The sequence below is a fragment of the Acinetobacter sp. YH16053 genome (assembly GCF_013417035.1).
Lineage (GTDB): Bacteria > Pseudomonadota > Gammaproteobacteria > Pseudomonadales > Moraxellaceae > Acinetobacter > Acinetobacter towneri.
In genome coordinates this window covers 57,672-113,251 of sequence record NZ_VPEP01000006.1, presented here as the reverse complement: position 1 = coordinate 113,251, position 55,580 = coordinate 57,672, and the positions used below count along the sequence as shown (strand labels likewise).

Genomic DNA, 55,580 nt, shown 5'->3' with positions numbered 1-55,580 from the left:
CTTACTGGATGGGGCCAAAAATTGCGCATACCTTAGTCAGTTTTGACTTTGCCGATCAAGCGCCACTCACCTTTTCCATTGAAATTCGCAAAGAAAAACACGAAGAGTTTTCTGCGATTGGTGGCTTCTTTCGGCAATATGAACTCAGCCTTGTCGCTGCCGATGAAAAAGATATCATCTACACCCGCAGCAATATTCGGGGTGAGCAAGTTTATTTTTTCCCGATCCAGCTCAATCCACAAGAAGCACAAGCACTGTTTCAGGAATATCTGCATAAAGCCGATGCTTTAGCCGCCAAAGCGCGTTGGTATAATACGTTGACCAGTAATTGCACCACGCTGCTGTTTGACATGATTCAGGCAGTATCTCAAAAACGTTTCCCTGCCGACTATCGTCTGTTTGCTTCGGGTTATTTACCCAATTATTTATATGATTTGCATGCGCTGGATCATCGTTGGGATATGCAAACTTGGTATCAACGTGCCCACATTAACCCACGTGTGGAAAACTTAAAAGATATCCACAGCCAAGACTTTTCCGCGCTCATTCGACAAGGCGTGCAGCTCGATTCTTCAGCAAACATCAGCACGCCTTATTCGCATCCGACTTATCAGAACAAAGTGCTGCCCTGACCTATTTTGGTCATTTTGCGCAGATACAATCAATTCAGAGAAAAAACCACACCATATCTTGGAAAAAGTTGCAGCAAACATACAAATTTAACTAGAGCCACGGCGCATAATTTGTTTAGATAGCAACAATTTCAAAAAATTAGAGATCATTCCATGCTAAAAAAATACTTCGGGATCACCTTATTGGGTGCAATGATTGCTTTATCAGGATGTGAAACTATGCCAACTCAAACGAGTGCAAGCCAAATTAGCGCAATCAATCAAGCCAACTTAGTACAACGTACATGGACTGCTACGCAATTGGGCAACAGCATGTTAAAAACAGAAGCAAACCGCCAAAACTTGCCATATTTAAACTTTGATGCCGCCACACAAACAGTCACAGGTTCAGATAGTTGTAACCGACTCAGCGGTAGTTATGTCGCAGGACGTGACACCCTACAATTGGGGCAATTGGCAACCACGCGAATGGCTTGCTTAAATAACAACAACTTAGATCAGAAATTTCATGAAGCCCTAAATAAAGTGACGCATTATCAGGTCTATGGTAAAACCCTGAAATTGCTAGATCGCCATGGAAATTTACTGATTCAATTTGAAACACCAACGGCTGCACGTTAACGGCTAAGCCTAATAATAGACAGGCTTAAAATGGTTTATTCATAAAATATAAGGACAAAATCATGCAACAAGCATTGTTTGGTGGCGGATGTTTCTGGTGTGTCGAAGCCGTATTTTTACAACTGCAAAGCGTAGAAAAAGTCACCAGCGGTTATGCAGGTGGACATACCTTAAACCCAAGCTATGAAGATATTTGCCGTGGCGACAGCGGACATGCAGAAGTCATTTTGATTGATTTTGATGAGCAGCAGATCAGCTATTCACAATTACTTGAGGTGTTTTTTGCCACACACGACCCAACCACATTAAACCGTCAGGGCAATGATGTCGGCACACAATACCGCTCTGTGATTTATTATTTAGATGCTACACAGCAACAAGCTGCCGCCGAGATGATTGCAGCCTTACAAGCTGAAGGTGTGAATGTTGTGACTGAACTCAGTGCAGCACCTGAATTTTACCCTGCAGAAGACTATCATCAGAATTTCTTTGCCAAAAATCCAAATCAGGGCTACTGCAATTTTTCCATTCCACCGAAACTGAATAAATTACGCAGTAAATTTCAGCATTTACTGAAAGTATAACCATTGGATTTAAAAGCAAGTACAAAACGGTGATACTCATCTTTTGATGACATCACCGTTTACACCACTATTTATTTTACAAAAGTCGTCCAGACAAATGCCTGAGTACGTCCTTGTAAGGTCATCTTCAACTGATCGCCCGACTGTAATGCTGCCACCCCTGCAGGTGTACCAGTCATTACCACATCACCAGGTTCTAAACTAAATACTTGGCTAATATCTGCCAACAATGCCGCAATATCAAAAATCAATAAACTGGTATCGCCTTGCTGACGTAATTCATCATTAATGTCCAAACGATATTGCACGTTTTTCCAGTCCTGAATTTCCGATACATCCACCCAATCTGCCAACACACAAGAACCGTCAAACGCTTTGGCTCGTTCCCACGGCTGTCCTTTTTTCTTGAGTTCATCCTGCAATTCACGCAAAGTTAAATCCAAACCCAAGGTCACTGCACCTACAGCATCCAATACTTTGGCAGGATCTGTGTCTGCATTTAAAGGTTGGTCAATGCGTAAACTCAATTCACATTCATAGTGACAATTGCCCCAGACCTTATTCCACGTAATCCCATCACTTAAACTGCGTAAACTGCTTGGCGGTTTAATAAATAACACAGGACGATCAGGTACAGCATTACCTAATTCTTTGGCATGGTCTGCATAACTGCGACCGACACAGACAATTTTAGATGGACGTGTACTCATGATCATCCTCAAATAACTCGTAAATTGGGAAAATTAGAACTTACTTTTTAAAAGTATTTTCAAAAACCGTTTGTTCTGCAGCCAGATTAAATGCACGTTTCGGTACAATCACCACTGTACGATTTTTTAATTCCAGCATATAGGTGAGTTTACCCACAGCGAAATTTTGCACCTCGTTATAATGAAATACCTGTTTACGACCATTGGCATACAGCTCGGCATAGTCCTGAAATAAATCAATGCCTTGCTCGCTTTTTCCAAATTGGTATTTTACAAACTGGCGTTTAAACATCATTGGCAAAAACCAATAACGCATTAAAGTTTGCAAGATTAAAAAGAAAGCACCCAGTGCAACATAATAGCGACCTACCCCATCGAAACCCAAATAAAAGCCCCAAGCAATAATCGCCACACTAATCAACGGTGTAATAAAACGGGTAAATTGTTTTTTACCAAAAGTCGCAAGGGCAAAGCCGTCTTGAGATTCTTCTAAATTTAAAAAATAGCGCAAAGACAATGCTGGCTGCGTGTCAGACATAAGCTCATCATCAAGTCATTCAAATTGAGCTAAATCTTACACTAGATTGAGCACTTTCCTTATTTTTTTCGTGTTTATTCGCTCAAAGCCAGACGTAAAACAATGGTCATGCTTTTGACACAGAAATTTCATCATTTTTAGATAGTGTAGATGCAAAAAAACCGCATCAAAAGTGCGGTTTTTTATTTCAAGTTGGTGCGCTCAGAGAGATTCGAACTCCCGACCCCTTAGTTCGTAGCCAAGTGCTCTATCCAGCTGAGCTATGAGCGCGACGACTTGATGGGGTGCATTATACGTGTTTTTTTCTGGCTGTTAAGTATTAATTCATCATTTTGCAATCAAATGCACAGATATTGGACGATTCAAAAGAATTTTAACGTAAAACCATGAGTACACTATTCTTTTTAATAAACTGATTATTGTTTGAGTTTACTAAATTTCAGGCACAAAAAAACCGCATTTAAGCGGTTGATTGTTCAAGTTGGTGCGCTCAGAGAGATTCGAACTCCCGACCCCTTAGTTCGTAGCCAAGTGCTCTATCCAGCTGAGCTATGAGCGCATTACTTGTGTGCCAATTTAGGCGATACGTTACTGTTCGGTTTACTTATTGGTGCGCTCAGAGAGATTCGAACTCCCGACCCCTTAGTTCGTAGCCAAGTGCTCTATCCAGCTGAGCTATGAGCGCGACATAAGTAAAGCGTGGCGGTGAGAGAGGGATTCGAACCCTCGATACAGTTACCCGTATGCGTCCTTAGCAGGGACGTGGTTTCAGCCACTCACCCATCTCACCGTAACGTGCCGCCATAATACAAATTAAGTGCTAGCACTGCAAGCTTCGATACCACAATTTTTGCATATTTTTGCTCAATTAAATATTTTTTAAACAATTTTCAGGATTCATCACCAGAATTACGCCTGAACTTTTGGCAATCGCTGCACAAAAACTAGAAACATCGTAAAATAACGACAGAAAACACATTATTGCAATCATTTACGTGCAGTCTTTCCGTACATGACTTATGCTAAACCTATCTTCTGACATGAAGTTTATTCCATGATGAAAAATTGGGTCGATCCTGAAGCGAAAGCTGAAGCCGAACGCTACGAAAATCCTATTCCAAGCCGTACCTTAATCTTAGAAACCATTGAAACCTTGCAAGCGGCACAGTCACATGCAGACTTGGTAGAGCATTTTGCGATTGCCGATCAAAAAAGTATTGACGCCCTGAGCCATCGTTTAATTGCCATGGTACGTGATGGTCAGCTCATGAAAGATGGATTCAAGTTCCAGCTGGCTGCAGAACAACCGACTCATGACGCCACGGTTTACATCAACAGTAAAGGTTTAGGCACAGCCAATATTGCAGGTCATGAAGATATTTTATTGCCTGAACGCGAACTACGTTTGGTGTTTAATGGCGATCAAGTCAAAGTCCGCCAGACTTCGGTAGATCGTAAAGGCAAGGCATGGGGCTTTATTACCGAAGTCACCCAGCGTCGTGTCAAACAAATCATTGGTAAATTGTCAGAATACGATGGTGAATATTTTATTCAGCCTGCCCAGCCAAATAGCCATCAACCCATTACCCTTGAAAAAGAATTAATTGAACATGCCCAAGTTAAATTGGGCGATTCCGTGCGCATTGCCATTGACGACTATCCAACCCGCGAAGAATTTGCCACAGGACATATTATTCAGTCGATGGCAGACAAAGCCGAAACTGAAATTATTATTCCGCAAACCATTTTAGAATTTGGTCTGCCGTATGAATTTCCTGAAGATGTCATTCAAGAAGCTGAAAGCTTTCAAGAACCGACTGCCCAAGACCGTGAAGGACGTGTTGATTTACGCGATTTAGCCTTAGTGACTATTGATGGTGAAGATGCCCGCGACTTTGACGATGCGGTATACGCCGAAAAACGTCCAGGCGGTGGTTACCGTGTCGTAGTCGCAATTGCCGATGTCAGCCATTATGTCCGTACAGGCAAACCGTTGGATGATGAAGCTCAGGAACGTGGGACTTCAGTCTATTTCCCGCATTTTGTATTGCCGATGTTGCCTGAAGCTTTATCGAATGGCTTATGTTCGCTGAATCCGCAGGTTGACCGTTTGTGTATGGTCTGCGATTTAAAACTGTCACGCGCAGGTCGGGTCACAGGTTTTGAATTTTATCCATCAGTCATGCATTCCAAAGCACGTTTAACCTATACCCAAGTGGCACAGTATTTTGAGGGTGATAGTGCGGCAATTCCAGAAGATCGGGAGGTGCGCAAATCATTAAATACTCTGTTCCAACTGTATCAAGTGCTGAAAGGTTTACGTGCTGAACGTCATGCCATGGAGTTTGAAACCGTTGAAACCTACATGACCTTTGATGAGTTAGGTGGAATTAAAGAAATTTTGCCGCGCAGCCGTAACGATGCGCATAAACTGATTGAAGAATGTATGTTACTCGCCAACGTCGCAGCAGCAGAATATGCACTCAAACATGATGTGCCGATGCTGTACCGTGTGCATGAACCGCCAGAGTTTTCACGTATTCAAAAAGTCCGTGATTTTGTCAAATTACTTGGGCTACATTTTCCAGAACAACCCACTCAGGCCGACTATCAAGCGGTGATTGAAGCCACTAAAGATCGTATTGATGCACCAAGTATTCACGCGGTGTTATTACGCTCAATGATGCAAGCCTATTATGGCGCCAATAATTCAGGTCACTATGGTTTAGCTTACGATGCCTACACGCATTTCACTTCACCAATTCGTCGCTACCCTGACCTATTGTTGCATCGTGCCATTAAAGCGCATTTAAAACAAAAACCATCACCACTTTCGGGCGCAGCTTTAGATGATGCAGGCGAACATTATTCTGCAACTGAACGTCGTGCCGATGAAGCCTCACGCTCTGTCACCACATGGCTAAAATGCCACTATATGCAGCAGCATTTGGGTGAAGAATTTGTGGGCGTAATTTCTGCAGTAGCCGAATTTGGTTTATTTGTTACTCTCAAAGACCTTTATGTCGATGGCATGATTCATGTCAGCCAGTTGGGCGATGACTTCTTTGTATTTGACCAAGCCAGCCAAAGTCTAATTGGACAAGCACGTGGTCAAAGCTTTAGCTTGGGTGATGAAGTCAAAATTAAAGTCGCGGCTGTCAATTTAGAAGATCGCAAAATTGATTTTGAGCTCATGCAGCAACTCACCCATGCAGGTCGTGCTATTCGTATGCGCGCACCGCGCGTGGCAAAACCGTTCAGCCGTGAAGCCACTGAAGAAGTTTTTTCTGAGCGTCCAAGCAAGGCGACTTTAAGTGAAAACGGTGAGCAACCTGTGCCGAAGAAAAAGCCAAAAAGCAAACCGAGCTCTTACGGTAAAAAAACCTCAGCGAAGTCGGAAGCTAAACAGAAAGACAAAGCCAAAAAAAAGACCAAGGTGAAAAAGAAAAAAGCCAATGCCAAGTCTAAATTGGACTAGCATCAACTATTTTCAACTTCTTTCTAACAACTTCAAAAAGAGCTACGGCTCTTTTTGTTTTTGGGGATCGCGTCAAACAGCCGTATTGTGCTGAATTTATCACCTTGATTAGCTAAATCTGCGCTTATGCCTTGATTTCAGCCCTCAAAAGCCCTACATCTATAAATCATGAAAGAAATTTAGATGGCACTCAAAAAATGAAATTACAGCAAGCAACTTTACCTGTTCCCCAATTTGATCAAATTACACTGGCAGATTTAAAACAAAAAATTGAGCATGCTATTCAGCAGGGACAAAACTTTTTAAATAATCTGACTGCAGTACCTGAAAATACGACGGCGCAATTAAATGTTTTAGAACAGATTGATCAGCTCGAAAATAACATGTGCGAAGCATGGGGCGTGCTGTCACATTTAAATGCGGTCATGAATAATCCTGAAACCCGCGAAGTGTATCAAGCGCTGTTACCAAGTTTAAGCGACTACTACACTCAATTGGGTCAGCACACGGTGTTGTATCAAAGCTATCAACATATTCACGACGCCAACACCTTTAAAGATTTGCCTGCTGCACAACAAAGCGCAATTCAACTGGCATTGCGCGACTTTAAACTGTCAGGTGTGGCCTTAGAAGGTGAAGCTAAAAAACGCTATGCTGAAATTTCAGCGCGTTTATCGCAACTGTCATCAGACTTTTCCAATCATGTGTTGGATGCCACCCAAGCCTATTACAAAGTATTGTCCGAAGATCAGCTCAAAGGTTTACCGCCAAGCAGCGTTGAATTGCTGAAACAATATGGTCAGCAACGCGAATTGGAACAAGCTGTGGCAACACTGGATATTCCTGCCTATTTAGCCATTATGACCTATGCCGATGATCGTGCTTTGCGCGAAACCTTGTATCAGGCATACACTACTCGCGCGTCCGATCAATCAGCCCAGTCTGAATTTGACAACACCCCGATCATGGAAGAAATCTTGCGTTTACGTCAAGAAATGGCGCAATTGCTCGGTTTTAACAACTATGCAGAATTATCCCTTGCCAGCAAAATGGCACCAAGTGTCGAAGCAGTCGATCAATTCCTGCGTGAACTGGCAGAACATGCTCGTGCACCTGCAGAACAAGAAATTGCCGAACTCAAAGCCATTGCCGCCCAAGATGGGATTGATACCTTACAACCGTGGGATACAGGCTACTATTCTGAAAAATTAAAATTACAGCAATTTAACCTTTCACAAGAAATGTTAAAACCATATTTCCCTGCACCGAAAGTGGTTGAAGGGCTATTTAGCATCGTCAAGCGTTTATACGATGTCGATATTATTGAGCGCGCTGCCCCTGTTTGGCATCCTGATGCACGTTATTTTGAACTTGAAGATCAAGGTCAAGTGATTGGTGGTTTTTACTTTGATCTATATGCCCGTACAGGCAAACGCGGCGGCGCATGGATGAGTGGTTTCCGTTCACGCATGCAATTGGCACAAGGTTTACAAAAACCAATTTGCTATATGGTGTGTAACTTTACCCCACCTGTTGCAGACCAACCCGCGCTTTTAACGCATGATGAAGTCATCACCCTATTCCATGAATTTGGACATGGCTTACATCACATGCTAACTGAAGTAGATAATATTGCTGTGGCAGGTACACATGGTGTCGCTTGGGATGCGGTGGAATTACCAAGCCAATTCATGGAATTTTGGACTTGGGATCAAGATAGTTTAGATATGCTGAGTGCGCATATTGAAACCCAAGACACCCTGCCAGAACACCTGCTTAAAGCACTGTTAGATGCACGTTTCTTCCAGTCGGGAATGCAGAGCCTGCGCCAAATTGAATTTGCCCTGTTCGATTTAAGTATTCATCGCAGCAACCCTGCTTTAAATGCGGAACAGATTCAAGCCATGCTAGATGATATTCGTCAAAACTATGCCGTTGCGCCAACTACAGCTTACAACCGCTTCCAGCACAGCTTCAGCCATATTTTCGCAGGCGGCTATGCTGCAGGATATTATTCATACAAATGGGCAGAGGTTTTGGCCAGCGATGCCTTTGATCGCTTTGAAAATGAAGGGCTATTTAACACCGAAACTGGCAAGCAGTTTAGACAGTTTATTCTAGCAGTTGGCGGAAAAGATTCAGCGCTTGACGCATTTATCAATTTCCGCGGACGCGAGCCAAAAATAGACGCACTATTACGTCATCAAGGTTGGACGAACATAGTCAAAAACGCTTAAACTAAGAACTTTAGATGAAGTTAGGGGAGTCGTGATGACCATTAAACGTCGTTTCATTGCAGGCGCAAAATGTCCGAAATGTCAGGCGATGGATCGGGTTGTCATGCTCACCGCTGACGAAGCTGAATGGATCGAATGTATCGAGTGTGATTATACGGAAAACCGTCCAACACATATTGATGAACCTGAAATCCCAGAGGTTTCAGATGAAATTGGGGTGATCCAGTTTAAGCCGCGTCAGTCAAAGTAAAACAATAAGGTTCAACAACGCATGACTGAAGATCAACGACATAACCCTAAGCTTTTATGGGCGATTACGGGTGGGTTAATTATTGTCATTATTGCCGTATTTATCTTTCAATGGATGGGCGATAGCGACAATACTGCGCCTATAGAAACTGCCCCAACTACGGCGTCTGTAGCGAAAGCTGTACCTGCTAAAGCAACGCCATTGCAAGAAGATGAAGCAGCACCAAAACAGTTGGTCACAGAAGATTTACTCAAAGCACCTATATCTGAGAATGCAGCGCTTGCCAAAGAAGAAGTGGCTAAATTAGATGACATTCAAAATCAGCTGAATGATCAACGTGCCTTATTAAAACAGCAACATAACGATGCCGATGAATTGATTAAACTGAAAGAAGAACAAATCAAAATACTGGAAGCCCAACTGGCACAGTAAGCCTCCTCTGCTTCACATCAGTCATTTTAAAATACGATAAAGGGTCAGTGTTGTAGCCAATTTAAGCTAGAATAGCCAGAGGTTATTCTGGCTTTATTTGTATGACATCTTCTGGTTCTGCCCAACAAAATTTGCTCAAAGCAATTATGCTGTTGACCTGCTCTGCCTTTCTGTTTTCACTCATGGGAGTGTGCGTTCGTTACGCATCAGAAACGGTAGATAATGCCACAGTGGTATTTTTCCGTAATTTTATTGGTTTGTTTATTTTTATCCCGTTCATTTTCAATAAAGGCTTGGGCTTTTTTAAAACTGAAAAGTTATGGATGCACACTTGGCGTTCGGTGGTCGGCTTAACCGCCATGTATGGTTTTTTCTACGCGATTGCCAATCTAAAACTGTCCAATGCGATGGTCTTTACCTATTCATCGCCTATTTTTATTCCCTTAATTGCATGGCTATTCCTTAAAGAAAAAATCACCAAACCGATGCTATTGGCTGCGTTCATTGGTTTATTTGGCGTGTTATTTGTCGCCAAACCCGATGCAGGTATGTTTAATAGCATGTCCGCAATTGGACTCAGTGCCAGTTTTTTAGCAGCGATGGCTTTTGTCACGGTACGCGCCCTGACTCAAACCGAACCGCCTGAACGCATTGTGTTTTATTTTTGCATGATTGGGACACTCATTTCTGTTGTACCGATGTTCTGGTCATGGCGTCCTTACAACTTAAAAGAATTGAGTTTTTTAATTGGTGCAGGATTGCTGGCCAATATCAGTCAGATCTTTATGTCCAATGCCTACCGTCTTGCCCCTGCTGGGCAAATTGGCCCTGTCAATTACATTGCGATTATTTTTGCAGGGATTTGGGGCTTTAGCTTTTGGCATGAAACGCCAGACTTATTTAGTTTGATTGGCTTTGCCCTCATTTTGCTTGCCATTATTTTATGCAGTCCACTGTTACAAAAACACCTGAATCATCACTCCCCGCATTCATAATGCTGCTTTGTATTCCCTGCATATCAACCTATTAAAAAAACACCCCATAGCGAACTACAGGGTGCTGTTAAATAATAAGATGACAGTGATTAAGTATCCATGTGCTTATTCATACCAGCCGAATAGCTTAAACGCATACGGTGCATAAGCAATAATCAACATCGCAGGAAGCATCACAATCATAGGCAAAATCCAACGCTCATAACGATAATAGAACGATTTATGACGAACTTCCGCATCGGCTGCAGCGACTTCTTCATCACCAATCGACTGCCTTGCCAATAAGTGATTCAGCGCTACAGGTGGCGTCACATAGCCTAGTTCAAAACCAATTAAGGTAATCATCCAGAAATGCACAGGATGAATCCCATATTGATAAGCCACAGGTGCAACCGTTGCAGAAATTAGAATCACCGCACCAAATGGATCCATAATCATGCCCACAAAAATCATCAGGGCAACAATCAGGCTAATCACAATAAAGATGCTGCTAATGTCTGTTGGAAACGCTTCCATAATTTCAATGCGTTCTAAATAGCCGCCCACACTGACTGAAAGCGCCATCAAAATCACCAATGCCCCAATATGTCCCACCGTTTCACTGGTAGATAAATGCAGTGCTTTGAAAAAACCATATTGACGCAATGGTGAATCAGGTGCGGTCAATAATGAACGCTCAGATGAAGCTGTTGTCTGTTGTGCTGTAGGCTTATGATCAAAACTCTGATCCCACTGCCCCATGGCTGGAATAGGTGCAGGTTCATGGCGCAATTTATCAAATAGCACCATCATCAATAAAATAACCGGCATCATGACAGGAGCAGTAAATTCATTCATATTGGTGTCTAAAGCATATTTATAGAACAGCCAAATCAACACAAAAATAAGGATATAGGGCATTACAGGGCCAATAGCACGTAGGGACAATGGCGCAGCTATTCTTGGTGCAGCAATGCGGAATTTATTTTCAGCAAAGAACAACGAAATCACTAAAAACAGGGTTGAAGTCAAAAGAAACACATACAAACCATAGTGATATAGCATGTCCGTTGTGACTTCTTTATTCAGCGATGCCACCACAACAATCAATAGGCAAGGGCGAAGCACCACCCCCATTGAACCCGACATGGCAGTTGCCGCTAATGCAAACTGACGTCGTCCACCCGCATTCCAAACTTCTTTATAAATGATCGCACCTGCAGCAATGACAAAAATCCCCGATGCACCGGTATAAGCCGTTGGTAATGCAGCAGCAATCAGAATCAGCCAGGTTAAGGTTTCAGGTGCCAAATTCCACGGACGCAGAATATTCAGGAACAAATCCACAATTCGGGTTTGTTTGAGCAACATCCCCGCCCAAATAAACAATGCCAAGTTCAGGAAAATACTGGAGAATTCGACCAGTTGCCCCAAGTAAATCCCTTGCCCCATTGGATAATCCATCAGGAAGGTAAAAGAGAAACCTGTACTAATTGCCATATAGGCATACAAAGGTACGCTCAGGAAAGCAAGACCTAAACTACCGCCTTCACGGGTCGGTGCAGGTGGCTTAATAAGCTGGAATAAACTAATTAAAGTCAGAGTTGCAAACAGAATCATCCACATCCAGTAAATGATTTGCGTTTCACCACTCATCGGTACGCCTGAATTGAGTACTGAACGATATTGACTGATACTTGACGAGGTTAAGAAACCATTCGCCACCACCATTAAGGTCGAATACACCTTGAAGTCAATTTTGGTCGCAGGGCCACGTAAACCAATGTGATGGGTCTTTAAAGTGGCACTAATTGCAGCAAAGACCACCATCAACACCAATAAAATGGCACGGTTTTCAGTACCAAATTTAAAAATGCCAAAGAAAGAGGTTTCAATGGTTCGATACATTTTCAAGCTTGGATGAGCTTGAATATGCTGAATCGCCTGATCATGAAATTGAAATTTTTCTTCACAAATTTGTTTGGCTGCCAAAATTGAAGCACGGACATCTGACTCAGAGGCGGTGCCAAAAATATCGGCAAACTCATCAGCAGCATTGGCTTGCATTTGGGCATGTACTTGCGCATCGACATCGGGGTTGCGTTCACAGTCAGGTGCAGTGGGTTCGGCACGTAAAAATGAATATTGCATACCTGTTGCAGGGTCACCATATAGGCGTTCACCCATGCGCAACAACTGACCATGTACCATTTCACCTGTACCAATAATGAGGGTCAGTAACAACAAGATCAAAATAACGAATGTAGAAATCCATTCTGTCCATATATGTCTGAGCAAAGCCAAGCCAGACCTGCGTTGTCCGTTATTGTGCATATATTTTCCTGTTTTTATTCTGCGCAGAAACCGAGACTCTCGAATTTCTGTCTATCCTTATTCAACGGAATGTCCATCTTCCATTGAGCATTTTTGTATTCAGTTTAAATGTGCATGAGCGTCGTTATTTTTAAAATGACAATATAGATTTTCTTTTAAGTAAAAATGGTCAATTGTGAGATTTTTTGTGAGCCCTTTTTGCCATCATTTTGATGTAATTTTAATGCGGATCAATGCAATAGGCCCAAATAATATAAGCCAGTGCAAAAATTACTCCCCAAATCACCCCCAATAAATGTGCCTCAACTAATACAGGACTGCCGATTAATTCTGCTGTACCCAAACTGCCCACTGTATTTTCCCAAATCAGTTTAGATAAAATAAGCAGCAAGACCAATGTGGCAAAGCCACGTTCTTTTTTATAAAGCAAATGCACACATGCCACCGCCACATAAGCACCATGCAACACCCCAGAAAGTCCTGCATAGGCATTAATATCGGCAAGGAAGTAATAGAAACTCAGACTAATCGCTGGCGGTAGTACCAACAAAAGCGCCACAAAGTGCCATACTTTGGCATGCGGAAAAATAAAAGGTAAACAGGCAAACGCGATCATATTGAGTAAATAATGAATCCAGCCCACATGCACCCAATGCCCTGTCCATAAGCGCCAAAATTCATCCAATAAATGTGTAGACCAATAAATAAAATGCTCTGCAAAAATCTGCAAACATGCCGAAACCGACATACATGCCGCAATAAACACAATTTTTCGACTGAGAAATTGAGATGAATATTGCATAGGCGCTTGCATCCTCCAAATTATTCTTGTTATGTGCTTCGGCAAACGGATTGCCCAATCCTAAAACTTCTTGTCTATATTGAATTGGGCAATCTTGATATTTTTACAATTGAGCTGCCGTATCCTCATTAAATAAATCATCTAATTCAGATGAATCATCTTGCTCATCCCAGAAACGTTGCTGATCACCCGTACGCACACCTGTATGTTCAGTCCAGTAACGGTCTGAAATTCCTTGTACCATGCTTCCCGCCATGGCATCAATCAATTTAAATTGTGGATTTACAGGTTTTTCGTCACTGCGTGCATTAGAAAAGGCTTTGAGTGCATCGCGGATTTTGGCATCTTCACCACCGGCTTGGGCAGCAACCGCATATAAAGCGTGTGATAAACGCACCCCTTTATTTTCACCAATTTGCATCGACTGCTTTAAGGTTTGATACGGATCAGGTTTGCCATCTCCCGCACCTGGAAGCAAAGTCCAAATTACGGCACGTGTAGCCTCTGGTGCGCCCCAGAATTTTTCATTGTTTAAACAGGTCATACCACGTTCAACAATCGCGGCAATATCTTTAGGCACATGCACTGCCCCGCCTGAATTAATATCATTGGTCATGGCTTGCAAGCCACTCAACATCCCCAACATATACACAGTTTGATCAATATCACTGTTCATTTTTGGACAACCTTCGCCCAAAGGTTTCCGATATTTCTTTTCCCAACGATGCTGAAACAATTGATAGCCTGTGTATTGGCGCTGTGCCGCCAAAGCCGCCCAACGTTTTTGCTGAATCCGCGCATCTTGCGCTTCGCCCACTTGCCCTGCTTTTGCTGCACGTAAATAACGCAATTCAGCATCCAAAGCTTTTTCTTCAGCACAAATTCCTGCAGCCGAGTACATCAATACTGCAACACGTGTCGGGTCTGCACCCATGTCTTTGGTGGCCATAATGGCTGGTGTAAGTGAGTTACCAGAATTACACACCATTTCAGCATCTTCCATGGCCAAAATTGGCGGCACAATATGCTTTTCAGTAAAACCAAGCGCGACATTCGCTCCCGTTTTAACCACTTGTGAACAACCTGATAATAATAAACTTGTGATTGCGAATACGGCCACACCCTGGCCTATTTTTTGGACTTGCGACATTTTCCTGTCCTCTATAATTGTGTTTATGTCCATTGCAACAAACATAGCAGAAGCAATATCTGAATAAAAGCATCTTGCTTCAGCTTCAGATAGATAACTTTGCCATGTTTTTCAGTCTTGAAAATTGACTGTAATCTGTCATCCGACAAAATTTAGGCAAAAAAAAGTAGCATTGCGACGGTTCAGCACATGCTACTTATTAACTGATGCCCAATTCGGGCTTATCTTAAAAAATCTTTCGACTAAATTTAAATCTACACATCTCAGGAATCTGATTTGTATTGATCTACACTTGTCTGGAATGAATATAACTGAAAATAGGGATATGTGTAATCTTTTATGCCAATATAAGATGACTGATCAGGACATGAAAAATAGATGATAATTTTATCTTTATGATACTTATAGTTTTTTATTATTATAAAAATATACAGCTGTCTGTAAATTAGAGCATTTTCGCCAATACTTTTAGAGCCTTCCATTCCGCCTTGGAAACCTGATCACACCAAATCACCACAGGTTTAAAGGCTTGCTGAAATTCCATGACGATATAAATTTGATGATCTATCACTTGACGCAGTTGCACACGCTGAATTTCAATTTGGCGAGCTGTGCTTTTAATCTGTTGTGATACTACACGAGGCGCGAGATAGGAAATTGACCATTCACGGTCATCTAATTGATCTAAACCAACAATTCGGTTTGCACGAACAAATTTAAAATATGTCCAGCCCATAATGACAATACATACAACGCTAAGCCATGGCTTTAACACTTGTAGTAAAAGCCAAACGATGAGTAGAGCGATCATCAGCTGAAACACTATTGCGATGACACTAGGTTTCAGCTGAAACTGCTGCTTAGCCATGCACATAATGCTTTAGTTTACGGATAAAATCTTTCAACTCAGGACGTGGTGGCTCAGACACTTCCATAAACCAATCCAATAAATCTGGGTCTTCCTGCTCAACCAAATCGGCAAACATTTGTTTTTCTTCCGCACTGGCAGTCAAATAATGATTTTTCACATACGGGTCAAAATAGACATCAATTTCCTTTAAACCACGACGGGCACGGTAAATCACTTTACGTTCTTCTAAGCTGATGTCATCACTCATGCGGTTTCCCCATTAAAATTAAACTCAGGCTAGTTTAACCGACCCCTTTTAAAGTTTCGATGACTTTTATGCAGCATTGACCAAAAGCATCATCTTTCATTTGCAATTGAAACTTTTGCACCTTGTTGCCCCCTATAAATTCTTCTAAGGTGAATTCAAAATAACAACATCAGGAAGATAAAACCATGCAATCTGCCGCAATTCGCCCCATTGCCAATATGTTACCGCGCACCTTATTCAGTGCTGAACACGACAGTTTTCGTGATTTGGTACGAAAATTCTATTTGCAGGAAGTCATCCCCCATACTGAAAAATTTGAAGCGCAGCAGCATGTAGACCGTGAGCTATGGCGTAAAGCAGGTACTTTGGGTTTGCTGTGTAGCACCATGCCTGAAGAATATGCAGGTTCAGGGGTAGACCGCTTATACAGCATGATTTTGATTGAAGAACAAGCCTATGCAGGTGACAGTGCTACCGGTTTTTCACTGCATTCAGATATTGTCGCCAATTACATTAATAACTTTGGCACAACTGAACAAAAACAACACTGGTTACCCCGCATGGCCACAGGCGAAGTGATAACCGCGATTGCCATGACCGAACCCGGTACAGGTTCAGACTTACAAGCTGTGCGTACCTCTGCGGTATTGGATGGCGATGAATACGTGATTAATGGTTCTAAAATTTTTATTACCAACGGCTATTTGTGCGACATGGCGATTGTGGTATGTAAAACAGCGAACACAGACAAAGGTTCAGCCAATCTGTCTTTAATATTGGTAGAAGCAGACCGTGCGGGATTTAGCAAAGGCAAACCACTGAATAAAATTGGTATGAAAGGTCAGGACACTTGCGAATTATTTTTTGATAATGTCCGCGTGCCTCGCAGCAATTTATTGGGTGCAGAAGGCATGGGCTTTATCATGCTGATGAAAGAACTGGCTTGGGAACGCTTAATTGTCGCGATTATTTGCCAAGCAGGTGCAGAAGCTGCTTTTGCACATACACTGCAATATACTCAGCAACGTCAAGCCTTTGGCAAAAGTATTCATAGCTTTCAAAATACGCGCTTTAAACTGGCAGAATTACGCACCGAAATTGATTTCTGTCGTGCTTTTTTAGATCAATGTATGCAGTTACAACTTCAAGATCAGCTCAGTGTTGAAGCTGCAGCGGCCGCCAAATATAAAATTTCAGAGATGTACTCCAAAGTGGTGGATGAATGTCTACAACTGCATGGTGGTTATGGCTATATGCTTGAGTATCCAATTGCACGTGCTTACTTAGACAATCGGGCCAATCGTATTTATGCAGGCACCAATGAAATTATGAAAGAGCTGATTTCACGTTCTTTATAAAATTTCCACCTCAACATAAAAATGGCGCAAGCAATTTTAAATTTCTTGTGCCATATTATTTTTGCACCCAACGATTTAAGACACTAATTTAGGTTTACGCTGCTGTGCAGGCACAGCTTGTTTGAATTTTAAAATACCATCTTCAAAACTTGCTTGTTTTAAAGTTTTGCGATCTTCTAAGTAATTGTTGGTCACTCGCCATGGCGCATGTTTGCCTTGCTTTGGCATCACATCAGCAGCACGCGCGATATAGCCCGAACTCAAACTGCCCATCACCGTATCTTCCAATAACTCTGTTTTGTCACCTTGAGGAATTACCTCGTCATAACCTTGTCGATCCATATAATTGAGCAAACGACAAATATAATCCGCAGCCACATCCACTTTAAGCGTCCAAGAGGCATTAATATAGCCAATAATCATCGCCATATTCGGTACATCGCTGATCATCACACCTTGATATAGCATGTGCTTCGAAGTGTCTAAAGGCACACCATCAATTGTGGCTTGAATACCACCTAGAATCTGAATATTCAAACCAGTGGCAGAGACAATAATATCGGCATCCAGATGCTTACCTGATTTTAATTGCACACCTGTTTCAGTAAAACTTGCAATTTGATCAGTTTCAATCGAGGCATGCCCTTCGCGTAAAATCTTAAATAAATCACCATCAGGCACAACACATAAACGCTGATCCCACGGATTATAATGTGGCGTGAAATGCTTCATATCCACCTTGCCTTTGAGCTGCATTTGGATAGATTTCAGCAACAAAGTCCGCAGTAATTTCGGCTGTTTTTGTGCTAAAGCATAAATTGCGCGTTGCATGCCAATATTACGTGCGCGCGTGATTTTGTAAGCAACATCTTCAGGCAAAACTTTACGCATTTGCTGATAAACAAAATCCATTGCAGGCACTGAAGCAATATATGTCGGTGAGCGTTGCAGCATGGTGACATGCGCTGCACCACCTTTCGACATGGCAGGGACTAAGGTAATGGCGGTTGCACCACTACCAATAATTAAGACCTTTTTACCACGATAATCTAAATTTTCAGGCCAATGCTGAGGGTGGATAAATGTGCCTTTAAACGCCTGCTGATTCGGAAAGTCAGGCTGAAAACCTTGATCGTAATTGTAATAGCCTGTGCAACCTAAAACAAAATTAGCCACCCAAGTTTCAATCTGTTGCACTGCATTTTCTATACGTAACGTCCACTTACGTGTTTGAGAGTCATAATTGGCAGATAACACACGATGCTGAAAATGAATTTTTGAGTGTAAGGCTTTTTCTTGAATGACTTCTTCTAGATAGTCTTTGATAGATGCGCCATCGGCAAGTACATTGGTTTTTTTCCAAGGCTTAAAATTATAACCAAAAGTCGACATATCCGAATCTGAACGAATGCCCGGATATTGGAATAAATCCCAAGTGCCACCAAAACTTTGACGACGCTCAATAATTTCAAAAGAACGCTGTGGGCAGTTTTGACTTAAATGTGCTGCTACACCAATGCCCGAAATCCCTGCCCCAATAATTAATATATCAACCTGCTTATCCATGTTTTATTGTCCAGCTTGAATGATGTTTTTTATTAAAGCATAAATTTGACAATACACAATGTCAAGTTTAGCAAAAGTTACTAAAATTTATATCAATTCGGGACAATTTCATCATTTATTGAGATTCAATATATTTTTTTCATAAAAAAAGACCGGTAAAACCGGTCTTTTTCTGAACAACGTGCGTTATTCTTGGCGAAATTATTTAACTTCGCGATCTACAAGCTCAACGTAAGCCATCGGTGCAGCATCACCCGCACGGAAGCCCGCTTTAAGAACACGTAGATAACCGCCGTTACGCTCTTTGTAACGAGGGCCAAGAACGGTAAATAATTTACCAACAGTTGCTGCTGAACGAGTACGAGCAAACGCTAAACGACGGTTTGCTACTGTATCGTTTTTAGCTAAAGTGATTAAAGGCTCAGCAACACGACGTAATTCTTTTGCTTTAGGAACAGTTGTTTTGATTAACTCGTGTTCGAACAAAGAATTAGCCAAGTTTTGGAACATCGCTTTGCGATGGCTGCTTGTACGGCCTAATTTCACACCACTATTACGATGACGCATGGTGATAGTCCTACTTAATTAACGGCTACGATAGGCGAAACGATCGTCCATACGGAGACTAGCCGGTGGCCAGTTCTCTAAACGCATGCCGAGCTGTAAGCCTTTAGAAGCCAGAACATCTTTGATCTCTGTAAGCGATTTTTTACCCAAGTTAGGCGTTTTAAGTAGCTCAACCTCAGTACGCTGTACAAGATCACCAATGTAGTAAATATTTTCTGCTTTCAAACAGTTAGCAGAACGAACAGTAAGCTCTAGATCATCTACTGGACGAAGCAAGATTGGGTCAACTTCTTCACGAGGCTCTTGAGCAACAGGAGCTTGATCTTTCTGAAGATCAACAAAAATTGCAATTTGTTGTTGCAAGATTGTTGCCGCTTTGCGGATCGCTTCTTCTGGATCAACTGTACCATTGGTTTCAAGATCAATGATCAACTTGTCAAGGTCAGTACGTTGTTCTACACGCGCATTTTCTACGATGTAAGACACACGTTTGATTGGGCTATAAGAAGCATCTAACTGCAAACGACCTACAGGGCGAGTTTCGCCTTCTGGGAAACGTGAATCAGATGTTTCATAACCACGACCTTGAGCAACTTTCAGGCGCATTTTTAAATTGCCTGTAGCACTTAAAGTGCCAATCAAGTGTTCAGGGTTAACCACTTCAACATTATGCGGTAAACGAAGGTCTGCAGCAGTTACATCGCCTGGACCTTGTTTTTCCAATGTCAAATAAGCTTCATTTTGATCGAACAGCTTAATAGACAATCCTTTCAGGTTCAGCAAGAGCTCGACGATGTCCTGCTGCAAGCCTTCCAAAGTACTGTACTCGTGCTCGACACCTTCAATTTCAACTTCTACCACAGCTGCGCCAGGTAAAGAAGAAAGAAGGATGCGACGTAAAGCATTACCAAGAGTGTGACCAAAGCCACGCTCTAATGGTTCTAGAATAACTTTTGCCGAGGTCCCGCTTGCCGCTTCGACCTTGATCGCTTGCGGAGTAAGAAACTCATTTGCAGTACGCGTCATTATTGCTACCTCAAGGATTATTTAGAATACAATTCTACAATCAAGCTTTCGTTGATTTCAGCAGGTAAATCAGAACGATCTGGTGCAGCTTTAAACGTACCTTCAAATTTAGAATGGTCAACTTCCATCCATGAAGGGATACCACGTTGAGCAGCCAATTCAATTGCGTTTTTAATACGTAATTGTTGTTTTGCACCTTCGTGAACTGCAATTACATCACCAGCTTTAACTTGAATAGACGCAATGTTAACACGACGACCATTTAAAGTAATGCTACGGTGAGATACAAGCTGACGAGCTTCTGCACGTGTAGAACCAAAACCCATGCGATAAACAACGTTATCAAGACGGCTTTCGAGCAATTTCAACAAGTTTTCACCTGTTGCGCCTTTCACACGAGCAGCTTCTTTATAGTAGTTACTAAATTGACGCTCTAAAACACCGTACATACGACGTACTTTTTGTTTTTCACGTAATTGTAGTGAGTACTCAGATTGCTTACCACCACGAGCCCCGCCATGTTGGCCAGGAGCTTTAGCGTGTTTTTTAGTTTTGACGTCAAATGGTTTAACGCCAGATTTTAGTTGCAGGTCTGTCCCTTCGCGGCGAGAGAGTTTGCATTTTGGACCAATATAACGAGCCATGAATGTTTCTCCTTACACGCGACGTTTTTTAGGTGGACGGCAACCGTTGTGAGGGATTGGAGTCACATCGGTAATGCTGTTAATTTTATAACCCACTGCACCTAATGCACGAACCGCAGACTCACGACCTGGACCAGGACCTTTCACAAGGACGTCCAAGTTTTTCAAACCGTAATCTAAAGCAGCTTTACCAGCAACTTCAGCAGCTACCTGAGCAGCGAACGGAGTTGATTTACGTGATCCACGGAAGCCTTGTCCACCTGAGGTAGCCCAAGCCAGTGCATTACCTTGACGATCGGTAATGGTCACAATGGTGTTATTAAAAGAAGCGTGAATGTGTGCAACACCTTCAGAGACGGTACGAGTGACCTTCTTGCGTGTGCGAGTATCTTTAGCCATCTTTTAGCTTCCAGAAATCTTATTTCTTAATCGGTTTGCGCGGACCTTTACGGGTACGTGCGTTAGTTTTGGTGCGTTGACCACGGACAGGCAAGCTGCGACGATGACGAAGACCGCGGTAGCAGCCTAAATCCATTAAACGTTTAATGTTCATGGAAATTTCGCGACGTAAGTCACCTTCGGTCGGAACCTTAGCAACTTCTGCACGAATCGCATCAAGCTGAGCGTCATCTAATTCACGGATCTTTGTTGTTGGTGCGATACCAGCAGCAGCTAAGATAGTCTTAGCAGTGTGGCGACCAATACCAAAGATATAAGTGAGAGAGATAACAGCGTGCTTGTTATCCGGAATGTTTACACCGGCAATACGAGCCATTCAATTTTCTCCAAAAAGGCAGTTAAGATAATCAACCGCCCCACAAAAATCTTGAGGGGCGGATAATAACCTAATTAGCCTACTGAAATCAACAGGTCTTAATCAAATTAACCTTGACGCTGCTTATGACGAGGTTCTGCGCTGCAAATTACGCGAATAACCCCATTACGACGGATAACTTTGCAGCTACCACAAATTTTCTTTACAGAAGCTTGTACTTTCATGATGAAACCTCTAAGTGCGCTTATCCCTTAGGATGAGCAGTCGTTTTTCTCATTAACGTTTGATTATCGTACTGGTGCGAGGTGAGATGTGCTTGAAGCTGAGCCATAAAGTCCATCACAACCACTACAACGATTAATAATGATGTACCACCTAAGCTAAATGGAATTCCAAATGAGCTTTGTAGAATCATCGGCATTAAGCAGACTACAGTGATGTAAATCGCGCCAATAAAGGTCAAACGACTGAGAATATGATCTAAGTAACGAGCAGTTTGCTCACCTGGGCGAATACCAGGCACATAAGCTCCGCTGCGTTTCAAGTTTTCCGAAACTTCTTTAGGGCTGAAAACCAGCGCAGTGTAGAAGTAACAGAAAAAGATAATTAACGCACCAAAGAGCACCAAATACAACGGTTGTCCAGGCGACAATACCAATGCCAAGTCTTGTAGACTACGCTTGATTAATCCAGCATTAGGGTCCGCACTGCCGACCCATTGACCTAAGCTCGCTGGGAACAAAAGCAATGAACTGGCAAAAATTGCTGGAATCACACCTGCCATATTAATTTTTAATGGCAAATGCGTTTGCTGAGCAGTAAATACACGACGACCTTGTTGTTTTTGGGCATAGTTTACTGGAATACGACGCTGCGCCTTCTCAATAAACACAATTGCTGCAAGTACACCCAAAGACAATAAACCAAAAATTGCCAAACCAATCAGGCTTGTCTGGCCACTATCAATAGATGTGAAGGATTGCATAATTAAATTAGGCAAGCCTGCAACAATACCTGCGAAAATGATCATGGAAATACCATTGCCCACTCCGCGTTCGGTAATTTGTTCACCCAACCACATTAGGAACATTGTGCCTGCAACCAAAGAGGTAACAGCTGGAACGTAAAAAGCCAGACCTGACGTTAAGGTAATACCTTGACCAATCAGACCTGCACACATCCCAATCGCTTGCACAAGTGCAAGAAACAATGTGCCTTGGCGCGTATATTGATTAATTTTGCGTTTACCTTGCTCGCCTTCTTTTTTCAAAGCTTCAAGCGAAGGAACCACGGTAGACATCAACTGTACGATAATCGAAGCAGAAATGTATGGCATGATCCCTAAAGCAAGAATCGACATCCGCTCTAATGCACCACCCGAAAACATGTTAAACAAACCAAGGATTGTACCTTGGTTTGCATTAAACAATTGTTCAAGTGCGGCATTATTAATGCCTGGTACTGGAATATGCGCTCCTAGTCGAAATACCAATAACGCACCAATGAGAAACATCATTCGGCGTATAATTTCACGGTATTTCACGTGAAATGGTTGGCCTTTCATCATGTGAACATGACCTGAAGAACTAGGAGACATAGACACTGGGGATTACTCCTCGACTTTACCGCCAGCCGCTTCAACAGCAGCTTTAGCGCCTTTAGTCACAGCAACACCTTGAATAGTGAATGCGCGAGTAATTTCACCAGAAAGTACGATACGAGCACGAGCCATATCTTTACGTACAACGTTCGCTGCTTTTAATGTTTCAAGGCTAACGATGTCGCCTTCCACTTTAGCAAGCTCAGATAAACGTACTTCAGCAGTTTTCAAAGCGATTTGGCTAGTGAAACCGAATTTAGGTAAACGACGATATAACGCAGTTTGACCACCTTCGAATCCAGGACGTGTACCACCGCTCTTACGTGAGTTTTGACCTTTGATACCACGACCACCAGTCTTACCAACGCCAGAACCGATACCACGGCCTAAACGACGGGCTTCACGCTTAGCACCTTCTGCAGGTGCAAGTTCATTTAAACGCAGAGTCATGGCTTATTCCTCTACACTAACCATATAGTAGACTTGGTTGATCATACCACGGTTAGAAGGCGTATCTTGCACTTCTACAGTATGACCAATACGACGCAGACCTAAACCTTTAAGGCTAAGCTTGTGATTTTTCAAGCGGTGCGATGCAGATTTAGTCTGGGTAACTTTAATCGTTTTCATGATTGATTACCCTTGAATTTGTTCTACTGAAAGACCACGTTTCGCAGCAACCTTTTCAGGAGTTGTCATGTCACGCAAACCGTTGAAAGTTGCGTTCACTACGTTTGCAGCGTTAGTAGAACCACGGCATTTAGTCAATACGTTACGTACACCTGCAGCTTCTAAAACTGCACGCATAGAACCACCCGCAATTACACCAGTACCTTCAGATGCTGGCTGCATGTAAACACGGCTTGCACCATGACGCGCATGAATCGGGTGTTGTAAAGTACCATCTGCCAATTCGATAGTGATCATGTTACGACGTGCAGCTTCAAGTGCTTTAGAAATAGCAGCTGGAACTTCACGTGCTTTACCACGACCAAAACCTACGCGACCATTACCATCACCCACAACAGTTAATGCTGTGAAAGAGAAGATACGACCACCTTTAACAACTTTGGCTACGCGATCAACGGCAACCAGCTTTTCAACAAGACCTTCGTTTTGTTCAACTTTAGCCATGATTAGAACTCCAAGCCGTTTTCACGAGCAGCATCAGCCAAGGCTTTGATACGACCATGATATTTAAAACCAGAACGGTCAAACGCAACTTTAGTTACGCCAGCTGCTTTCGCGCGTTCTGCAATTAAAGCACCTACTTTTTGAGCTGCTTCAACGTTACCAGTTGTACCAGCACGTAAAGTAGCATCTAAAGTTGAAGCTTGCGCTAAAACTTTGCCACCATCTGCTGAAATAACTTGAGCATAGATGTGACGCGGCGTGCGGTTTACACACAAACGAGTCGCACCCAATGCACGGATGTGCAAGCGTGTGCTTTTCGCACGACGCAAACGGGATTGTTTCTTTTCGTTCATAAGAACCTCGCGCCTTATTTCTTCTTAGCTTCTTTACGAAGAACAACTTCATCCGAATAACGAACACCTTTACCTTTATATGGCTCTGGTGGACGGTATCCACGGATATCCGCAGCAACTTGACCTAAAGCTGCTTTATCAGCAGATTTAAGGATAATTTCAGTTGCAGTTGGAGTTTCTGCAGTCACACCTTCAGGAAGGGTGTAATCGATTGGGTGTGAAAAACCAAGGTTAAGGTTAACAACGTTACCTTTTACCGCAGCTTTATAACCAACACCAATCAATTGCAACTTACGTTCGAAGCCTTCGCTCACACCTTTTACAAGGTTGTTAAGCACAGCGCGAGCAGTACCAGCTTGCATCCAAGCGTCTTTCGACTCAGCTTTAGGAGCAATAGCTAAAATACCGTCTTCCTGTTTTAGCTCGACCAGCGCATGCAGGTTGAAAGACAATGTACCTTTGCTGCCTTTCACTTCGACCTGCCGGCCGTTCTGAGTAACTGTAACACCGTTAGGTACAGTTACTGGGGCTTTAGCCACACGAGACATGAGGAATCACCTATTATTAAGAAACAAAAGCAATAACTTCACCACCGATACCTGCAGCACGTGCAGCGCGATCAGTCATGATGCCTTTGCTTGTAGAAACGATTGCAATACCTAAACCTTGCTTAACGCTTGGAAGTGCATCTTTACCGCGATACTGACGTAGACCTGGACGGCTTACGCGTTTCACAGTTTCGATAACTGGTTTGCCTTCATAGTATTTTAAAGTAATCGTTAATGTAGGTTTGCCTTCGTTGTCAGCCACTTCTACATTTGCGATATAACCTTCTTGTTGAAGTACGTTTGCAATAGCAACCTTCAACTTAGAATTAGGCATAGAAACAGTTTGTTTCTTTGCCATTTGAGCGTTACGAACACGCGTTAGCATGTCGGCAACGGTATCTTGCATACTCATTTATAGTGCTCCTTACCAGCTTGCCTTAACAACGCCCGGTACATCACCTTGCATTACTGTGTCACGTAATTTGTTACGGCTTAAACCGAACTTACGGAAGTAACCATGAGGACGACCAGTTAAACCACAACGGTTACGAAGACGTACTGGAGACGCATTACGTGGTAATGCTTGTAATTTCATCATCGCTTCGAAACGCTCTTCTTCGCTTGCATTTACGTTTGCAATCGTTGCTTTTAATTCAGCACGTTTTGCAGCGTATTTAGCAACAGTAGCTTCGCGTTTCAATTCGCGATTAATCATACCTTTCTTAGCCATATCGACCTCTTATTTGAACGGGAAGCCGAATGCACGCATAAGCGCACGGCCTTCGTCATCGGTGCGAGCAGTCGTAGTAATGGTGATGTCCATACCACGAATTTGATCAATCTTATCGAAATCGATTTCAGGGAACATGATTTGTTCCTTGAGACCCATAGAGTAGTTACCACGACCATCAAATGATTTCGAAGAGAAACCACGGAAGTCACGGATACGAGGGATCGCGATAGAGATCAAACGGTCTAAGAATTCGTACATACGTTCGCCGCGTAAAGTAACTTTACAACCAATCGGCCAACCATCACGGATTTTAAAACCAGCGATTGATTTACGAGCTAATGTTAAAATTGGTTTTTGACCAGCAATAGCTTGCATATCAGAAAGAGCGCCATCTAACAATTTCTTGTCAGCAGCTGCAGCACCAACACCCATGTTGATGGTAATTTTAGTGATGCGAGGGATCTCCATCACATTCTTAACGCCCAATTGTTCTTGTAATTGAGCCTTAAGTTCGTCATTGTAACGTGTTTTAAGTCTGGCCATTGCCTATTTCAACCTATTACTTCGCCACCGCCACTGATTCACCATTCGATTTATAAACGCGAGTTTTCACGCCATCAATCGTTTGGTAACCAACACGGTCAGCCTTTTGGGTTGTAGCATTAAAAATTGCCACGTTTGAGATATGAAGCGAAGCTTCCTGCGTTACGATACCGCCTTCAGCGCCCGTAGCACGGTTTGGCTTCTGGTGCTTCTTAACCAAGTTAAGACCTTCGACCTTAACACGGTCATTAGAAACTGACAGAACAGTACCCTGTTTGCCTTTTTCTTTACCTGCGATCACAATTACTTGATCGCCTTTTTTAATCTTAGCCATGATTGCCTCTTATAGAACTTCAGGAGCCAATGAAATGATTTTCATGAACTGTTCAGTACGAAGTTCACGAGTCACTGGTCCGAAAATACGAGTTGCAATCGGTGCTTTGTTGTTATTCAAAATAACAGCAGCGTTATCATCAAAACGGATCACAGAACCGTCTGGACGACGAATACCGAACTTTGTACGTACAACAACAGCATTCATCACGTCACCTTTTTTAACACGTGCGCGTGGAATAGCTTCTTTTACAGTAACTTTAATAATGTCGCCAACAGAAGCATAACGACGATGTGAACCACCTAGTACTTTAATACATTGTACGCGGCGAGCACCACTGTTGTCAGCTACGTCAAGCATCGTTTCGGTTTGAATCATTGCCCTACTCCAAAACCGAGCATCACCGGTCACAATTTCGAAAGGCTCAAAGAGTACTCGAAATTGACCGATGATGCAACAAGAACGTTAATTACTCAGCAGCAGCTTCAACAACTTCAACTAAAGTCCATGACTTAGTTTTAGACATTGGGCGGCTTTCTTTGATGGTTACAACATCACCAATCTTGGCTGTATTGTTCTCATCATGAGCGTGTAATTTGGTTGAACGGCGAATCAATTTGCCATACAACGGGTGTTGAACTTGGCGTTCAATAAGGACAACAATAGATTTTTCCATTTTGTCGCTTACAACTTTGCCAGTTAACGTGCGGACTGTATTTTGACTCATTGCCCGTTCCCCTGTTTTTCGGTAAGGAGGGTCTTGATGCGTGCAATAGTTTTACGAGTAAGCGCAACTTCATGCGATTTACCCAATTGACCAGTTGCTTTCGCCATACGAAGACGGAATTGGTTAAGCTGTTGCTCATCAAGCAAAGCTGTCAACTCTTCTACCGACTTTTCACGTAGATCTTTAGTTTTCATTACATTACCGTCCGAGTCACGATAGTGGTTTTAAACGGAAGTTTAGCAGCAGCAAGCGTAAATGCTTCACGTGCCAATTCTTCGTTCACACCATCAATTTCGTACAAGACTTTACCTGGTTTGATTTGACAAACCCAATATTCCACAGAACCTTTACCTTTACCCATACGCACTTCAAGAGGCTTAGAAGTAATTGGTTTGTCTGGGAATACACGGATAAAGATCTTACCACCACGCTTAATACGACGGCTGATTGTACGACGTGCCGCTTCAATTTGACGCGCAGTCATTTGACCACGTTCAACTGATTTAAGAGCGATAGTACCGAAAGATACTGAGCTACCACGGTGCGCTAAGCCAGTGTTACGGCCTTTTTGCACCTTACGGAATTTAGTACGTTTAGGTTGCAACATGGATTATTCTCCTTTTTCAGCAGAACGATCATTGCGACGACCACGACGCTCTTGACCTTCACCACGACCGCGACCGCGTTTAGCTGGACGTTCTTCAGCAGGTGCTGGGTTCATGACTTGTTTCATGCCACCCAAGATTTCACCACGGAATACCCAAACTTTAACGCCAATCGTACCGTAAGTAGTTTCAGCACGCATAGTTGCATAGTCGATGTCCGCACGAAGTGTATGCAAAGGTACACGACCTTCACGATACCATTCAGTACGTGCAATCTCTGCACCACCTAAACGACCAGAAACTTCAACTTTGATACCTTTAGCACCAGCACGCATAGAGTTCTGTACCGCACGCTTCATAGCACGACGGAACATTACACGCTTTTCTAATTGAGAAGCGATTGCTTCAGCAACTAAACGTGCATCTAAGTCTGGACGGTCAATTTCGTTGATGCTTACTTGCGCAGGAACACCCATAATAGATGTTAATTCGCGTTGTAATTTCTCAATGTCTTCGCCTTTTTTACCGATTACGATACCAGGACGCGCAGTGCTAATTGTTACTTTAGCAGCACCCGTTGGACGTTCGATAAGAATATTGCTTACCATTGCGTTCTTAAGTTTTTTAGTTAAAAACTCACGAACTTGAAGGTCTTTAAGCAAGTATTCAGCGTATTGTTTCGGATTCGCATACCAGTTAGCGTTATGACGTTTCACAACACCTAGGCGGATACCGATTGGATGAACCTTCTGACCCATATCAAACCCCTACCTTAACGGTGATGTGACAAGTACGTTTAGTAATACGATCTGCACGGCCTTTAGCACGTGGCATAATACGTTTAAGGCTCATGCCTTCGTCAACGTAAATCGTAGATACTTTAAGGTCGTCTACATCTAAACTGTTATTGTGTTCAGCATTTGCAATTGCAGATTCCAATGCTTTCTTAACTAAAACAGCAGCTTTTTTGTTGCTGAAGTTTAAAATGTTAAGTGCATGCGCAACAGATTTGCCGCGGATAAGATCTGCAACCAAACGTGCTTTTTGTGCCGAGATAGCGGCACCGCGTAATTTAGCAGTTACTTCCATCATAGCACCTATTAACGTTTAGACTTCTTGTCAACACCGTGACCACGATAGGTACGAGTTGGCGCGAATTCACCGAGTTTATGACCAACCATGTGTTCAGAGATAATCACTGGAACATGGTTACGACCATTGTGAACAGAAATTGTTAAACCAACAAAATCTGGGAGGATCATCGAACGACGCGACCAAGTTTTGATCGGCTTACGGTTATTAGCCGCGATTGCCGCTTCAACCTTAGCGAACAAGTGCGCATCGACGAATGGGCCTTTTTTCAGAGAACGAGGCATTGTCAGATTCCTTTACTTGTTACTTAACGCGACGGTCGCGAATAATCATCTTAGTCGTACGCTTGTTGGTACGTGTCTTGTACCCTTTAGCTTTTTGACCCCATGGGCTTACAGGTTGGATACCTTTAGTACGCCCTTCACCACCACCGTGCGGGTGATCAACCGGGTTCATTGCCATACCACGAACGGTAGGACGAACACCACGCCAGCGCGAAGCACCTGCTTTACCAAGTGAACGAAGGTTGCTTTCTGAGTTAGATACTTCACCTAACACAGCGCGACATTCAACGTGCACTTTACGCATTTCGCCTGAACGTAGACGAACGATAGCGTATGAACCGTCACGACCCAACAATTGAACTGAAGTACCAGCAGAACGCGCTAATTGAGCACCTTTACCGATTTTAAGTTCGATGTTGTGAAGAGTAGCACCGATTGGCATGTTACGAAGTGGCAAGCAGTTACCTGGGCGGATTGGAGCATCGTTACCAGATTGAACTTGATCACCAGCACGTAAACCTTTAGGCGCAATAATATAACGACGTTCACCGTCAGCATACTTCAACAATGCGATGTGTGCAGTACGGTTTGGATCGTATTCAATACGCTCTACAACAGCAGGAATGCCATCTTTGTTACGTTTGAAGTCTACGATACGGTAGTGTTGCTTATGACCACCACCAACGTGACGTGTAGTAATGTGACCGTTGTTGTTACGACCACCAGTACGTTTTTTAGCTTCTACCAACGGCGCATAAGGAGCACCTTTGTGAAGATGGTCGTGAACGACTTTCTCTACAAAGCGACGTCCTGGAGACGTTGGCTTACATTTTTGAATCGGCATAAATTTCGTCCTTATTCCGCTGCGCTTTCAGCGGTATCGCCCAAGTCAGCCATTTCAACATCTTGGCCAGCTTTCAGGGTGACGTATGCTTTTTTAACATCAGAACGGCGTCCTAATGTACGACCAAAGCGCTTAGTCTTACCTTTAGTGATAGTCGTGTTAACTTTAACAACTTCCACACCAAATAATTGCTCAACTGCTTTTTTGATTTCAAGTTTGTTTGCATTTAATGCAACTTTGAATACTTGAACACCAGCAGTTTCGCCTAAAACTTGTGCTTTTTCTGAAAATACAGGTCCTTGTAGGACTTGATATAAACGTTCGTTGTTCATCCGAGTTCTACCTCAATTTTCTTAGCAGCAGCAACAGACATTACAACTTTGTCGAACGCGATCAAGCTAACAGGATCGATTGCAGTAGCATCAACCACATCAACGTGTGGAAGGTTACGCGCTGCAAGATATAGATTCTCATCTACAGCTTCAGTTACGATCAATGCGCGAGTTGCATTCAAGTCGTTAAGTTTTGCAAGCAACTCTTTAGTTTTAGGAGCTTCAACAGCAAACTCTTCAACCAATACAAGACGATCTTGGCGAACAAGTTCAGCTAAGATACATTGCATTGCACCGCGGTACATTTTGCGGTTAACTTTTTGAGACCAATCTTGTGGACGAGCAGCAAAAGTTTTACCACCACCAACCCAGATTGGGCTACGAATAGAACCAGCACGAGCGCGGCCAGTACCTTTTTGACGGAATGGTTTTTTACCACCGCCAGCAACGTCTGCACGTGATTTCTGAGCTTTAGAGCCTTGACGACCACCAGCTAAGTAAGCTGTAACAACTTGGTGTACAAGTGCTTCATTGAATTCACGACCGAACGCAACTTCAGATAACTCAACAGCAGAGCCGGAAACAGTATTTAAATTCACGTTATTTCCCCTCAAGCCTTGATCGTAGGACGTACAGTTACGTCACCACCAGTCGCACCAGGAATCGCACCTTTAACAACAAGAACTGAACGCTCTGTGTCGATAGATACTATTTCAAGACCCTGTACAGTTACGCGTTCAGCACCTAAATGGCCAGCCATTTTTTTGCCTTTGAATACGCGACCAGGAGTCTGGTTTTGACCTGTAGAACCTAGAACACGGTGAGAAACAGAGTTACCGTGAGTAGCGTCTTGAGTACGGAAGTTCCAACGCTTAACACCACCCTGGAAACCCTTACCTTTAGACTGACCAGTTACGTCAACGATCTGACCTACTGTGAACAAATCTACACCGATAGTTCCGCCAACTTCACGACCTTCAAGGTCAGCTTCTGTAGCACGGAATTCTTGAACTAAACGACCAGCAGCAACACCCGCTTTAGCGAAGTGACCTTTCTGAGCGTTAGTTACGCGAGATTCGCGACGTTCACCAGTAGTAACCTGAATTGCTTGATAACCATCTGTTTCAAGCGTTTTGATTTGAGTGATGCGGTTAGGATCAACCTCAATCACTGTAACAGGTACAGAAACACCAGCATCTGTAAAGATACGGGTCATACCGCACTTGCGACCGACTAAACCAATAGCCATGTGCATAAACCTCTAAAAAAGCGGCCTAATTAACTTAGAGTGTTAATTAACCGAAAGCCTTAACCCAATGCAATCTGAACATCAACACCAGCTGCTAGATCTAATTTCATCAACGCATCAACAGTTTTATCTGTAGGTTGAACGATGTCGATCAAACGCTTGTAAGTACGGATTTCATACTGGTCGCGCGCATCTTTGTTTACGTGTGGTGATGTTAAAACGTTGAAGCGTTCGATGCGAGTTGGCATCGGGATTGGACCACAAACTTGTGCGCCAGTACGCTTAGCGGTTTCTACGATTTCTTGAGCAGATTGATCGATCAGACGATGATCAAAAGACTTCAAACGGATACGAATTCTCTGGTTAGACATACCAGTTAACTCCAAGCCAAATATATAAAGAATCACCCTTGACGCATCTCACCCCACTAATTTAAGGCAAGTGTCAAAGGCAGTGAATTATCACTAAGGTCATGATCGATGCCACGACTGTCACGATGTTAACTACTTTCTTCGCAGTTAACCCCCTTGCATAAAGGGTCGCCCATTATAACGATTGTTTAATGCATAAGCAAATCTCTTTTTGGCTTTATTGCTTTATTTTTCACGCTCTGCCGATTTCTCTTTTTAAAATATACGATTAGCACTTTATATATGAGTTAGGCAGCATTCCTATCCATTTATTGAGTGTAAATTTAGACAATCTGCATTTTGACCATTCCAACCATCCCTGACAGCAGAAATCGTCATCGCCCTGACCTAACTTTCTTTTCTGTGTTTGCGCCACAATCCATGACTTTATTCTCGAAGTTTGCTTTGTGCTAAAACATAATCTATTGCACGATTCATTAATTGGTTGCCTGCCTGAAATTGTGCCGCAGACATCTGTTTTAATTCATGCGCGGGTTGTACATACATGCCCGAAAATGCTGGTTTCATTTCGGCATTGTCTAAAAACAGCTGCAAAGCTTGTGGGGTGATTTCTGGATGGAATTGGAATCCTAGTACATTTTTCCCAATTTGATAGAGTTGATTAGCGCAGGCGGCATTACTGGCAAGTCTTACCGCGCCCTTTGGTAATTCAAAAGTTTCACCATGCCACTGCATCACTGTGATTTGATCAGGCATTTGGAAACAGCTTTCTGGTATATTTTCGACTTTATAGACTGGATGCCAACCACGCTCTTGTTCTGGATTACGACTGACCGCTGCACCCAACGCATTGGCAATCATCTGCCCACCTAAACACAAACCGATTGCAGGTTTACCCATCGCCAAATAACGCCTAATCCAGCGTTTTTCTGTTTTTAACCATGGATAATGTACTTCATCATTTACACTCATGGCACCGCCCATCACAATTAACAGGTCAATCTCTTCAACTTTGGGCAGAGCTTCAATTTCAATATTTTGCTCAGGCGGTAAAGCAAAAAATTCGGTTGCAGTGATATGCGCCCCCATCTGCTTTAAATAGTCATAGCAACTTCCAAAACCTTCACCTGCACTATGCTGAAAATAATGCACGCTTAGTGGTGCTTTCATCTGGATCATCCTTTGTATTTTCTATACTTCAGCTTCTGCAAAAATAGCGCCAAGTTCAAGGCATGTCTTGTAGTGCAGCTTTTTATAGCCTAAAGCCAGTATTTCTCTTAAGCTAAACTCAATATTTGCTTATTTTCTGAGTGAACCTGTGAAGAAAAATGCTCAAACTGCTTTAATTCATGCACCAAGACGTGCCCCACAATATATTCAAACGGTACAGCCTCCCCTATTTCGTGCATCGACCATTATCTTTGAAAACACAGATGCACTGTTTAATCGACACTGGACTGATGCTTATGATTATAGCTATGGCACACATGGCACACCGACTACATTCACACTCGCTGATCAGATTGCGCAATTAGAAGGTGGTGAATACTGCTTACTCGCACCAAGCGGACTATCAGCAATTAATTTGGTGAATTCCTGCTTTTTAAGTCAAGGCGATGAAGTTTGGGTGGCTGACAATATTTACGGCCCAAACATGGAGCATTTACGCAATTTAGAGCATCGTTACGGCATCACCGTTCAAGTCTACAATCCAATTGATGTCGATAGCTTTCAACCTTCTGCCCAAGCCAAACTGATTTGGCTAGAAGCGGCAGGTTCGGTCACACTAGAGTTTCCAAACCTAACTGCATTAGTCAAAAAAGCCAAATCACATCACATGCTCACAGCCTTAGATAATACTTGGGGTGCAGGACTTGCGTTTAATGCTTTCGATTTTGGTGATGAACATTTAAGTGTCGATATAAGCGTCCATGCCCTGACCAAATACCCAAGTGGTGGTGGTGACATTTTAATGGGGTCTGTCGTGACCCGTGATCAACACTTACATCATCAACTGTTTCGTATGCATGCCATTCAAGGTATTTGCGTATCGGGGGATGATGTCGCGCAAGTACAACGCAGTTTGGCTTCGATGCAACTACGTTATGAGCACCAAGCAAAAAGCACAATTGAATTACTCAACTGGCTGAAACTACAACCACAATTTGCTCAGGTGTTGCACCCTGCCGATGCCACATCTGCGGGGCATGCGTATTGGAAAGAAATTTGCCGCGATGGACACAGCGCAGGTTTGGTCAGTGTGATTTTTAAGCCTGAATATGATTTAGCCGCTGTACGTCAATTCTGCGATGCTTTATCTTTATTTAAACTCGGCTTTAGCTGGGGCGGCCCTGTAAGTTTAGTGATGCTTTACGATCTCAAGACCATGCGTACCTTAGATCATTCTCACTTGGCTGAAGGATTATTGGTGCGTTTTTGTATTGGGCTAGAACATCCTGCAGATTTAATTCACGATATTCAAAATGCCTTACAACGCTTCAGCGACTAATGCAGCACAGATCATCATTTTAACAATAGCTATATAAATCAGGATAAAAATGAGTACAGCAATCGTTATTGGCAAAAAAACTGCCGACGTTCAACAAGACGTGGTTTTACATTCACAGTTTGCCAACCGCCACGGTTTAATTGCAGGTGCAACAGGTACAGGTAAAACCGTCACCTTAAAAGTCTTGGCAGAAAGCTTTTCACGAATTGGTGTACCCGTATTTTTAGCCGATGCCAAAGGCGATGTTTCCAGTCTAGCCAAAGCAGGCAGCAGCAGCCCAAAGTTTGATGCACGTATTAAGAGCTTAGGTATCGAAAGCATTCCGTTTGCAGCATCTCCTGTGGTGTTTTGGGATTTATTTGCCGAACAAGGTCATCCGATTCGTACCACCATTTCTGAAATTGGCCCGTTATTATTGGCGCAAATGCTGAACCTGAATGACACCCAAGAGGGCGTGTTGTCTGCGGTATTCCGTATTGCCGATGATCAGGGTTTATTACTGATTGATTTTAAAGATTTAAAAGCCATGCTGACCTATGTCAGCGAACACGCCAGTGAATTTAAAGCTGAGTATGGCAATCTTTCTCCAGCCAGTTTGGGTGCGATTCAGCGCAATTTACTGGCTTTAGCTGATCAGGGCGGTGATAAATTCTTTGGTGAGCCGAGTTTGGATATTTTGGATTTTATTCAAACTGACAGTCAGGGACGCGGCAATATTAATGTTTTGGCTGCAGACAAACTCATGAACACGCCAAAACTGTACGCCACCTTTTTATTATGGATGTTATCAGAACTGTTTGAACAATTGCCTGAAGTGGGCGATATGGACAAGCCAAAGTTAGTGTTCTTTTTTGATGAAGCACACTTGTTATTTGACAATGCCAGCAGCGCGCTACAAGAAAAAATTGAACAAGTGGTACGTTTGATTCGCTCTAAAGGGGTGGGGATTTATTTTGTGACCCAAAACCCACTGGACTTGCCTGAAAGTGTATTGGGACAATTGGGTAACCGTGTTCAGCATGCCCTACGTGCTTTTACACCCAAAGACCAAAAAGCGGTAAAAACTGCCGCAGATACATTCCGTGCCAACCCAGACTTTAAAGTTGAACAAGCCATTACCGAACTTGCGGTAGGTGAAGCCTTAATTAGTTGCTTAGATGAACAAGGCACACCGCAAATTGTAGAACGTGCTTGGGTAATGCCGCCCTACTCATCGTTTAGCCCAATTAGCACAGAAGAACGACAAGCCTGTATCAGCCAAAGTGTTATTGCAGGCGTGTATGAACAGCAGCTAGATCGTGAAAGTGCTTATGAAATGCTGCAACAAAAAGTTGAACAACGTCAGCAACTAGCCGCAGCAGCAGAACAAGCTAAAATTGAAGCCAAAGAAGCTGAAGCTCGCGCCAAGCAAGAGGCAAAAGAAGCCGAAGCACTCGCCAAACAACAAGCGCGCGAGCAAGAACGTCTAGCCCGCGAACAGCAAAAAGAAGCAGAACGCGCTGCCAAACAGCGTGAAAAACTGACTCAAGATATTGTGGGTACCTTTGCCAAAAGCGCAGCACGCAGCTTAGGCGGTTCTACTGGGCAGAAAATTGTACGAGGTTTGTTAGGGTCATTATTTGGTAAGAAATAGCATGTTATAAACGATGAGGTTTGTATAGATTTCATTCATGGATGCACCATCCAAAACCTAAATGAACACTTACAAACCTCTCGCTGTCACATCTACAAACCCCATAAAAACTTTAAAAATAATGGGATATTTTTATAATCCATATTTTTTTTAAGGTTTCACAAAAAAATGTTTGCAATCCTTATTTATAAGATGTATTTTGAATACATCTTATAAATAACAGCCATGAGAGATCGAACATGACTCCACAGCAAATTGACCTTGTAAAAGCAACTGTTCCTGTACTCCGTGAAAATGGTGTCGCACTGACTGGTTATTTCTATAACCGCATGTTGGGGAATAATCCTGATCTAAAAGAAACCTTTAACATGGGTCACCAACGTAGTGGTGCGCAGGCTCAAGCGCTTGCAGGTGCTGTATTGGCTTATGCTGAAAACATTGAAGATCCTTCTGTGCTTGCGCCTGTGATTGAATTGATTGCCCACAAACACGTGAGCTTAAACATTCAAGCACCTGACTATAATATTGTGGGCGAAAACCTACTTCACTCTATTAGCGAAGTATTAAATATTTCAATGGAAGATCCTCTAATTGATGCATGGGCAGCTGCTTATGGTCAGTTAGCAGAAGTGTTTATTAATGCTGAACGTGCAATCTACGAACAACACGAACAAACTAAAGGCAGCTGGTTAGGCTGGCGTAATTTCAAAATTGCCAAGAAAGTTGTAGAAAGTGACGAAATCACTTCAATCTACTTCGAGCCAGTAGATGGTGGCGATTTACCAAAATACGACGCAGGTCAATATATTTCAGTACGCGTATTTGTTCCTGAACTTGGCTTGAAGCAACCACGTCAATACACGCTATCGACTAGCCCACAACAAGATTACTTACGTATTTCTGTAAAACGTGAGCCAGGCAATGGTGCAGATAAAGTTGCAGGTTGGGTATCGAACGTATTGCACCAATTACCAGAAGGTTCTGAAGTTGAAGTATCTGCACCAACAGGTAACTTCTTCCTCATCGACAGCAACAAACGTAATGTCTTCATTAGTGGTGGCGTAGGCTTAACACCAATGATTGCGATGTTGAATCAATTAGTGACTTTAGATGTACCACAACCTGTGACATTCATTCACGCATGTCGTAGCAAACAAGTACATGCGATGAAACAGCATCTCCAAGACTTAACTGCGAAATGTCCACGTATTCATACGTTGACTGCGTATGAGTTCCCGAACGAAGGTGATGTACTGGGTCAAGATTACGATGTTGCGGGTCGTTTAGACCTCAGCACTGTAGATGCAGCGCTGTTACCAGCCGATGCTGATTACTACTTATGTGGTCCAATGCCATTCATGGCAGAACAGCGTAAAGCTTTACTTGCGCGTGGCATCAAAGATGAGCAAATCCATAGCGAAGCGTTTGGTACAGGTGGTGTTCGCCACTAATCTAAAGCGTTAAAAGCTAATAGGTAAGGCTAGTCTAGTTATGCTAGACTAGCCTTAATTTATTTGTATTTTAAAAAAACATCTGTGCGATCATGCAATTAAATAAATTCACCGACTATGCGCTGCGTATTTTAATGTATATCTCGCGTCCTCGAGATGTACCCTATACCATTGCGGAAATTGCACAGGATTTGCATGTTTCCCAGAACCATCTGGTAAAAATCGTTCACTTTATGGGTAAGCAAGGATGGCTAATTACCACTCGTGGTAAAGGTGGCGGGATTCGCTTGCATCCTGAAGCATTGCCTTTGCGTTTAGGTCATGTGGTGAGAATCCTGCAAGGTGAAAATCAAATTGTAGAGTGTAATACCCCGCCCTGCGTGCTGCGTGCGCAATGTGGACTAAAAGGCATTCTCAATCAGGCAATGGAACAGTTTTATCAAAGCTTAGATCAATACAGCTTGGGTGAAGTGCTACAGCCTGTCCCCAATTTACAGTTCAGTACACAATCTCCAATCCCGCTGATTCATCTTTAAAGTAACTTAAACGGTCAAAGCAATATCATCCTAGATGTTGCTTTTTTCGGGCATTCAGGGCGCAAAGGTCGCTTGCCTGTATGACTTGCTTTATAATGCCTGTTTGTAGACCATGAATTGAAGTTAAGTTATGCACCACAGCAGAGGAAAATCGAAAAACAGTAAGGCGGCAGCACAGCCACGGCAGAAAATTAGCTACGAGAAAAAAGTAGACCCTGCCATTACTGAATACTCTGTTCGCGCCTTAAACTGGCTGCGTAAAGCCGAGTTTTTAATGAGTGCGCCTAAACTGAATTTATGTGTAGAAGATACTGGCTACGAAGTGGCTTTTGCAGGACGCTCCAACGCAGGTAAGTCCAGTGCAATTAATGCTTTAACCAATCAAAAACAATTGGCACGTGCTTCTAAAAAACCGGGTCGTACTCAAATGATCAACTTCTTTAGTTTGGGCAACCCCGAACAGCGTTTGGTCGATTTACCCGGTTATGGTTATGCAGCCGTACCTGAAGCCATGAAAATTGTGTGGCAAAAAGAACTCGAAAATTATTTGATTCATCGTAAAAGTTTACAAGGCTTGGTGTTACTGATGGATATTCGCCATCCCTTACAGCACTTTGATGTGATGATGCTGGAATGGGCGTATTCGCGTAAATTGTTCGTGCATGTATTGCTCACCAAATCGGACAAACTCAACCGCGGCCCTGCCAATAAAGTATTGCTTGAAGTCAAACAGCAGTTGAAAAAGATGAAACTAGATTTCTCGATTCAATTGTTTTCATCACTCAATAAGCAAGGTTTGGAAGAACTTGCGAGTGTGATGGGCGGTCGTTTGAACTTCACCTTAGAACAAGCGCATCAATTTGATTTAGACAGCATTCCAGAAGCGACTGGCGATGATGTTGATGTTGATGTTGATGTTGATGTTGATGTTGATGTTGATGTTGATGTTGATGTTGATCAGCCTGAATCTTTAGATATAGACGATCCAGCCACATCTGATACCAAAACCAAATAGTCCGTTAAATTACTGACTATTGGTCGATAACATAAAGTCCTATTCGTTCAATCTCGAATAGGACTTTTTATTTGTATGTCCACTTTCAGTTTTACGCCGTAATCACAATCTCTCTCACCACCAAAGTTGCACTTTACAACGCAGCCAGAAATGCCCTACTGTCAAGATCATAACAATTAGACATTAAACAATTACATGCGATAAGGAGATCAAACATGCAAGCACACATTTCAGTGATTACCTTAGCGGTAGAAGATTTACAACGTGCACTCGACTTTTACCGCGACGGCTTAGGACTTGTAACTGAAGGCATTATTGGACAGGAATTTGAACCAGGTGCGGTGGTCTTTTTTGAACTGCAAGCAGGCTTAAAACTGGCTTTATGGTCTAAACAAAGTTTACAACAAGATACAGGCTTAACAGGTACAGCCAGCAGTGCTGCACAAATCACTTTAGGACATAATGTACATAGCCCACTCGAGGTCGATCAGGTATTGAAACAAGCAAAAAATGCAGGTGCGAAAATTTTAAAACCTGCACAGAGCACCTTTTACGGCGGTTATGCAGGTTATTTTCAGGACTTAGATGGTCATATTTGGGAAGTGGCCTACAGCCCATATTGGGATTAATCTGCTTTGGCTCATGTCTTTACATAGCACAATAAAACAGGATGATGCTGAAAACTTGATTCGATTTTAAACCCATTATCAGGAATGCAGTGCAGGGTCATCACGAGTATGCCGATCGACCACCACACTAATCATCATATCGCCCTGCACATTGACCACAGTACGCACAGTATCCAACAAACGGTCGATCGGCAATAAAATCGCAATCGCTTCTGCAGGCAAGCCCACCGATTGTAATACCATAATCATCGTCACCATACCTGCGCTTGGAATACCAGGCGCGCCCAAAGAAGCGATCATGGCTGTGGCACAGACAATTAATTGCTGTCCTAAACTTAAATCCAGCCCCATTAAATTGGCAACAAACAAAGCCGCTGCAGCTTCATACAATGCCGTTCCATCCATATTCAGTTGTGTACCTAACGGGATCACAAAGCCTGCAGTTTGCGGACGCACACCTAAATTTTCCTGCGCACATTTCATCGAAAGTGGCATAGTGGCAGAACTGGAACTGGTGGCAAAAGCCGTAATTAAGGCAGCACGTGTGCCTTTAAAAAAGGTGATCGGATCCATTTTGCCAAATATCCACAACAGCAAAGGCAAGACCACCACACCATGAAAAATCGTGGTGCCCGTGACCACTGCAGCAAACTCTGCCAAACGACTCAGGACTGAAATATCTTCGGTTGCAACCAACTTAGCCAATAAAGCAAAAATCCCCAAAGGTGCCAGTTTCATTACCCAGCCAATCATCAACATCATAATTTCAAAAAATTGCTGACTGAGTTTACGTACCGTTTTAAAGTGCTCCCCGCCTTTGACCAGCGTCACACCCACCAATAAGGCAAATATCACCACTGCCAAAACATTACCCTCGGCAAAAGCTTTAAACGGATTGATTAAGGTGTTTTGAATGAAATTGGTAAAAAACGAAGACGGCGTAAGCGTGTCTGGGCTTTGATGCTGCGCCATAGCATCTTGAAACATCACAATATCTACGCCTTTACCCACTGCAAATAAATGCGCACACGCCAAACCTAAAATTAAAGCCAAAGTCGTGGTGGTGACACAACACGCCAACGTAATTTTCCAGACTCGACTCAATTGCCCTACAGCCTGTAAGTTCGACACACCGACCACAATTGAGCTAAAAATTAGTGGGATCAGCAGCATTTTCAGTAAACCAATAAAAATACTGCTCATTAAACCAATGCCATACAAACTGGCGCTAAAAAATGTGCTGTCTGGAAATAGATTCAGAATAAAACCAAACACCACACCCAAAATTGCGGCAATTAGAATTTGTGTATTGAGGCTCATACGCAATTGAGTTTTTTAATGTGATGTGTGGACTATGCCATGTGGCTGAAATTGAATCGAGTATTATTTTTCTAGCGCACTTTGATTAGGTTCAGATCGTGCTTCAGGATGTAAAAAAGCCGACATGAATGTCGGCTGATGAATGTAGATTTTAAAGGCTATATTTTATTGCGTTTCGATTTCACGTAAACGAATCAAGCCTTCCTGACTGGTGCTACACACCAATTCACCATTTTGCCACATGCGCCCAAAGTTCAAACCACGCGAACTAGTGCTAATGGTGGCTTCCATGTCGTACAGCATCCAGTCATCCACACGGAACGGTTTATGGAAATACATGGCATGGTCAATACTGGCACACTGCAAACTTGGTGATAAATAGCTCAAACCATGCGGACGCAGTGCTGTGGTCATTAACGTGAAGTCTGAATAAAATGCCGCAATTGCCTGATGCAAAGACACTTCATCCACCTCTGGTGAAATGCTGTCATGGGTACGAATGTAGTGTGCATAAGCAGGTGCTTCAGGCTGCGGTAAAAATGGATTGCTCGGATTAATCGGGCGAATCTCCACCAAGCGATCACGCATAAAACTGGCACGCACATTTTCAGGTACAAACTCGACAATATGCTGTTTGAGTTCCGCTTCGTTTTTTAAAGCTTCTGCTGCAGGATAGTTTGGCTCTGAAATTTGATAATTCAGACCGTCTTCCAACGGCGCAAAGGACACCATCGCAGTAAAAATGGTACGCCCATGCTGAATGGCACGTACTTGACGGCTAGAAAAACTTTTACCATCACGCAAACGGTCAACTTCATAAATAATAGGTGCGTTGACATCGCCACCAAACAAGAAATAGGCATGCAATGAGTGCGCAGGACGATCAGTGGTATAAGATGCAGCACGTAAAGCCTGTCCCAAAACCTGTCCACCAAAAACACGTTTACCCACCAAGTTACGACTGATACCTCGGTAGATATTTTCTTCTAACTTTTCTAAACAAAGAAGTTCAACCAGCTCTTGTGTGAGTGCGTTCATAACTAACCTATGTATGGCGGAAATTGGGGATGCGGGATCGAAGTCGATGAAAAAATAAATCGTCAAAATAAACTGACTATTTTAAGCCTGCTATTTTGCCATAGATTCTGCATCTTTTACCCATCAAAGACTGACCGCTGTGTCACAACTTAGCCGATCAATTTTGCTAAAAATACGATTTTTAACGATAAAATCTAACAATATTCATGCAAATTATCTAAAAATGCAGCGCGATTATTAGATACAATGACGCAAAATAAATTCCCTACTGGCTAGGGACTTGGGTGATGAAGTAGGAGTGAATATGTCCAAGCGTGGTTTTGGTCAAATGTATCGTCAGCTTTCTGGTAAGCTGCTTGACCTTGTGGTGACACCGCATGTTTTGGGTGAAGTCCCTGTCAAGGATGCGCAAAGTGTAGACTCAAATGCCACTCGCACCAAGATAACTTGCTACGTATTGCAAAATCACTCACGCAGCAATGCCTTGGTGGTCGATGGCGAAACACGTCGCTTAAAACTCACGCCTGCGCTTGATCCATTGGTGATGGGTTCACATAAAGAAAAAGCCTCGATTCTGTTTTTACAGCATCACGATGAGAACAACCTACTCAATCCACCACCTTATGCTTTTCCGCCACGCTTGTTACGTTTAATTGAACAATTAGAACAACACCCAGAACTTGATATTGAATTGGTACCTGTGACCGTGTTGTGGGGACGTTCTCCAGACAAAGAAGATTCGTGGTTTAAACTACTGTTTACCGATACGTGGGCAACGCCTGGCACAGTCAAGCAGTTAATGAATATTGGGGTGCATGGTCGTCAGTCTTATTTGGAATTTCACGAACCACAATCATTACGCGCTTTAATTGAACATGCCAAAACTGAGCATCCAAACCTGTCGCCTGCGACCTTTATTGTCAACACGCTAAATAATTACTTAGATGGGCAGCGTGAAGTCGTGCTTGGCCCAGACTTGTCTGACCGTCGCAATGTCATGCTCAGTCTGATTAAATCTCCCGATGTGCAAGATGCTATTCGTCGTGAAAGTTTACGCAGTAAAATTAGCGTGATTGAAGCCGAGCGTCGTGCGATTGGTTATTTAAATGAAATTGTGTCGGACTATTCTCATGCTGCGGTACGCTTTGCCGATATGGCACTGACCCGCTTATGGACACAATTGTACGATGGCGTGGAAGTGCATAATTTTAGTACCGTGCGCGAACTGGCCAAAGACTATGAAATTATCTACACCCCATGTCACCGCAGTCATATCGACTATTTATTGCTGTCTTATGTGATTTACAAACGCGGCATGATGGTGCCGTACATTGCTGCGGGCGATAACCTGAATATGCCATTTGTAGGTCAATTGCTTCGTGGTGGCGGTGCGTTTTTTATCCGTCGTACTTTCCGTGGCAACGGCTTATACACAACCGTCTTTAAAGAATATTTATTCAGTATTTTGTCGCGTAACACGCCGCTTGAATACTTTATTGAAGGTGGACGTTCACGTACAGGCCGCTTGTTGCCACCAAAAACAGGCATGCTCGCCATGACCATTCACAGTCATTTGCGTGGTCGTGCTAAACCGATTGCTTTTGTGCCAACTTATATTGGTTATGAACGCCTGATGGAAGGTTCAACCTATGTCGGTGAAATGCAAGGCAAGCCAAAAGAATCTGAATCGCTAATGGGCATTTTAAAAACCATGCGCAAGATTGAACGGATTTTTGGCAAGGTGCATGTCAATTTTGGCGAACCTGTGTTTTTAGATGATGTTCTAAAACAACACGATGCCGAACACATCAGCATTGAAAAAAATGATGATCCTATTCCACCACAAGTGTCAGATGCAGTGAATACTTCAGCACATGCGATTTTGGAAAACATTAACCGTGCTGCGGTAATTAACCCGGTATCTTTGTTATCGCTGATTTTACTGGCAACACCAAAACATACCTTGGATGAAGAAATTTGTGTGAAGCAGTTAGACACTTACCGTAATCTGCTCACTGCCCTGCCTTATGATGAGCGCACTCAAGTCACACCATTATCAGGTAAAGAAATTATTGCCTACGGCTTAAAACTCAAACTGATTAAACGAGTGCAGCACGTTTTGGGCGATATTATCGCGATTGAAGACCATCAGGCGGTGTTACTCACCTACTTCCGCAACAATATTTTGCATGCCTTTGTCTTACCATCTTTAATTGCAGCATTGGTGAAACATAATGGTTCGATTCGTCGTGGTGATTTAATCAACGTCATTCGTACTTTATATCCGTTCCTGAAAGCTGAGTTGTTCTTGAAATGGCAAGATCAGGAACTCAAAGAACGGATTTGTGCCTACGTGGAAGCCTTGATTCAGGCCAAATTGATTTCTGAAGATGCAGAAGGCAATTTAATTTCACCTGCACCAAATAGTGAAGATCACAACCAATTGGTAGTATTGGCTGCGCCTGTAATGCAGAGTTTAGAGCGTTATTACATGACGCTGGCGCTGATTACACAACGCGGCTCAGGCAATATTTCGGCACGTCAAGTCGAAGAACTGAGCCATTTGGTCGGTCAGCGTTTGTCGGTGCTGTATGAATTCAATTCACCTGAATTCTTTGACAAAGCCTTATTCCAAAGCTTTATTAAAGTTTTGACTCAGCAAGGTTATATCAGCACCAACAGTGACAATGCGATTGTGTTTGATGACAACTTTAAAAACGTCGCGCAATACGCCAATTTGGTGTTGGATGATGTGACTTTGCAGATGCTGCAACACATCACCACCTTTAGTGATGAAGAATTGTGTGAGGCTTTGGAGGCACTTGCTGCACAACAAGCGAAGAAACGCTTGAAACGTAAGAAGAAGTAATTTTTAAGCTTCTTCTCTTACGCCATAAATGGCTCAGGCAGACAGTTGGGGATGAGGCTGAATTAAAGCTCAATATTTGAGATTTTAAAAATCACCTCTTGCTAGCCCTTTCCTAGCAAGAGAACTTTTATTCTTCGATTTAAGGTGAATCACTTTGCGTAATTCTTAGATGATCACAATAATCCTCATGTTTGCGCTGAAATCCTGTTTTCTCCATGCGCGTAGCAAAAATCCGCTTCCCTGTTTCACGCATACTTTCCAACACCAACTCAGGTAAATTGAATTCACGTTGAATCTTTAAAATCATTTCGTGCAAAGGCTGAGCTTGGTTATTGCTACAAATATAACCTGGTTCTGGATGTTCCACGTGAAGCAAATATGCCAAAAAATTTGCCAAATCATCAATATGAATTCGATTTGACCAATGTATATTCGGATAACTTTGTGTGGTTTCCGCAAGTTTGAGCATGCGTGCAACCGATGCGCCATAAATACCCGAAGGACGCACAATCACACATTGTTCAGGATAAGCCTGTTGCCACAAATGTTCCATCTGCAACAACAACTGCCCTTGTACATCATTTGGCTTAGGCACAGTATCATCATCAATACATTCACCTGCATTTTCACCATACACCCGTGTAGATGACACCACAATAATTCGCTTTACAGGATGATCTTTTAATGCAGCGACAATCGGCTGCACAGAATCTACATAAGTCTGTTGATACGCTTCTACAGAACTCAAAACCGTATTTCGAGATGGTGCAAGTAATACATAAACGGCATCAACAGGTTGAGTCTGTGATAAATCGAGCTGTTGAATATCTTGAAGCAGATGCGTCATATCAGGATCTGTTTTCGGACTGCGGCTAATTGTGGTAATTTGATGACCGAGCGTAAATAGTTGTTTTGCAACACGCTGCGATGTTTTACCATAACCAATAAATAGAATATGCATTCAGCACCTAATCATAGCATTTGAAGTTGAGGGGACATGGCTGCAGTCCATCAGTTGCAAGGGGTAGGCTCTGCCTCTGCTGCATTACTCGAAAAACTAAATATTTTCACTACAGATGACTTGCTGTTTCATCTACCGCGTGACTATGAAGATCGTAGCACGATCATTCCCATGAACCAATTAAACGTGGGGCGCAGCTATTTACTCGAAGGTGTGGTTAAAGGGGTCGATTTTCCACTGGGTAAACGCAAGTCGATGGCGGTCAATTTAGAAGATGAATTTGGAAAAATCACCTTACGTTTTTATCATATTTATAAAGGTATTACAGATCGTGCCAAACTCGGCAATCGTTTAAGAGTATTTGGCGAAGTACGGGTTGGGGCGCGTGGTCTGGAAATGTATCACCCCGAATTACAACTCATTACTGAACATACCCCACTGCCTAAAACCCAATTGACTGCCATTTACCCAAGCACCGATGGGCTGACCCAAGCCAAATTACGTGAATACGTCAAACAGGCCTTGACACAGCATAGTGATGATTTGCCTGAACTCCTGCCTGAAAAAATGACCAATGGCTATGCACTCAAACAGGCGTTGGATTATATTCATCATCCACCTTTAAATGCCAATATGCTGCAATTGGCACAAGGCTCTCACCCTGCACAGCAACGCCTGATTTTTGAAGAATTGGTGGCGCATCAAGTCAGTTTACTGACCCGACGGGCTTATATTCAGCAAATTGCCTCACCTGCCTTTTCCCCAAGTCAAAAACTAGCGCCTACGTTACTCGGCAACATGCCATTTCAAATGACAGGCGCACAGCAACGGGTTTCGCAAGAAATCATGGAGGATTTGCAGCGTAATAAACCCATGCTGCGCTTGGTACAAGGTGATGTAGGTGCAGGTAAAACGCTGGTCGCTGCAGTCGCAGCGTGTCATGCGCTAGAAGAAGGTTGGCAAGTCGCGCTGATGGCACCCACTGAAATTTTGGCAGAACAACATTATCTGAACTTTCAAAAATGGTTTGAACCATTGGGCTTAACAGTGGCATGGTTGTCTGGCAAACAAAAAGGCAAAGCACGCGCAGCGGCTGAACTGAGCATTCAAGATGGTAGCGCCAATTTGGTGGTTGGGACACATGCGTTATTTCAGGACAATGTGCAATTTGCCAAATTAGGTTTGGTGATTATTGATGAACAACACCGTTTTGGGGTCGATCAACGTCTGGCTTTGCGCAATAAAGGTGCCAATCACACTACACCGCATCAATTGGTGATGACTGCAACGCCTATTCCGCGAACTTTAGCCATGTCCGCCTATGGCGATTTGGACACTTCGGTGATTGATGAACTACCGCCAGGACGTACACCTATTCAAACGGTGACCATTCCGCTAGATCGGCGTGAAGAAGTCTTACAACGCATTGCCAGCAATTGTGCCGAAGGCAAACAAGCCTATTGGGTCTGTACCTTGGTGGAACAGTCGGAAACCTTAGATGCGCAAGCTGCCGAGGCGACTTTTGCTGAAATTAAAGAACGCTTTCCTGAACTGAATATTGGGCTGGTACACGGCAAAATGAAAGCCGATGAAAAACAAGCCGTCATGCGGCAATTTAAAGACAATCAACTACAATTACTGATTGCCACCACAGTAATTGAGGTCGGGGTCGATGTACCCAATGCTTCAATTATGGTGATCGAAAATGCCGAGCGTTTAGGACTTTCACAGCTGCATCAGTTACGTGGACGAGTCGGACGGGGTGCCAAAGCCAGTTTTTGTGCCTTGTTGTATAAAAATCCACTTTCGCAAAATGGACAAGAACGCTTGCGGATTATGCGCGAAACCAACGATGGTTTTGTGATTGCAGAAAAAGATTTAGAACTGCGTGGCCCTGGGGAACTTTTAGGAACCAAACAAACGGGAGATATGGGCTTTCGGGTGGCTAAATTAGAACGGGATGATCATTTGCTGGCACAGGCGCATCATGTGGCACAGCAAATTTTAAACGATTATCCTACACATGCCGAAGCTTTGCTAAAACGCTGGCTGCCTGAGGCACCACGTTATGCCTATGTTTAAACGGATTGCAGTCCTAAGATGACTCAGCCGATCAATCTACTACAATGCGGCATACAATGGTTGCGCCAACTGCAGCCGTGTCAGCTCTGCCATAGCGACACGCAATGGCAACATTCGGTCTGTCAAACCTGTTGGCAACAATTGCCGTGGCGTAGCCAAGCGGTACAACGACAAGAAATGCAGATTCAAGTCACTTTTGATTATCACTATCCAATTAATCGCATCATTCAACAATTTAAATATGAACAGCAGTTACATTACCAACTGCTTTTAGTAGGCGCGCTAAAACAACTGTCTTATCCTAAAATCCAAGCCATTGTACCGATGCCAATTTCCACTGCCCGCTTGACTGAACGCGGCTACAATCAATCTTTATTGTTGGCAAAAGGACTAGCGCGGCATTTAAATGTCCCGATTTGGCAACCTGTGACCCGCTTACAACAGCACGCGCAAAAAGGCTTAAGTCGCTTAGAACGATTGGAAGACATCCAACAGCAATTTCAAATTCAGGCTGCGCCTAAAATCCGTTTTCGTCGGGTTTTAATTGTGGATGATGTGGTCACGACGGGCAGTTCAATTCATGCACTCAAACAGCAGTTGCTCAAGCTCGGCTGTCAAAAAGTCGAGGCGGTTTGTCTGGCCAGTGCTGAATAAAAAAACTATTCGGTTGAATATGCTCAACGCATTAAAAAGTTGAACTTAAAATATAGAAGAATGATCAACTGCTCTTAATTTTGTTGTAAATATTGTTTTAACCACGGCATCACCACTTCACGGGTCAGCGGTGCCAACAAAGTATCTTGATCATCCAAATCTACCCACTTCATTTCGGCAATTTCAGCAGCAATTTTTGGTGCCTGATCAAGCTGAACCCAATACACATAACTGACCAAACGGCAGTCGGGCTCATTGGCCGTTGCTGTTTCATAGCGTCCAATAAATTGTTGAATTTGCGCCTGACAGCCAATTTCTTCGGCAATTTCTCGCAACATGGTCGTTTCAGGCGCTTCATTGGGTTCTAATTTGCCACCGACCTGCATAAAACACGCGGTATGCTGTTTACGCACCACCAATAACTGCTGTTTGACATTTAAAATAATTGCAGCTGCAACGGTAATGATGTTGTTGATCTCAGCCATTTTATTTCGCCAGTTCCTGCTGCACCCACTCTAGCTCAGGCACTTCCCATTTCATTTCAGGAACACGGTATTGTTCAAATTGCTGCAAAATATTGTCAATACAATTCGATACAATCAATGCCTCACAAAAACGTGGCTGAGTAAAACCTTTTTCAGAGGTCTGTCTTAAAAACTTCAGCAAATCATCATAAAAGCCATCTACATTTAAAAAAGCGCAGGGCTTCGAGTGAATTCCTAATTGTGCCCACGTCCATTGCTCAAAAATTTCTTCTAAAGTTCCGGAACCACCCGGCAAAGCAATAAAGCCCTGTGCCAATTCTGACATTTTTATTTTGCGAGCATGCATGTTTTCAACAATATGTAATTCGGTCAAATGCGGATGCGCCAATTCATGCTCTGCCAAACTTTCAGGCATAACGCCAATTGCACGACCACCTGCGGCCAAGGTACTATCTGCCACCACACCCATTAAGCCTGAGCGCCCACCGCCATAAATTAAAGTTTTGCCTTGTGCAGCCAGTGTTTCACCCACTTTCCGTGCATTTTCAACAAAAACTGAATCTTTTCCTGGGGCAGAACCACAGAAAATAGCAATTGACGACATCATTTTTTCACCATGTTATCTGGCTGTCATGCCATAAAATTAAACTTCAGGGAGATTTTTAAATAAAATAGCATTCTGAGCAGTGTATTTAGTAAGATCCTTGTCTAAAATACACCCATCCACAAAACCCATACTGCGCAAGGAGAAAAGACGAATGCTTGAAGCCTTTTATGCCACAGAGCGCGGTAGTCTGGAAGATGCCACCATTAACGGTGGTTTTGATTTGCATCCAGATCTGGTCTGGATTGACCTAATTGCCCCTTCACAAGAAGAACAGCAATGGGTACTAGACGCATACTCACAAAATTTACCGACCTTAAAATCTTTGGAAGATATTTCATCTTCAGCGCGATTCTACCGCGATGATGACGGTATTTTACACATTAGTACCTATTTTTTAACTAAAAATAAAAACTATCAAGTCGATGGCGAAACTGAAGACAATTCCAGTATTTTAGCCACTGTGCAAACCGTCGCCTTTATTTTACATAAAGAACACTTGTTTACCCTACGTGGTGAAAAATTAGTGGCGTTTCGGGCATTTCGGGCGCGTGCACGACGTAACGACTACGAAATTGACTATAAAGACCCGACTTGGGTGCTTTTAGGCTTGCTTGAAGCCAAACTGGACGAACTTGCGGATATCTTAGAAGATATCCACAAGGACTTAGAAAAGTATTCCACAGAAGTCCTAAATAACCGCCATCGTGAGCAAATTTTAGACCTCGATGACATGATTACCCGACTGGCGCAATTAGAAGATATGCTTGGGAAAGCCCAACTGTGTTTGATTGATTTACGTCGTGTCCTGACCTTCTTGGCACGTCCACGTGCGTTAGGCAGTCATATTTACGATGCAGACATTCGAGAACTCAGTGAAGATGTACGCTCACTGGTCGAACACGATGCTTTCTTATTCCAAAAAGTGCGCTTCTTACTCGACACGACTTCGGGCTTCATTAACACTGAACAGAACGACACCATTCGTCGATTCTCGATTTTACCAAGCATGTTAGCGCCACCAATGCTAGTTGCCAGTGTCTACGGCATGAACACGGATGTATTACCTTTTGCCAAAGGTACCACCAGTTTTATTGTGGTCAGTGTTATTTTAATTGGTTTCTTTATTGGCCCATTGATTTACTTCAGATGGAAAAAATGGATTTAATGCCCTTTATATTCCCTCTCCTTTTAGGCATAGGTATCTACACATCTTTAGGTACCTAGTGCAATAGTTGCGATTTCATTCAGTTCATCTATTGAATATTCTGAGAGCAGTTGAAGAGTATTTAGTAAAATCGAGAGTCCTGCCAATATGGCAGGCGCACTCTCTACCTTGCCTCTTTTCTGTTGTCTACCTGAAAGTCTAGTCAAAAATGCACGGACTTTCTGATTTTGTTCATCTGTACAACGCTGCACTCTCCACGTCAACACACAAGCCATACAACTGATTAGCAAACGCCTTAAAATCGCTTCTGGCGTAGTCTGAAGCCATGACTCAATATCATGGCCTGCTTGCTTGAGAAGTTTGAAATAACATTCGATTGACCAACGCCAGTAATACCAAGTCGTCAGTTCTACTGCGGTAATCTCAGTTGGTACATTACTGATCAATGACCATCTTGCAACTGTCTTTTCATTAATATCTTTAACCACCGCAATAATCAGTCTAGCCTCAATTGCAGCACCTTTCTGAGGGGCAACTCTTTGACCTAAACAATCTTTTTTATTTGATTTTGCAGCACGGGTAAGCCGAACATTGGTTTCTCCAACATAAAGCATATGTTGATTACCCTTATAAGAAATGGGTTTCACTTGCTGTATTTCGATACGTTCAGCAACTTCTCCAACTTTACATATTTCACCCTGATGCTCAATCCGATTTCCTTCCTTTGCTCGAATAAGCCATTGAAAACTATGACTGCTTAATTACCTGAGATGAGCAATGGAATCTCCTTCACGATCAATAATATGTACGCAGGTTTTATCAAAAGGAAACTGTTCAACTTTTTGAATTTGTTCAGAAAGGGAGTCTAAATGGGTTTTACGTTCGGTCTGTTGCTCATTGAATGTCGAATAGCAACCTGAAGCACTAGAAAGGGTCTGAGCTAATGGAGCAACAGGAAGTCCAGAACCAGCATCAACAAGTAAGCTCGTTTGTAATTCATAGCCTGAGTCGTACTGATGTGTCCTTTGGAGTTTTTGGGTTTTATTACGATGTGTCACATATTGGATTTGTGACCAATCATGAATAACTAAAGCATAACGATGCAGCGATGTCTTAATCTGATCACAAGCAAGTTTTTGAATAGGTTCATTTAATTGTTTAAATGAGATTTTATCATTATTTAAAAACCGCCATACAGCTTGCGTCGTTGCGAAACTATTTTTTTGAGCAGAGGCAATATCTTTGATTGCAGGAGCAAGTGAAGCAAGAGGATTCATATTGAGTTGAACAAGGTTGTTGTAACGTTTGACAAGGCGCTGATCTAAGCGAGAGATGTTAAAATTGAAGAGCATGCTCTTCAATTTAACGCAAAACATGGAAATTGTGTAGATACCTATGCCTTTTAGGAGAGGGTTAGGCAGAGGTTTGCAATTTTTCTTCTCCTTTTAGCAGCGGGTCAGAGAGGTTTGCAACCACTCATAACCTCCCTTTCGTAAAGAAAGCAAATTAACGCAATAAAAAAAGCACCTTACAAGTAGGTGCTTTTTTGTGGTTTCACTTTTAGGCGATCAGTTTTAAATCATCTTGCAAATGACACGCTTGAATGATTTTCATCATTTTTTCAGGAACAGCTTTAAACTGTAAGCCTTTGGCTTCTGGTGTCTGACGCAACCACTGCACCAAAACAGCCAAAGCCAAAGTGCTGCCTTGTTCCAGATTTGCCAAATTCACTACCAAAGGTAGTTGCTGTTGACGAATCAACTGTATGCCTTTTTGGTAATATTGCTCAGCATTACTGAAATCTATTTTTCCAGAAACGCATAATTCCTGATTTGATAATTCAATCACGCCACACCTAACCTATTTTTTCTTTTCAACCGCAGCTTCTGCATCTGGCTTAAAGGTTGCAATAGCTTTATCAATATTGCCACCATTACGCTTCACGTTTGCCGCAAACTGGTTACGGAATTGCAAACCTAGATCAATACCCGAAACGTTGATGTTACGGATTTTCCATTGGCTGCCTTTATCTGCCAACTGGAATGACACAGGAATTTTTTCACCATTGTGAACAAAGTCGATGGTCACTACAGGGTTCTTGCTGTTGGTCGCCTTATAAGGACGCATGGTATAGGTTTGGTTACTGAATTTCGCAAACGCTGTACCATAGTTCTCAATTAAGGTTTCACGGAAGTTTTTCTCAAACTGTGCACGTTGTGCCGCTGAGCTGTATTGGTTCGTCGCATAAGTCCCCATCACAATACGGGTAAATGCTTGCGCATCTACATACGGGTCAAGGTTCTGACGCACAATGGTTTTCACCAATGCTGGATTGTTCTGCAATTTAGCATGATCTGCTTTTAAACGTGTAATCAAGCTATCGGCAACTTTTTTCACAAAAGCTGGTGGCGCTTCTGCGGGTGCAGCAAATGCAGTACCTGCCAACATGGTAGAAAGCACACTTACCGCCAGAGTTTGCTTTAAAAGTGTTTTCACGGACAATCTCCTCAATTACTCAACAAATGACACTTCTGCATCTGTTGTTTCAGCTGTCGCTGTATCTGTGTCTGACGCTGCATTGGATGTTTTCGCTGCACCGCCAGTAATAAACTTACTGATTAAATCTTCTAAATCCATGGTGCCTTGTGTATTGGCAATGCTTTCGCCACGTTTCACAAAGTTCAAACCACCACCTGGAACAACTTTGAGATACTTCTCACCCAACAAACCATTGGTTGCAACCATTATGTAAGCATCTTCATCAATACTGGTGATGGATTTCATGTTACTCAACAGTTGTTGTTCCATTTCTTTTTGTTGCTCAGGACTTGCCTGTTCGTATTCAGCACTGTAACGCAATTCTTCAACTGCATAATTTTGCACTGTTTTTAATTGCTCAGCATTAAAACTGGTCAGTTTACCATCCAACTCAAATTCAACAGTGGCCAAACGTGATACAGGGTCTAAGGTGATGTCATTCACACGCCCAATGGTCACACCGCTCATGGTGACTTTAGCACGTGGTTTTAAACCATTCACATTGTCAAACGTTGCGGTCATATTATAGCTGTCACGTAAATTGGTTCCGACCAATCCACTGACTTTCATCGCCAAGAAAAACAATGCAATGCCTGTCAGAATGACAAAAACACCTACGGCCAGCTCACTAGTACGTGATTTCATTAAACACCTCCGAACATGACCGCAGTCAACACAAAATCAAAACCTAAAACACATAATGAAGAATACACCACGGTGCGCGTGGTCGACGTTGCAATGCCTTCTGAGGTCGGCACACAGGCATAGCCCTGATACACTGCAATCCAGGTACAAATTAATGCAAAAACAAAACTTTTAATAATGGTGCCATTAAAAATATCTTTATAGAATTGCACGCTGCTTTGCATGCCACCCCAGAAAGAACCTTCATCTACACCCAGAAAATCTACCCCAACCATTTTGCCGCCCATAATGCCAACCGCAGCAAAAATAATGGAGAGCATTGGCAGGCTGACAATTCCTGCCCATAAACGTGGTGACACGATACGCTTGAGTGGGTCTACCCCAATCATTTCCATACTGGCCAATTGTTCTGTGGCTTTCATCAAACCAATTTCTGCAGTTAAGGCAGAGCCTGCACGTCCTGCAAATAACAGTGCAGCCACTACAGGTGCCAGTTCACGCAATAAAGTCAAAGACACCATGGTGCCTAACATGGCTTCTGAACCGATATTGACCAAAATGGAGTAGCCTTGTAAGCCCAAGACCAAACCAATAAATAAACCCGACACCGCAATAATCAATAACGACATCACGCCAACACGGTACATTTGGTACAGGAACAGCTTCACCCCAAGCAGGGTTGGCATGGAAAATAGAATTTGCAACAACATTTGGGTGGCGACACCAATGCCACGAACACGCTCAATGACGCGTTGACCTAATGCGGCAATAGCATTCATGAACGCACCTCATCACTTAAATAAGCCCGATGGCTAAATTGATAATCGACAGGCCCTTCGGCAGCGCCTGTTAAGAACTGACGTACAAATGCCGATTCATGCTGTTGTAATTCCGCAGG

The 55,580-nt window shown here is 42.9% G+C and carries 65 protein-coding genes, 4 tRNA genes and 2 pseudogenes (2 of these 71 cut by a window edge); 19 read left to right on the top strand and 52 right to left on the bottom strand.

Annotated features, from left to right (window positions below; all coding sequences use genetic code 11):
• The 3 genes from FTV43_RS07515 to msrA form a co-directional block, all read left to right on the top strand.
• Positions 1 to 632 carry the 3' portion of a DUF4105 domain-containing protein gene (locus FTV43_RS07515; protein ID WP_004974789.1) on the top strand. It extends 424 nt beyond the left edge of the window, so the window shows 632 of its 1,056 coding nt (coding positions 425-1,056); the start codon falls outside the window, past its left edge; it ends in the stop codon at positions 630 to 632.
• A gap of 153 nt (positions 633 to 785) precedes the next feature.
• On the top strand, positions 786 to 1,253 hold the full coding sequence (locus FTV43_RS07510; RefSeq protein ID WP_004974787.1) for an META domain-containing protein: 468 nt from the start codon (positions 786 to 788) through the stop codon (positions 1,251 to 1,253).
• 62 nt (positions 1,254 to 1,315) lie between these two features.
• Positions 1,316 to 1,837, top strand: a complete 522-nt coding sequence (msrA, locus tag FTV43_RS07505; protein ID WP_179995224.1) for a peptide-methionine (S)-S-oxide reductase MsrA — start codon at positions 1,316 to 1,318, stop codon at positions 1,835 to 1,837.
• Positions 1,838 to 1,908: 71 nt separating this feature from the next.
• Here the strand turns inward: msrA and FTV43_RS07500 are convergent, their stop codons facing one another.
• The 6 genes from FTV43_RS07500 to FTV43_RS07475 form a co-directional block, all read right to left on the bottom strand.
• Positions 1,909 to 2,547 (bottom strand): fumarylacetoacetate hydrolase family protein, encoded by a 639-nt coding sequence (locus FTV43_RS07500; protein ID WP_179995223.1) that lies wholly within the window; start codon positions 2,545 to 2,547, stop codon positions 1,909 to 1,911.
• Between the two features lie 40 nt (positions 2,548 to 2,587).
• Positions 2,588 to 3,085 (bottom strand): YcxB family protein, encoded by a 498-nt coding sequence (locus FTV43_RS07495; protein WP_179995222.1) that lies wholly within the window; start codon positions 3,083 to 3,085, stop codon positions 2,588 to 2,590.
• Between the two features lie 193 nt (positions 3,086 to 3,278).
• Positions 3,279 to 3,355: transfer RNA gene (locus tag FTV43_RS07490), tRNA-Arg, on the bottom strand.
• Between the two features lie 212 nt (positions 3,356 to 3,567).
• Positions 3,568 to 3,644 (bottom strand) — tRNA-Arg (locus FTV43_RS07485).
• Positions 3,645 to 3,693: 49 nt separating this feature from the next.
• Positions 3,694 to 3,770 (bottom strand) — tRNA-Arg (locus FTV43_RS07480).
• A 15-nt stretch (positions 3,771 to 3,785) separates the two neighbouring features.
• Positions 3,786 to 3,875: transfer RNA gene (locus tag FTV43_RS07475), tRNA-Ser, on the bottom strand.
• A 264-nt stretch (positions 3,876 to 4,139) separates the two neighbouring features.
• On the opposite strand from FTV43_RS07475, the gene rnr reads away from it, so the two are divergent.
• The 5 genes from rnr (at position 4,140) to FTV43_RS07450 (ending at position 10,477) form a co-directional block, all read left to right on the top strand.
• The gene (rnr, locus tag FTV43_RS07470; protein ID WP_179995221.1) at positions 4,140 to 6,563 is read left to right on the top strand and encodes a ribonuclease R; all 2,424 of its coding nucleotides are present in this window, start codon (positions 4,140 to 4,142) and stop codon (positions 6,561 to 6,563) included.
• Between the two features lie 197 nt (positions 6,564 to 6,760).
• Positions 6,761 to 8,800, top strand: coding sequence for a M3 family metallopeptidase (locus FTV43_RS07465; RefSeq protein WP_179995220.1), 2,040 nt, complete (start codon positions 6,761 to 6,763; stop codon positions 8,798 to 8,800).
• A 40-nt stretch (positions 8,801 to 8,840) separates the two neighbouring features.
• On the top strand, positions 8,841 to 9,050 hold the full coding sequence (locus FTV43_RS07460) for a YheV family putative zinc ribbon protein (RefSeq protein WP_171324836.1): 210 nt from the start codon (positions 8,841 to 8,843) through the stop codon (positions 9,048 to 9,050).
• A 21-nt stretch (positions 9,051 to 9,071) separates the two neighbouring features.
• A complete protein-coding gene (locus tag FTV43_RS07455; RefSeq protein ID WP_179995219.1) occupies positions 9,072 to 9,482 on the top strand; it encodes a hypothetical protein in 411 nt (136 codons plus the stop codon).
• A gap of 101 nt (positions 9,483 to 9,583) precedes the next feature.
• Entirely contained in the window at positions 9,584 to 10,477 is an 894-nt protein-coding gene (locus FTV43_RS07450) for a DMT family transporter (protein ID WP_131260580.1), read from the top strand.
• A gap of 105 nt (positions 10,478 to 10,582) precedes the next feature.
• Here FTV43_RS07450 and FTV43_RS07445 read toward each other — a convergent pair whose 3' ends face one another.
• From FTV43_RS07445 to FTV43_RS07425, 5 genes are all read right to left on the bottom strand, one after another.
• Complete coding sequence (locus FTV43_RS07445) at positions 10,583 to 12,790, bottom strand: TRAP transporter large permease subunit (RefSeq protein WP_179995218.1); 2,208 nt, start codon at positions 12,788 to 12,790, stop codon at positions 10,583 to 10,585.
• Between the two features lie 220 nt (positions 12,791 to 13,010).
• Positions 13,011 to 13,592 carry a rhombosortase gene (gene rrtA / locus FTV43_RS07440; protein ID WP_004974760.1) on the bottom strand — a complete coding sequence of 194 codons (582 nt, stop codon included), beginning with the start codon at positions 13,590 to 13,592 and terminating at the stop codon, positions 13,011 to 13,013.
• Positions 13,593 to 13,695: 103 nt separating this feature from the next.
• Positions 13,696 to 14,742, bottom strand: a complete 1,047-nt coding sequence (locus FTV43_RS07435) for a hypothetical protein (protein ID WP_179995217.1) — start codon at positions 14,740 to 14,742, stop codon at positions 13,696 to 13,698.
• A 445-nt stretch (positions 14,743 to 15,187) separates the two neighbouring features.
• Complete coding sequence (locus FTV43_RS07430) at positions 15,188 to 15,610, bottom strand: protein YgfX (RefSeq protein WP_131260582.1); 423 nt, start codon at positions 15,608 to 15,610, stop codon at positions 15,188 to 15,190.
• Positions 15,603 to 15,860 (bottom strand): succinate dehydrogenase assembly factor 2, encoded by a 258-nt coding sequence (locus tag FTV43_RS07425; protein ID WP_004974752.1) that lies wholly within the window; start codon positions 15,858 to 15,860, stop codon positions 15,603 to 15,605. Before FTV43_RS07425 ends, FTV43_RS07430 begins: the two co-directional genes overlap by 8 nt.
• Before the next feature lie 185 nt (positions 15,861 to 16,045).
• On the opposite strand from FTV43_RS07425, the gene FTV43_RS07420 reads away from it, so the two are divergent.
• Positions 16,046 to 17,218, top strand: a complete 1,173-nt coding sequence (locus tag FTV43_RS07420; protein ID WP_104852582.1) for an acyl-CoA dehydrogenase family protein — start codon at positions 16,046 to 16,048, stop codon at positions 17,216 to 17,218.
• A 75-nt stretch (positions 17,219 to 17,293) separates the two neighbouring features.
• Here the strand turns inward: FTV43_RS07420 and FTV43_RS07415 are convergent, their stop codons facing one another.
• From FTV43_RS07415 to FTV43_RS07270, 30 genes and pseudogenes are all read right to left on the bottom strand, one after another.
• Positions 17,294 to 18,784 carry an NAD(P)/FAD-dependent oxidoreductase gene (locus FTV43_RS07415; RefSeq protein ID WP_104852583.1) on the bottom strand — a complete coding sequence of 497 codons (1,491 nt, stop codon included), beginning with the start codon at positions 18,782 to 18,784 and terminating at the stop codon, positions 17,294 to 17,296.
• Positions 18,785 to 18,985: 201 nt separating this feature from the next.
• Positions 18,986 to 19,351, bottom strand: a complete 366-nt coding sequence (gene rplQ / locus FTV43_RS07410) for a 50S ribosomal protein L17 (RefSeq protein ID WP_004974746.1) — start codon at positions 19,349 to 19,351, stop codon at positions 18,986 to 18,988.
• 18 nt (positions 19,352 to 19,369) lie between these two features.
• A complete protein-coding gene (gene rpoA, locus FTV43_RS07405) occupies positions 19,370 to 20,377 on the bottom strand; it encodes a DNA-directed RNA polymerase subunit alpha (protein ID WP_004974745.1) in 1,008 nt (335 codons plus the stop codon).
• 17 nt (positions 20,378 to 20,394) lie between these two features.
• Positions 20,395 to 21,021, bottom strand: a complete 627-nt coding sequence (rpsD, locus tag FTV43_RS07400) for a 30S ribosomal protein S4 (RefSeq protein ID WP_004974744.1) — start codon at positions 21,019 to 21,021, stop codon at positions 20,395 to 20,397.
• A gap of 12 nt (positions 21,022 to 21,033) precedes the next feature.
• On the bottom strand, positions 21,034 to 21,420 hold the full coding sequence (gene rpsK / locus FTV43_RS07395; protein WP_001040166.1) for a 30S ribosomal protein S11: 387 nt from the start codon (positions 21,418 to 21,420) through the stop codon (positions 21,034 to 21,036).
• 19 nt (positions 21,421 to 21,439) lie between these two features.
• Positions 21,440 to 21,796, bottom strand: a complete 357-nt coding sequence (gene rpsM / locus FTV43_RS07390) for a 30S ribosomal protein S13 (RefSeq protein WP_004974734.1) — start codon at positions 21,794 to 21,796, stop codon at positions 21,440 to 21,442.
• A gap of 107 nt (positions 21,797 to 21,903) precedes the next feature.
• The gene (gene rpmJ / locus FTV43_RS07385) at positions 21,904 to 22,020 is read right to left on the bottom strand and encodes a 50S ribosomal protein L36 (RefSeq protein ID WP_000867907.1); all 117 of its coding nucleotides are present in this window, start codon (positions 22,018 to 22,020) and stop codon (positions 21,904 to 21,906) included.
• A 20-nt stretch (positions 22,021 to 22,040) separates the two neighbouring features.
• The gene (gene secY / locus FTV43_RS07380; RefSeq protein WP_179995237.1) at positions 22,041 to 23,360 is read right to left on the bottom strand and encodes a preprotein translocase subunit SecY; all 1,320 of its coding nucleotides are present in this window, start codon (positions 23,358 to 23,360) and stop codon (positions 22,041 to 22,043) included.
• 45 nt (positions 23,361 to 23,405) lie between these two features.
• On the bottom strand, positions 23,406 to 23,846 hold the full coding sequence (gene rplO / locus FTV43_RS07375) for a 50S ribosomal protein L15 (RefSeq protein ID WP_004974728.1): 441 nt from the start codon (positions 23,844 to 23,846) through the stop codon (positions 23,406 to 23,408).
• A 3-nt stretch (positions 23,847 to 23,849) separates the two neighbouring features.
• A complete protein-coding gene (rpmD, locus tag FTV43_RS07370; protein ID WP_004786899.1) occupies positions 23,850 to 24,026 on the bottom strand; it encodes a 50S ribosomal protein L30 in 177 nt (58 codons plus the stop codon).
• Between the two features lie 6 nt (positions 24,027 to 24,032).
• The gene (gene rpsE / locus FTV43_RS07365) at positions 24,033 to 24,530 is read right to left on the bottom strand and encodes a 30S ribosomal protein S5 (RefSeq protein ID WP_004974725.1); all 498 of its coding nucleotides are present in this window, start codon (positions 24,528 to 24,530) and stop codon (positions 24,033 to 24,035) included.
• 2 nt (positions 24,531 to 24,532) lie between these two features.
• Entirely contained in the window at positions 24,533 to 24,883 is a 351-nt protein-coding gene (gene rplR / locus FTV43_RS07360; RefSeq protein ID WP_004281497.1) for a 50S ribosomal protein L18, read from the bottom strand.
• Positions 24,884 to 24,897: 14 nt separating this feature from the next.
• Positions 24,898 to 25,431 carry a 50S ribosomal protein L6 gene (gene rplF / locus FTV43_RS07355; protein ID WP_004974722.1) on the bottom strand — a complete coding sequence of 178 codons (534 nt, stop codon included), beginning with the start codon at positions 25,429 to 25,431 and terminating at the stop codon, positions 24,898 to 24,900.
• Between the two features lie 16 nt (positions 25,432 to 25,447).
• Positions 25,448 to 25,843 (bottom strand): 30S ribosomal protein S8, encoded by a 396-nt coding sequence (gene rpsH / locus FTV43_RS07350; RefSeq protein WP_004974720.1) that lies wholly within the window; start codon positions 25,841 to 25,843, stop codon positions 25,448 to 25,450.
• A gap of 12 nt (positions 25,844 to 25,855) precedes the next feature.
• Positions 25,856 to 26,161, bottom strand: a complete 306-nt coding sequence (gene rpsN, locus FTV43_RS07345) for a 30S ribosomal protein S14 (RefSeq protein ID WP_179995216.1) — start codon at positions 26,159 to 26,161, stop codon at positions 25,856 to 25,858.
• 9 nt (positions 26,162 to 26,170) lie between these two features.
• Positions 26,171 to 26,707, bottom strand: coding sequence for a 50S ribosomal protein L5 (gene rplE / locus FTV43_RS07340; protein WP_179995215.1), 537 nt, complete (start codon positions 26,705 to 26,707; stop codon positions 26,171 to 26,173).
• A 16-nt stretch (positions 26,708 to 26,723) separates the two neighbouring features.
• Positions 26,724 to 27,041: a 50S ribosomal protein L24 gene (gene rplX, locus FTV43_RS07335; RefSeq protein WP_004974717.1), complete on the bottom strand. Its 318-nt coding sequence runs from the start codon at positions 27,039 to 27,041 to the stop codon at positions 26,724 to 26,726.
• A gap of 9 nt (positions 27,042 to 27,050) precedes the next feature.
• Positions 27,051 to 27,419 carry a 50S ribosomal protein L14 gene (gene rplN, locus FTV43_RS07330; RefSeq protein ID WP_001982634.1) on the bottom strand — a complete coding sequence of 123 codons (369 nt, stop codon included), beginning with the start codon at positions 27,417 to 27,419 and terminating at the stop codon, positions 27,051 to 27,053.
• Positions 27,420 to 27,510: 91 nt separating this feature from the next.
• On the bottom strand, positions 27,511 to 27,768 hold the full coding sequence (gene rpsQ / locus FTV43_RS07325; RefSeq protein ID WP_004974714.1) for a 30S ribosomal protein S17: 258 nt from the start codon (positions 27,766 to 27,768) through the stop codon (positions 27,511 to 27,513).
• Positions 27,765 to 27,962, bottom strand: coding sequence for a 50S ribosomal protein L29 (rpmC, locus tag FTV43_RS07320; protein WP_004650482.1), 198 nt, complete (start codon positions 27,960 to 27,962; stop codon positions 27,765 to 27,767). Before rpmC ends, rpsQ begins: the two co-directional genes overlap by 4 nt.
• Positions 27,962 to 28,375 (bottom strand): 50S ribosomal protein L16, encoded by a 414-nt coding sequence (rplP, locus tag FTV43_RS07315; protein WP_004691317.1) that lies wholly within the window; start codon positions 28,373 to 28,375, stop codon positions 27,962 to 27,964. Before rplP ends, rpmC begins: the two co-directional genes overlap by 1 nt.
• Positions 28,315 to 29,131 (bottom strand): annotated as a pseudogene (gene rpsC / locus FTV43_RS07310) (30S ribosomal protein S3). The gene rplP and the pseudogene rpsC overlap by 61 nt, the downstream one beginning before the upstream one ends.
• A gap of 1 nt (position 29,132) precedes the next feature.
• Complete coding sequence (rplV, locus tag FTV43_RS07305; protein WP_001982638.1) at positions 29,133 to 29,462, bottom strand: 50S ribosomal protein L22; 330 nt, start codon at positions 29,460 to 29,462, stop codon at positions 29,133 to 29,135.
• 11 nt (positions 29,463 to 29,473) lie between these two features.
• On the bottom strand, positions 29,474 to 29,749 hold the full coding sequence (rpsS, locus tag FTV43_RS07300) for a 30S ribosomal protein S19 (protein WP_004673001.1): 276 nt from the start codon (positions 29,747 to 29,749) through the stop codon (positions 29,474 to 29,476).
• Positions 29,750 to 29,768: 19 nt separating this feature from the next.
• A complete protein-coding gene (rplB, locus tag FTV43_RS07295) occupies positions 29,769 to 30,593 on the bottom strand; it encodes a 50S ribosomal protein L2 (protein WP_004974706.1) in 825 nt (274 codons plus the stop codon).
• Positions 30,594 to 30,604: 11 nt separating this feature from the next.
• The gene (gene rplW, locus FTV43_RS07290) at positions 30,605 to 30,925 is read right to left on the bottom strand and encodes a 50S ribosomal protein L23 (RefSeq protein WP_004974703.1); all 321 of its coding nucleotides are present in this window, start codon (positions 30,923 to 30,925) and stop codon (positions 30,605 to 30,607) included.
• The gene (gene rplD, locus FTV43_RS07285; protein WP_004974702.1) at positions 30,922 to 31,524 is read right to left on the bottom strand and encodes a 50S ribosomal protein L4; all 603 of its coding nucleotides are present in this window, start codon (positions 31,522 to 31,524) and stop codon (positions 30,922 to 30,924) included. Before rplD ends, rplW begins: the two co-directional genes overlap by 4 nt.
• A gap of 11 nt (positions 31,525 to 31,535) precedes the next feature.
• Positions 31,536 to 32,174, bottom strand: coding sequence for a 50S ribosomal protein L3 (gene rplC, locus FTV43_RS07280; RefSeq protein WP_026438075.1), 639 nt, complete (start codon positions 32,172 to 32,174; stop codon positions 31,536 to 31,538).
• Positions 32,175 to 32,233: 59 nt separating this feature from the next.
• A complete protein-coding gene (gene rpsJ / locus FTV43_RS07275; protein WP_000070912.1) occupies positions 32,234 to 32,545 on the bottom strand; it encodes a 30S ribosomal protein S10 in 312 nt (103 codons plus the stop codon).
• A 426-nt stretch (positions 32,546 to 32,971) separates the two neighbouring features.
• Positions 32,972 to 33,715, bottom strand: a complete 744-nt coding sequence (locus tag FTV43_RS07270; protein WP_179995214.1) for a type 1 glutamine amidotransferase — start codon at positions 33,713 to 33,715, stop codon at positions 32,972 to 32,974.
• Between the two features lie 148 nt (positions 33,716 to 33,863).
• Between FTV43_RS07270 and FTV43_RS07265 the strand changes: the two genes are divergently transcribed.
• The 6 genes from FTV43_RS07265 to FTV43_RS07240 all read left to right on the top strand — a co-directional run bounded on the left by FTV43_RS07265 (position 33,864) and on the right by FTV43_RS07240 (position 40,318).
• Positions 33,864 to 35,054, top strand: a complete 1,191-nt coding sequence (locus tag FTV43_RS07265) for a PLP-dependent transferase (RefSeq protein ID WP_179995213.1) — start codon at positions 33,864 to 33,866, stop codon at positions 35,052 to 35,054.
• 49 nt (positions 35,055 to 35,103) lie between these two features.
• On the top strand, positions 35,104 to 36,687 hold the full coding sequence (locus FTV43_RS07260) for a helicase HerA-like domain-containing protein (protein WP_096901360.1): 1,584 nt from the start codon (positions 35,104 to 35,106) through the stop codon (positions 36,685 to 36,687).
• Positions 36,688 to 36,926: 239 nt separating this feature from the next.
• Positions 36,927 to 38,138 (top strand): NO-inducible flavohemoprotein, encoded by a 1,212-nt coding sequence (hmpA, locus tag FTV43_RS07255; RefSeq protein WP_179995212.1) that lies wholly within the window; start codon positions 36,927 to 36,929, stop codon positions 38,136 to 38,138.
• A 92-nt stretch (positions 38,139 to 38,230) separates the two neighbouring features.
• Positions 38,231 to 38,674, top strand: a complete 444-nt coding sequence (locus FTV43_RS07250) for an Rrf2 family transcriptional regulator (protein WP_004974689.1) — start codon at positions 38,231 to 38,233, stop codon at positions 38,672 to 38,674.
• Between the two features lie 130 nt (positions 38,675 to 38,804).
• Complete coding sequence (gene yihA / locus FTV43_RS07245; protein ID WP_179995211.1) at positions 38,805 to 39,689, top strand: ribosome biogenesis GTP-binding protein YihA/YsxC; 885 nt, start codon at positions 38,805 to 38,807, stop codon at positions 39,687 to 39,689.
• A 215-nt stretch (positions 39,690 to 39,904) separates the two neighbouring features.
• Positions 39,905 to 40,318, top strand: a complete 414-nt coding sequence (locus FTV43_RS07240) for a VOC family protein (RefSeq protein ID WP_179995210.1) — start codon at positions 39,905 to 39,907, stop codon at positions 40,316 to 40,318.
• 78 nt (positions 40,319 to 40,396) lie between these two features.
• On the opposite strand, the gene FTV43_RS07235 is transcribed toward FTV43_RS07240, so the two are convergent.
• Both FTV43_RS07235 and FTV43_RS07230 read right to left on the bottom strand, forming a co-directional pair.
• Positions 40,397 to 41,638: a dicarboxylate/amino acid:cation symporter gene (locus FTV43_RS07235; RefSeq protein WP_104852589.1), complete on the bottom strand. Its 1,242-nt coding sequence runs from the start codon at positions 41,636 to 41,638 to the stop codon at positions 40,397 to 40,399.
• A gap of 165 nt (positions 41,639 to 41,803) precedes the next feature.
• The gene (locus FTV43_RS07230) at positions 41,804 to 42,676 is read right to left on the bottom strand and encodes an acyl-CoA thioesterase II (protein ID WP_004974677.1); all 873 of its coding nucleotides are present in this window, start codon (positions 42,674 to 42,676) and stop codon (positions 41,804 to 41,806) included.
• A 304-nt stretch (positions 42,677 to 42,980) separates the two neighbouring features.
• On the opposite strand from FTV43_RS07230, the gene plsB reads away from it, so the two are divergent.
• Positions 42,981 to 45,545, top strand: a complete 2,565-nt coding sequence (gene plsB / locus FTV43_RS07225; RefSeq protein ID WP_179995209.1) for a glycerol-3-phosphate 1-O-acyltransferase PlsB — start codon at positions 42,981 to 42,983, stop codon at positions 45,543 to 45,545.
• Between the two features lie 139 nt (positions 45,546 to 45,684).
• On the opposite strand, the gene FTV43_RS07220 is transcribed toward plsB, so the two are convergent.
• Complete coding sequence (locus FTV43_RS07220) at positions 45,685 to 46,506, bottom strand: NAD-dependent epimerase/dehydratase family protein (RefSeq protein WP_179995208.1); 822 nt, start codon at positions 46,504 to 46,506, stop codon at positions 45,685 to 45,687.
• A gap of 36 nt (positions 46,507 to 46,542) precedes the next feature.
• On the opposite strand from FTV43_RS07220, the gene recG reads away from it, so the two are divergent.
• Both recG and FTV43_RS07210 read left to right on the top strand, forming a co-directional pair.
• A complete protein-coding gene (recG, locus tag FTV43_RS07215) occupies positions 46,543 to 48,588 on the top strand; it encodes an ATP-dependent DNA helicase RecG (RefSeq protein ID WP_179995207.1) in 2,046 nt (681 codons plus the stop codon).
• A gap of 18 nt (positions 48,589 to 48,606) precedes the next feature.
• A complete protein-coding gene (locus FTV43_RS07210; protein WP_179989136.1) occupies positions 48,607 to 49,242 on the top strand; it encodes a ComF family protein in 636 nt (211 codons plus the stop codon).
• A gap of 74 nt (positions 49,243 to 49,316) precedes the next feature.
• Here FTV43_RS07210 and FTV43_RS07205 read toward each other — a convergent pair whose 3' ends face one another.
• Both FTV43_RS07205 and FTV43_RS07200 read right to left on the bottom strand, forming a co-directional pair.
• A complete protein-coding gene (locus FTV43_RS07205) occupies positions 49,317 to 49,727 on the bottom strand; it encodes an NUDIX domain-containing protein (protein WP_004974664.1) in 411 nt (136 codons plus the stop codon).
• Position 49,728: 1 nt separating this feature from the next.
• A complete protein-coding gene (locus FTV43_RS07200) occupies positions 49,729 to 50,331 on the bottom strand; it encodes a TIGR00730 family Rossman fold protein (protein ID WP_179995236.1) in 603 nt (200 codons plus the stop codon).
• 154 nt (positions 50,332 to 50,485) lie between these two features.
• Here FTV43_RS07200 and FTV43_RS07195 point away from each other — a divergent pair, with 154 nt between their 5' ends.
• Positions 50,486 to 51,499 carry a magnesium and cobalt transport protein CorA gene (locus FTV43_RS07195; protein ID WP_168419484.1) on the top strand — a complete coding sequence of 338 codons (1,014 nt, stop codon included), beginning with the start codon at positions 50,486 to 50,488 and terminating at the stop codon, positions 51,497 to 51,499.
• Positions 51,500 to 51,546: 47 nt separating this feature from the next.
• Here FTV43_RS07195 and FTV43_RS07190 read toward each other — a convergent pair.
• The 6 genes and pseudogenes from FTV43_RS07190 to FTV43_RS07165 all read right to left on the bottom strand — a co-directional run.
• Positions 51,547 to 52,776, bottom strand: a pseudogene (locus tag FTV43_RS07190) (transposase).
• Positions 52,777 to 53,059: 283 nt separating this feature from the next.
• The gene (locus FTV43_RS07185) at positions 53,060 to 53,347 is read right to left on the bottom strand and encodes a lipid asymmetry maintenance protein MlaB (RefSeq protein WP_168419182.1); all 288 of its coding nucleotides are present in this window, start codon (positions 53,345 to 53,347) and stop codon (positions 53,060 to 53,062) included.
• A 12-nt stretch (positions 53,348 to 53,359) separates the two neighbouring features.
• Complete coding sequence (locus tag FTV43_RS07180; RefSeq protein WP_178318815.1) at positions 53,360 to 53,995, bottom strand: phospholipid-binding protein MlaC; 636 nt, start codon at positions 53,993 to 53,995, stop codon at positions 53,360 to 53,362.
• Positions 53,996 to 54,010: 15 nt separating this feature from the next.
• Entirely contained in the window at positions 54,011 to 54,682 is a 672-nt protein-coding gene (locus FTV43_RS07175) for an outer membrane lipid asymmetry maintenance protein MlaD (RefSeq protein ID WP_168419183.1), read from the bottom strand.
• The gene (gene mlaE / locus FTV43_RS07170) at positions 54,682 to 55,461 is read right to left on the bottom strand and encodes a lipid asymmetry maintenance ABC transporter permease subunit MlaE (RefSeq protein WP_179995206.1); all 780 of its coding nucleotides are present in this window, start codon (positions 55,459 to 55,461) and stop codon (positions 54,682 to 54,684) included. The genes FTV43_RS07175 and mlaE overlap by 1 nt, the downstream gene beginning before the upstream one ends.
• Positions 55,458 to 55,580, bottom strand: partial view of an ABC transporter ATP-binding protein gene (locus tag FTV43_RS07165; protein ID WP_179995205.1) — the end only. 696 nt of this gene lie beyond the right edge of the window; only the last 123 of its 819 coding nucleotides appear in the window; its start codon lies beyond the right edge, outside the window; the stop codon is at positions 55,458 to 55,460. The genes mlaE and FTV43_RS07165 overlap by 4 nt, the downstream gene beginning before the upstream one ends.

What these genes read in the sequence shown, in the direction of transcription:
- rplE (WP_179995215.1), bottom strand. Translation starts at nt 26,707, where the DNA reads ATGGCCAGACTTAAAACACGTTACAATGACGAACTTAAGGCTCAATTA.
- rpsS (WP_004673001.1), bottom strand. Translation starts at nt 29,749, where the DNA reads ATGCCTCGTTCTCTGAAAAAAGGCCCATTCGTCGATGCGCACTTGTTC.
- FTV43_RS07465 (WP_179995220.1), top strand. Translation starts at nt 6,761, where the DNA reads ATGAAATTACAGCAAGCAACTTTACCTGTTCCCCAATTTGATCAAATT.
- yihA (WP_179995211.1), top strand. Translation starts at nt 38,805, where the DNA reads ATGCACCACAGCAGAGGAAAATCGAAAAACAGTAAGGCGGCAGCACAG.
- FTV43_RS07205 (WP_004974664.1), bottom strand. Translation starts at nt 49,727, where the DNA reads ATGGCTGAGATCAACAACATCATTACCGTTGCAGCTGCAATTATTTTA.
- FTV43_RS07240 (WP_179995210.1), top strand. Translation starts at nt 39,905, where the DNA reads ATGCAAGCACACATTTCAGTGATTACCTTAGCGGTAGAAGATTTACAA.
- FTV43_RS07500 (WP_179995223.1), bottom strand. Translation starts at nt 2,547, where the DNA reads ATGAGTACACGTCCATCTAAAATTGTCTGTGTCGGTCGCAGTTATGCA.
- rplR (WP_004281497.1), bottom strand. Translation starts at nt 24,883, where the DNA reads ATGAACGAAAAGAAACAATCCCGTTTGCGTCGTGCGAAAAGCACACGC.
- FTV43_RS07455 (WP_179995219.1), top strand. Translation starts at nt 9,072, where the DNA reads ATGACTGAAGATCAACGACATAACCCTAAGCTTTTATGGGCGATTACG.
- mlaE (WP_179995206.1), bottom strand. Translation starts at nt 55,461, where the DNA reads ATGAATGCTATTGCCGCATTAGGTCAACGCGTCATTGAGCGTGTTCGT.
- FTV43_RS07445 (WP_179995218.1), bottom strand. Translation starts at nt 12,790, where the DNA reads ATGCACAATAACGGACAACGCAGGTCTGGCTTGGCTTTGCTCAGACAT.
- rrtA (WP_004974760.1), bottom strand. Translation starts at nt 13,592, where the DNA reads ATGCAATATTCATCTCAATTTCTCAGTCGAAAAATTGTGTTTATTGCG.
- rplC (WP_026438075.1), bottom strand. Translation starts at nt 32,174, where the DNA reads ATGGCTATTGGTTTAGTCGGTCGCAAGTGCGGTATGACCCGTATCTTT.
- rpsE (WP_004974725.1), bottom strand. Translation starts at nt 24,530, where the DNA reads ATGGCTAAAGTTGAACAAAACGAAGGTCTTGTTGAAAAGCTGGTTGCC.
- FTV43_RS07420 (WP_104852582.1), top strand. Translation starts at nt 16,046, where the DNA reads ATGCAATCTGCCGCAATTCGCCCCATTGCCAATATGTTACCGCGCACC.
- rpmC (WP_004650482.1), bottom strand. Translation starts at nt 27,962, where the DNA reads ATGAAAACTAAAGATCTACGTGAAAAGTCGGTAGAAGAGTTGACAGCT.
- rnr (WP_179995221.1), top strand. Translation starts at nt 4,140, where the DNA reads ATGATGAAAAATTGGGTCGATCCTGAAGCGAAAGCTGAAGCCGAACGC.
- rplV (WP_001982638.1), bottom strand. Translation starts at nt 29,462, where the DNA reads ATGGAAGTAACTGCTAAATTACGCGGTGCCGCTATCTCGGCACAAAAA.
- rpsH (WP_004974720.1), bottom strand. Translation starts at nt 25,843, where the DNA reads ATGAGTATGCAAGATACCGTTGCCGACATGCTAACGCGTGTTCGTAAC.
- hmpA (WP_179995212.1), top strand. Translation starts at nt 36,927, where the DNA reads ATGACTCCACAGCAAATTGACCTTGTAAAAGCAACTGTTCCTGTACTC.
- FTV43_RS07230 (WP_004974677.1), bottom strand. Translation starts at nt 42,676, where the DNA reads ATGAACGCACTCACACAAGAGCTGGTTGAACTTCTTTGTTTAGAAAAG.
- FTV43_RS07195 (WP_168419484.1), top strand. Translation starts at nt 50,486, where the DNA reads ATGCTTGAAGCCTTTTATGCCACAGAGCGCGGTAGTCTGGAAGATGCC.
- rpsK (WP_001040166.1), bottom strand. Translation starts at nt 21,420, where the DNA reads ATGGCTAAAGATACTCGCACACGCAAGAAGGTCACTCGTACCGTCTCT.
- rpsM (WP_004974734.1), bottom strand. Translation starts at nt 21,796, where the DNA reads ATGGCTCGTATTGCCGGTGTAAACATTCCGGATAACAAGCACGCTGTT.
- secY (WP_179995237.1), bottom strand. Translation starts at nt 23,360, where the DNA reads ATGAAAGGCCAACCATTTCACGTGAAATACCGTGAAATTATACGCCGA.
- rpsN (WP_179995216.1), bottom strand. Translation starts at nt 26,161, where the DNA reads ATGGCTAAGAAAGGTATGATTAATCGCGAATTGAAACGCGAAGCTACT.
- rplO (WP_004974728.1), bottom strand. Translation starts at nt 23,846, where the DNA reads ATGACTCTGCGTTTAAATGAACTTGCACCTGCAGAAGGTGCTAAGCGT.
- rpsQ (WP_004974714.1), bottom strand. Translation starts at nt 27,768, where the DNA reads ATGAGTCAAAATACAGTCCGCACGTTAACTGGCAAAGTTGTAAGCGAC.
- rplW (WP_004974703.1), bottom strand. Translation starts at nt 30,925, where the DNA reads ATGAACAACGAACGTTTATATCAAGTCCTACAAGGACCTGTATTTTCA.
- rpmD (WP_004786899.1), bottom strand. Translation starts at nt 24,026, where the DNA reads ATGAAAACGATTAAAGTTACCCAGACTAAATCTGCATCGCACCGCTTG.
- rpsJ (WP_000070912.1), bottom strand. Translation starts at nt 32,545, where the DNA reads ATGTCTAACCAGAGAATTCGTATCCGTTTGAAGTCTTTTGATCATCGT.
- msrA (WP_179995224.1), top strand. Translation starts at nt 1,316, where the DNA reads ATGCAACAAGCATTGTTTGGTGGCGGATGTTTCTGGTGTGTCGAAGCC.
- rplB (WP_004974706.1), bottom strand. Translation starts at nt 30,593, where the DNA reads ATGCCGATTCAAAAATGTAAGCCAACGTCTCCAGGACGTCGCTTTGTA.
- rplP (WP_004691317.1), bottom strand. Translation starts at nt 28,375, where the DNA reads ATGTTGCAACCTAAACGTACTAAATTCCGTAAGGTGCAAAAAGGCCGT.
- FTV43_RS07200 (WP_179995236.1), bottom strand. Translation starts at nt 50,331, where the DNA reads ATGTCGTCAATTGCTATTTTCTGTGGTTCTGCCCCAGGAAAAGATTCA.
- FTV43_RS07510 (WP_004974787.1), top strand. Translation starts at nt 786, where the DNA reads ATGCTAAAAAAATACTTCGGGATCACCTTATTGGGTGCAATGATTGCT.
- FTV43_RS07220 (WP_179995208.1), bottom strand. Translation starts at nt 46,506, where the DNA reads ATGCATATTCTATTTATTGGTTATGGTAAAACATCGCAGCGTGTTGCA.
- FTV43_RS07430 (WP_131260582.1), bottom strand. Translation starts at nt 15,610, where the DNA reads ATGGCTAAGCAGCAGTTTCAGCTGAAACCTAGTGTCATCGCAATAGTG.
- rpoA (WP_004974745.1), bottom strand. Translation starts at nt 20,377, where the DNA reads ATGACGCGTACTGCAAATGAGTTTCTTACTCCGCAAGCGATCAAGGTC.
- rplF (WP_004974722.1), bottom strand. Translation starts at nt 25,431, where the DNA reads ATGTCTCGTGTGGCTAAAGCCCCAGTAACTGTACCTAACGGTGTTACA.
- rpmJ (WP_000867907.1), bottom strand. Translation starts at nt 22,020, where the DNA reads ATGAAAGTACAAGCTTCTGTAAAGAAAATTTGTGGTAGCTGCAAAGTT.
- rplN (WP_001982634.1), bottom strand. Translation starts at nt 27,419, where the DNA reads ATGATTCAAACCGAAACGATGCTTGACGTAGCTGACAACAGTGGTGCT.
- FTV43_RS07450 (WP_131260580.1), top strand. Translation starts at nt 9,584, where the DNA reads ATGACATCTTCTGGTTCTGCCCAACAAAATTTGCTCAAAGCAATTATG.
- FTV43_RS07425 (WP_004974752.1), bottom strand. Translation starts at nt 15,860, where the DNA reads ATGAGTGATGACATCAGCTTAGAAGAACGTAAAGTGATTTACCGTGCC.
- FTV43_RS07270 (WP_179995214.1), bottom strand. Translation starts at nt 33,715, where the DNA reads ATGAAAGCACCACTAAGCGTGCATTATTTTCAGCATAGTGCAGGTGAA.
- rpsD (WP_004974744.1), bottom strand. Translation starts at nt 21,021, where the DNA reads ATGGCTCGTTATATTGGTCCAAAATGCAAACTCTCTCGCCGCGAAGGG.
- FTV43_RS07415 (WP_104852583.1), bottom strand. Translation starts at nt 18,784, where the DNA reads ATGGATAAGCAGGTTGATATATTAATTATTGGGGCAGGGATTTCGGGC.
- FTV43_RS07260 (WP_096901360.1), top strand. Translation starts at nt 35,104, where the DNA reads ATGAGTACAGCAATCGTTATTGGCAAAAAAACTGCCGACGTTCAACAA.
- FTV43_RS07235 (WP_104852589.1), bottom strand. Translation starts at nt 41,638, where the DNA reads ATGAGCCTCAATACACAAATTCTAATTGCCGCAATTTTGGGTGTGGTG.
- FTV43_RS07250 (WP_004974689.1), top strand. Translation starts at nt 38,231, where the DNA reads ATGCAATTAAATAAATTCACCGACTATGCGCTGCGTATTTTAATGTAT.
- plsB (WP_179995209.1), top strand. Translation starts at nt 42,981, where the DNA reads ATGTCCAAGCGTGGTTTTGGTCAAATGTATCGTCAGCTTTCTGGTAAG.
- recG (WP_179995207.1), top strand. Translation starts at nt 46,543, where the DNA reads ATGGCTGCAGTCCATCAGTTGCAAGGGGTAGGCTCTGCCTCTGCTGCA.
- rplQ (WP_004974746.1), bottom strand. Translation starts at nt 19,351, where the DNA reads ATGCGTCATCGTAATAGTGGTGTGAAATTAGGCCGTACAAGCAGCCAT.
- FTV43_RS07210 (WP_179989136.1), top strand. Translation starts at nt 48,607, where the DNA reads ATGACTCAGCCGATCAATCTACTACAATGCGGCATACAATGGTTGCGC.
- FTV43_RS07495 (WP_179995222.1), bottom strand. Translation starts at nt 3,085, where the DNA reads ATGTCTGACACGCAGCCAGCATTGTCTTTGCGCTATTTTTTAAATTTA.
- FTV43_RS07175 (WP_168419183.1), bottom strand. Translation starts at nt 54,682, where the DNA reads ATGAAATCACGTACTAGTGAGCTGGCCGTAGGTGTTTTTGTCATTCTG.
- rplX (WP_004974717.1), bottom strand. Translation starts at nt 27,041, where the DNA reads ATGGCTAAGATTAAAAAAGGCGATCAAGTAATTGTGATCGCAGGTAAA.
- FTV43_RS07435 (WP_179995217.1), bottom strand. Translation starts at nt 14,742, where the DNA reads ATGTCGCAAGTCCAAAAAATAGGCCAGGGTGTGGCCGTATTCGCAATC.